The sequence below is a fragment of the Actinoplanes sp. NPDC049265 genome (assembly GCF_043197135.1).
Taxonomy (GTDB): Bacteria; Actinomycetota; Actinomycetes; order Mycobacteriales; family Micromonosporaceae; genus Actinoplanes.
The window spans coordinates 44,932-100,567 of sequence record NZ_JBICSP010000026.1 but is presented as its reverse complement, the minus strand read 5'-3'; the positions used below and the strand labels follow the sequence as shown (position 1 = coordinate 100,567).

Annotated in this window: 58 protein-coding genes (1 of these 58 cut by a window edge); 29 read left to right on the top strand and 29 right to left on the bottom strand. The window is 70.0% G+C overall.

Features of this window, described 5'->3' with window-relative positions:
- The 5 genes from ACGFIO_RS39455 to ACGFIO_RS39435 all read right to left on the bottom strand — a co-directional run.
- Nucleotides 1-409 carry the 5' portion of a flagellar motor protein MotB gene (locus tag ACGFIO_RS39455; RefSeq protein WP_392835126.1) on the bottom strand. 599 nt of this gene lie to the left of the window's left edge, so the window shows 409 of its 1,008 coding nt (coding positions 1-409); its start codon is at nt 407-409; its stop codon lies beyond the left edge, outside the window.
- A gap of 75 nt (nt 410-484) precedes the next feature.
- The gene (locus tag ACGFIO_RS39450) at nt 485-1,276 is read right to left on the bottom strand and encodes a flagellar motor protein (protein ID WP_392835123.1); all 792 of its coding nucleotides are present in this window, start codon (nt 1,274-1,276) and stop codon (nt 485-487) included.
- Nucleotides 1,276-1,560 carry a flagellar FlbD family protein gene (locus ACGFIO_RS39445; protein WP_285685859.1) on the bottom strand — a complete coding sequence of 95 codons (285 nt, stop codon included), beginning with the start codon at nt 1,558-1,560 and terminating at the stop codon, nt 1,276-1,278. The genes ACGFIO_RS39450 and ACGFIO_RS39445 overlap by 1 nt, the downstream gene beginning before the upstream one ends.
- A gap of 221 nt (nt 1,561-1,781) precedes the next feature.
- Nucleotides 1,782-2,975 carry a flagellar hook protein FlgE gene (locus tag ACGFIO_RS39440; RefSeq protein WP_392835120.1) on the bottom strand — a complete coding sequence of 398 codons (1,194 nt, stop codon included), beginning with the start codon at nt 2,973-2,975 and terminating at the stop codon, nt 1,782-1,784.
- A gap of 3 nt (nt 2,976-2,978) precedes the next feature.
- Nucleotides 2,979-3,455 (bottom strand): flagellar hook assembly protein FlgD, encoded by a 477-nt coding sequence (locus tag ACGFIO_RS39435; protein WP_392835117.1) that lies wholly within the window; start codon nt 3,453-3,455, stop codon nt 2,979-2,981.
- Nucleotides 3,456-3,553: 98 nt separating this feature from the next.
- Between ACGFIO_RS39435 and ACGFIO_RS39430 the strand changes: the two genes are divergently transcribed.
- The 4 genes from ACGFIO_RS39430 (at nt 3,554) to ACGFIO_RS39415 (ending at nt 8,558) form a co-directional block, all read left to right on the top strand.
- Nucleotides 3,554-4,642 (top strand): flagellar biosynthesis protein FlhB, encoded by a 1,089-nt coding sequence (locus tag ACGFIO_RS39430; RefSeq protein WP_392835116.1) that lies wholly within the window; start codon nt 3,554-3,556, stop codon nt 4,640-4,642.
- Nucleotides 4,643-4,703: 61 nt separating this feature from the next.
- Nucleotides 4,704-6,749, top strand: a complete 2,046-nt coding sequence (gene flhA / locus ACGFIO_RS39425; protein ID WP_392835114.1) for a flagellar biosynthesis protein FlhA — start codon at nt 4,704-4,706, stop codon at nt 6,747-6,749.
- Nucleotides 6,727-8,319 carry a hypothetical protein gene (locus tag ACGFIO_RS39420; RefSeq protein ID WP_392835111.1) on the top strand — a complete coding sequence of 531 codons (1,593 nt, stop codon included), beginning with the start codon at nt 6,727-6,729 and terminating at the stop codon, nt 8,317-8,319. The genes flhA and ACGFIO_RS39420 overlap by 23 nt, the downstream gene beginning before the upstream one ends.
- Nucleotides 8,316-8,558, top strand: a complete 243-nt coding sequence (locus ACGFIO_RS39415; protein ID WP_392835110.1) for a hypothetical protein — start codon at nt 8,316-8,318, stop codon at nt 8,556-8,558. Before ACGFIO_RS39420 ends, ACGFIO_RS39415 begins: the two co-directional genes overlap by 4 nt.
- A 2-nt stretch (nt 8,559-8,560) precedes the next feature.
- On the opposite strand, the gene ACGFIO_RS39410 is transcribed toward ACGFIO_RS39415, so the two are convergent.
- Complete coding sequence (locus ACGFIO_RS39410; RefSeq protein WP_392835107.1) at nt 8,561-9,223, bottom strand: MBL fold metallo-hydrolase; 663 nt, start codon at nt 9,221-9,223, stop codon at nt 8,561-8,563.
- A gap of 105 nt (nt 9,224-9,328) precedes the next feature.
- Between ACGFIO_RS39410 and ACGFIO_RS39405 the strand changes: the two genes are divergently transcribed.
- Both ACGFIO_RS39405 and ACGFIO_RS39400 read left to right on the top strand, forming a co-directional pair.
- Entirely contained in the window at nt 9,329-9,970 is a 642-nt protein-coding gene (locus ACGFIO_RS39405; protein WP_392835105.1) for a cell envelope biogenesis protein TolA, read from the top strand.
- On the top strand, nt 9,967-10,944 hold the full coding sequence (locus ACGFIO_RS39400; RefSeq protein WP_392835103.1) for a transglycosylase SLT domain-containing protein: 978 nt from the start codon (nt 9,967-9,969) through the stop codon (nt 10,942-10,944). The genes ACGFIO_RS39405 and ACGFIO_RS39400 overlap by 4 nt, the downstream gene beginning before the upstream one ends.
- A gap of 133 nt (nt 10,945-11,077) precedes the next feature.
- Here ACGFIO_RS39400 and ACGFIO_RS39395 read toward each other — a convergent pair whose 3' ends face one another.
- The gene (locus ACGFIO_RS39395) at nt 11,078-11,776 is read right to left on the bottom strand and encodes a hypothetical protein (protein WP_392835101.1); all 699 of its coding nucleotides are present in this window, start codon (nt 11,774-11,776) and stop codon (nt 11,078-11,080) included.
- A 798-nt stretch (nt 11,777-12,574) separates the two neighbouring features.
- Between ACGFIO_RS39395 and ACGFIO_RS39390 the strand changes: the two genes are divergently transcribed.
- Complete coding sequence (locus ACGFIO_RS39390) at nt 12,575-13,336, top strand: flagellar hook-length control protein FliK (RefSeq protein WP_392835098.1); 762 nt, start codon at nt 12,575-12,577, stop codon at nt 13,334-13,336.
- Nucleotides 13,337-13,489: 153 nt separating this feature from the next.
- On the opposite strand, the gene ACGFIO_RS39385 is transcribed toward ACGFIO_RS39390, so the two are convergent.
- From ACGFIO_RS39385 to ACGFIO_RS39335, 11 genes are all read right to left on the bottom strand, one after another.
- Nucleotides 13,490-14,797, bottom strand: coding sequence for a FliI/YscN family ATPase (locus ACGFIO_RS39385; protein WP_392835095.1), 1,308 nt, complete (start codon nt 14,795-14,797; stop codon nt 13,490-13,492).
- Entirely contained in the window at nt 14,794-15,462 is a 669-nt protein-coding gene (locus ACGFIO_RS39380; protein WP_392835092.1) for a FliH/SctL family protein, read from the bottom strand. Before ACGFIO_RS39380 ends, ACGFIO_RS39385 begins: the two co-directional genes overlap by 4 nt.
- Nucleotides 15,455-16,465 carry a flagellar motor switch protein FliG gene (gene fliG / locus ACGFIO_RS39375; RefSeq protein ID WP_392835090.1) on the bottom strand — a complete coding sequence of 337 codons (1,011 nt, stop codon included), beginning with the start codon at nt 16,463-16,465 and terminating at the stop codon, nt 15,455-15,457. Before fliG ends, ACGFIO_RS39380 begins: the two co-directional genes overlap by 8 nt.
- A gap of 60 nt (nt 16,466-16,525) precedes the next feature.
- Nucleotides 16,526-18,139, bottom strand: a complete 1,614-nt coding sequence (gene fliF / locus ACGFIO_RS39370; protein ID WP_392835089.1) for a flagellar basal-body MS-ring/collar protein FliF — start codon at nt 18,137-18,139, stop codon at nt 16,526-16,528.
- Nucleotides 18,140-18,143: 4 nt separating this feature from the next.
- A complete protein-coding gene (fliE, locus tag ACGFIO_RS39365) occupies nt 18,144-18,491 on the bottom strand; it encodes a flagellar hook-basal body complex protein FliE (RefSeq protein WP_392835087.1) in 348 nt (115 codons plus the stop codon).
- 2 nt (nt 18,492-18,493) lie between these two features.
- Nucleotides 18,494-18,889 (bottom strand): flagellar basal body rod protein FlgC, encoded by a 396-nt coding sequence (locus tag ACGFIO_RS39360; protein ID WP_392835084.1) that lies wholly within the window; start codon nt 18,887-18,889, stop codon nt 18,494-18,496.
- A 5-nt stretch (nt 18,890-18,894) separates the two neighbouring features.
- Entirely contained in the window at nt 18,895-19,242 is a 348-nt protein-coding gene (locus ACGFIO_RS39355; RefSeq protein ID WP_392835081.1) for a flagellar basal body rod protein FlgB, read from the bottom strand.
- A gap of 152 nt (nt 19,243-19,394) precedes the next feature.
- Nucleotides 19,395-19,715, bottom strand: a complete 321-nt coding sequence (locus tag ACGFIO_RS39350) for a hypothetical protein (protein WP_392835079.1) — start codon at nt 19,713-19,715, stop codon at nt 19,395-19,397.
- Between the two features lie 19 nt (nt 19,716-19,734).
- Entirely contained in the window at nt 19,735-20,109 is a 375-nt protein-coding gene (gene fliS / locus ACGFIO_RS39345; protein ID WP_392835078.1) for a flagellar export chaperone FliS, read from the bottom strand.
- Nucleotides 20,110-20,129: 20 nt separating this feature from the next.
- Complete coding sequence (gene fliD, locus ACGFIO_RS39340; RefSeq protein WP_392835075.1) at nt 20,130-21,422, bottom strand: flagellar filament capping protein FliD; 1,293 nt, start codon at nt 21,420-21,422, stop codon at nt 20,130-20,132.
- Nucleotides 21,423-21,591: 169 nt separating this feature from the next.
- Nucleotides 21,592-22,407, bottom strand: coding sequence for a flagellin (locus ACGFIO_RS39335; RefSeq protein ID WP_392835073.1), 816 nt, complete (start codon nt 22,405-22,407; stop codon nt 21,592-21,594).
- A gap of 249 nt (nt 22,408-22,656) precedes the next feature.
- On the opposite strand from ACGFIO_RS39335, the gene flgN reads away from it, so the two are divergent.
- Genes flgN through csrA form a run of 5 tightly spaced genes read left to right on the top strand, consistent with a single transcriptional unit; the run spans nt 22,657 to nt 26,171 of the window.
- Nucleotides 22,657-23,142: a flagellar export chaperone FlgN gene (flgN, locus tag ACGFIO_RS39330; RefSeq protein ID WP_392835070.1), complete on the top strand. Its 486-nt coding sequence runs from the start codon at nt 22,657-22,659 to the stop codon at nt 23,140-23,142.
- Nucleotides 23,142-24,539 (top strand): flagellar hook-associated protein FlgK, encoded by a 1,398-nt coding sequence (gene flgK, locus ACGFIO_RS39325; protein WP_392835068.1) that lies wholly within the window; start codon nt 23,142-23,144, stop codon nt 24,537-24,539. The genes flgN and flgK overlap by 1 nt, the downstream gene beginning before the upstream one ends.
- A gap of 15 nt (nt 24,540-24,554) precedes the next feature.
- Nucleotides 24,555-25,451, top strand: coding sequence for a flagellar hook-associated protein FlgL (flgL, locus tag ACGFIO_RS39320; RefSeq protein ID WP_392835066.1), 897 nt, complete (start codon nt 24,555-24,557; stop codon nt 25,449-25,451).
- Between the two features lie 41 nt (nt 25,452-25,492).
- A complete protein-coding gene (gene fliW / locus ACGFIO_RS39315; RefSeq protein ID WP_392835064.1) occupies nt 25,493-25,879 on the top strand; it encodes a flagellar assembly protein FliW in 387 nt (128 codons plus the stop codon).
- A gap of 40 nt (nt 25,880-25,919) precedes the next feature.
- Nucleotides 25,920-26,171 carry a carbon storage regulator CsrA gene (csrA, locus tag ACGFIO_RS39310; protein ID WP_392835062.1) on the top strand — a complete coding sequence of 84 codons (252 nt, stop codon included), beginning with the start codon at nt 25,920-25,922 and terminating at the stop codon, nt 26,169-26,171.
- A gap of 54 nt (nt 26,172-26,225) precedes the next feature.
- Here the strand turns inward: csrA and ACGFIO_RS39305 are convergent, their stop codons facing one another.
- Nucleotides 26,226-27,059, bottom strand: coding sequence for a peptidoglycan DD-metalloendopeptidase family protein (locus ACGFIO_RS39305; RefSeq protein ID WP_392835059.1), 834 nt, complete (start codon nt 27,057-27,059; stop codon nt 26,226-26,228).
- Between the two features lie 184 nt (nt 27,060-27,243).
- Here ACGFIO_RS39305 and ACGFIO_RS39300 point away from each other — a divergent pair, with 184 nt between their 5' ends.
- The 4 genes from ACGFIO_RS39300 to ACGFIO_RS39285 all read left to right on the top strand — a co-directional run bounded on the left by ACGFIO_RS39300 (nt 27,244) and on the right by ACGFIO_RS39285 (nt 31,640).
- Nucleotides 27,244-28,803 (top strand): methyl-accepting chemotaxis protein, encoded by a 1,560-nt coding sequence (locus ACGFIO_RS39300; RefSeq protein ID WP_392835057.1) that lies wholly within the window; start codon nt 27,244-27,246, stop codon nt 28,801-28,803.
- 157 nt (nt 28,804-28,960) lie between these two features.
- Nucleotides 28,961-29,701: a hydrolase gene (locus tag ACGFIO_RS39295; protein ID WP_392835056.1), complete on the top strand. Its 741-nt coding sequence runs from the start codon at nt 28,961-28,963 to the stop codon at nt 29,699-29,701.
- Between the two features lie 68 nt (nt 29,702-29,769).
- Nucleotides 29,770-30,627 (top strand): SRPBCC family protein, encoded by an 858-nt coding sequence (locus ACGFIO_RS39290; RefSeq protein WP_392835053.1) that lies wholly within the window; start codon nt 29,770-29,772, stop codon nt 30,625-30,627.
- A gap of 80 nt (nt 30,628-30,707) precedes the next feature.
- The gene (locus ACGFIO_RS39285; RefSeq protein ID WP_392835051.1) at nt 30,708-31,640 is read left to right on the top strand and encodes a CDP-alcohol phosphatidyltransferase family protein; all 933 of its coding nucleotides are present in this window, start codon (nt 30,708-30,710) and stop codon (nt 31,638-31,640) included.
- A gap of 109 nt (nt 31,641-31,749) precedes the next feature.
- Here the strand turns inward: ACGFIO_RS39285 and ACGFIO_RS39280 are convergent, their stop codons facing one another.
- Nucleotides 31,750-32,232: a YbjN domain-containing protein gene (locus ACGFIO_RS39280; protein ID WP_392835048.1), complete on the bottom strand. Its 483-nt coding sequence runs from the start codon at nt 32,230-32,232 to the stop codon at nt 31,750-31,752.
- Complete coding sequence (gene mshA, locus ACGFIO_RS39275) at nt 32,226-33,506, bottom strand: D-inositol-3-phosphate glycosyltransferase (RefSeq protein ID WP_392835045.1); 1,281 nt, start codon at nt 33,504-33,506, stop codon at nt 32,226-32,228. The genes ACGFIO_RS39280 and mshA overlap by 7 nt, the downstream gene beginning before the upstream one ends.
- 152 nt (nt 33,507-33,658) lie before the next feature.
- On the opposite strand from mshA, the gene ACGFIO_RS39270 reads away from it, so the two are divergent.
- Both ACGFIO_RS39270 and ACGFIO_RS39265 read left to right on the top strand, forming a co-directional pair.
- Nucleotides 33,659-34,411: an SDR family oxidoreductase gene (locus tag ACGFIO_RS39270; protein ID WP_392835043.1), complete on the top strand. Its 753-nt coding sequence runs from the start codon at nt 33,659-33,661 to the stop codon at nt 34,409-34,411.
- Entirely contained in the window at nt 34,408-35,169 is a 762-nt protein-coding gene (locus ACGFIO_RS39265; protein ID WP_392835040.1) for a class I SAM-dependent methyltransferase, read from the top strand. Before ACGFIO_RS39270 ends, ACGFIO_RS39265 begins: the two co-directional genes overlap by 4 nt.
- Nucleotides 35,170-35,267: 98 nt before the next feature.
- Here ACGFIO_RS39265 and ACGFIO_RS39260 read toward each other — a convergent pair whose 3' ends face one another.
- The 3 genes from ACGFIO_RS39260 to ACGFIO_RS39250 all read right to left on the bottom strand — a co-directional run bounded on the left by ACGFIO_RS39260 (nt 35,268) and on the right by ACGFIO_RS39250 (nt 38,764).
- Nucleotides 35,268-36,875: a DNRLRE domain-containing protein gene (locus ACGFIO_RS39260; protein ID WP_392835037.1), complete on the bottom strand. Its 1,608-nt coding sequence runs from the start codon at nt 36,873-36,875 to the stop codon at nt 35,268-35,270.
- Between the two features lie 191 nt (nt 36,876-37,066).
- Nucleotides 37,067-37,471 (bottom strand): response regulator, encoded by a 405-nt coding sequence (locus ACGFIO_RS39255; protein ID WP_392835034.1) that lies wholly within the window; start codon nt 37,469-37,471, stop codon nt 37,067-37,069.
- A 78-nt stretch (nt 37,472-37,549) separates the two neighbouring features.
- The gene (locus ACGFIO_RS39250) at nt 37,550-38,764 is read right to left on the bottom strand and encodes a S8 family peptidase (protein ID WP_392835031.1); all 1,215 of its coding nucleotides are present in this window, start codon (nt 38,762-38,764) and stop codon (nt 37,550-37,552) included.
- 229 nt (nt 38,765-38,993) lie between these two features.
- On the opposite strand from ACGFIO_RS39250, the gene ACGFIO_RS39245 reads away from it, so the two are divergent.
- The gene (locus ACGFIO_RS39245; RefSeq protein WP_392835029.1) at nt 38,994-39,212 is read left to right on the top strand and encodes a hypothetical protein; all 219 of its coding nucleotides are present in this window, start codon (nt 38,994-38,996) and stop codon (nt 39,210-39,212) included.
- Between the two features lie 73 nt (nt 39,213-39,285).
- Nucleotides 39,286-41,103 (top strand): ATP-binding protein, encoded by a 1,818-nt coding sequence (locus ACGFIO_RS39240; protein WP_392835026.1) that lies wholly within the window; start codon nt 39,286-39,288, stop codon nt 41,101-41,103.
- A gap of 25 nt (nt 41,104-41,128) precedes the next feature.
- Here the strand turns inward: ACGFIO_RS39240 and ACGFIO_RS39235 are convergent, their stop codons facing one another.
- Both ACGFIO_RS39235 and ACGFIO_RS39230 read right to left on the bottom strand, forming a co-directional pair.
- The gene (locus ACGFIO_RS39235) at nt 41,129-42,616 is read right to left on the bottom strand and encodes a chemotaxis protein CheW (RefSeq protein ID WP_392835024.1); all 1,488 of its coding nucleotides are present in this window, start codon (nt 42,614-42,616) and stop codon (nt 41,129-41,131) included.
- Nucleotides 42,613-45,408 carry a PAS domain S-box protein gene (locus ACGFIO_RS39230; RefSeq protein ID WP_392835021.1) on the bottom strand — a complete coding sequence of 932 codons (2,796 nt, stop codon included), beginning with the start codon at nt 45,406-45,408 and terminating at the stop codon, nt 42,613-42,615. The genes ACGFIO_RS39235 and ACGFIO_RS39230 overlap by 4 nt, the downstream gene beginning before the upstream one ends.
- Nucleotides 45,409-46,201: 793 nt before the next feature.
- Between ACGFIO_RS39230 and ACGFIO_RS39225 the strand changes: the two genes are divergently transcribed.
- Entirely contained in the window at nt 46,202-46,948 is a 747-nt protein-coding gene (locus ACGFIO_RS39225) for a phosphoglyceromutase (protein ID WP_392835020.1), read from the top strand.
- A 61-nt stretch (nt 46,949-47,009) separates the two neighbouring features.
- Here ACGFIO_RS39225 and phoU read toward each other — a convergent pair whose 3' ends face one another.
- A complete protein-coding gene (gene phoU / locus ACGFIO_RS39220) occupies nt 47,010-47,678 on the bottom strand; it encodes a phosphate signaling complex protein PhoU (protein ID WP_392835195.1) in 669 nt (222 codons plus the stop codon).
- A gap of 173 nt (nt 47,679-47,851) precedes the next feature.
- Here phoU and ACGFIO_RS39215 point away from each other — a divergent pair, with 173 nt between their 5' ends.
- Both ACGFIO_RS39215 and ACGFIO_RS39210 read left to right on the top strand, forming a co-directional pair.
- On the top strand, nt 47,852-49,138 hold the full coding sequence (locus ACGFIO_RS39215) for a sensor histidine kinase (protein ID WP_392835017.1): 1,287 nt from the start codon (nt 47,852-47,854) through the stop codon (nt 49,136-49,138).
- A gap of 29 nt (nt 49,139-49,167) precedes the next feature.
- A complete protein-coding gene (locus tag ACGFIO_RS39210) occupies nt 49,168-49,851 on the top strand; it encodes a response regulator (protein ID WP_392835015.1) in 684 nt (227 codons plus the stop codon).
- A 72-nt stretch (nt 49,852-49,923) separates the two neighbouring features.
- Here the strand turns inward: ACGFIO_RS39210 and ACGFIO_RS39205 are convergent, their stop codons facing one another.
- Nucleotides 49,924-50,763, bottom strand: a complete 840-nt coding sequence (locus tag ACGFIO_RS39205) for a hypothetical protein (protein ID WP_392835192.1) — start codon at nt 50,761-50,763, stop codon at nt 49,924-49,926.
- A gap of 134 nt (nt 50,764-50,897) precedes the next feature.
- On the opposite strand from ACGFIO_RS39205, the gene ACGFIO_RS39200 reads away from it, so the two are divergent.
- On the top strand, nt 50,898-51,713 hold the full coding sequence (locus ACGFIO_RS39200; protein ID WP_392835012.1) for a sugar phosphate isomerase/epimerase family protein: 816 nt from the start codon (nt 50,898-50,900) through the stop codon (nt 51,711-51,713).
- A gap of 74 nt (nt 51,714-51,787) precedes the next feature.
- The gene (locus ACGFIO_RS39195) at nt 51,788-52,000 is read left to right on the top strand and encodes a hypothetical protein (protein ID WP_392835009.1); all 213 of its coding nucleotides are present in this window, start codon (nt 51,788-51,790) and stop codon (nt 51,998-52,000) included.
- A gap of 79 nt (nt 52,001-52,079) precedes the next feature.
- Here ACGFIO_RS39195 and ACGFIO_RS39190 read toward each other — a convergent pair whose 3' ends face one another.
- Complete coding sequence (locus tag ACGFIO_RS39190) at nt 52,080-52,616, bottom strand: CGNR zinc finger domain-containing protein (RefSeq protein ID WP_392835007.1); 537 nt, start codon at nt 52,614-52,616, stop codon at nt 52,080-52,082.
- Nucleotides 52,617-52,670: 54 nt separating this feature from the next.
- Here ACGFIO_RS39190 and ACGFIO_RS39185 point away from each other — a divergent pair, with 54 nt between their 5' ends.
- From ACGFIO_RS39185 to ACGFIO_RS39170, 4 genes are all read left to right on the top strand, one after another.
- On the top strand, nt 52,671-53,591 hold the full coding sequence (locus ACGFIO_RS39185; protein ID WP_392835004.1) for a proline dehydrogenase family protein: 921 nt from the start codon (nt 52,671-52,673) through the stop codon (nt 53,589-53,591).
- A 199-nt stretch (nt 53,592-53,790) separates the two neighbouring features.
- Nucleotides 53,791-54,012, top strand: coding sequence for a helix-turn-helix domain-containing protein (locus ACGFIO_RS39180; protein ID WP_392835002.1), 222 nt, complete (start codon nt 53,791-53,793; stop codon nt 54,010-54,012).
- Nucleotides 54,013-54,193: 181 nt separating this feature from the next.
- Nucleotides 54,194-54,295: a 30S ribosomal protein bS22 gene (locus ACGFIO_RS39175; protein ID WP_007465623.1), complete on the top strand. Its 102-nt coding sequence runs from the start codon at nt 54,194-54,196 to the stop codon at nt 54,293-54,295.
- Nucleotides 54,296-54,368: 73 nt separating this feature from the next.
- Entirely contained in the window at nt 54,369-55,454 is a 1,086-nt protein-coding gene (locus tag ACGFIO_RS39170; RefSeq protein WP_392835000.1) for an NAD-dependent epimerase/dehydratase family protein, read from the top strand.
- Nucleotides 55,455-55,636 lie beyond the last annotated feature (182 nt).

Genomic DNA, 55,636 nt, shown 5'->3' with positions numbered 1-55,636 from the left:
TGGTCGCGGCCTCGGCATCCTTCGACGCCTTCAACCGGGCCTCGGCCCGCAGAGCGGCCTCGACCGCCTGCTTGTCCTTCTGGGACATGTTCTCCGTGCCGGTACCGCCGTCGCCGGGGTTGACGCCCGGGTCGATCGGCACCACCGACGTCGAGTTGCCGGATCCGTCGAGTGTCGCCGCCGAACCACTGAACGCGGCGCTCTGCGCACCGAACCCCTCGGACAGGCCGGCCGCCAGCTCGGCGAACTTCTTCTGGTCGACGCTGCTCATCGAGAACAGCACCACGAACAGCACGAACAGCAGCGTGAGCATGTCGGCGTACGACACGAGCCAGCGCTCGTGGTTGACGTGCTCCTCGTGCTCCTCGTGACCGCCCTTCTTCTTCTTCGCGCCCCCGCCGCTACTCATGTCAATCTCCGCTTCGCTCCGGTCGCCATGAACGACTCAGCTGTGTCTGGTGGCCTCGCTGCGCTCGCGCGCAGATCACGCGGCCTTCTTGGTCGATGCCGCCGCCTCGGCCGCCTTGGCCGCGTCCGGGGGAAGAAGGGAACGAAGCTTCTGCGCCACCAGGCGCGGGTTGGAGCCGGCCTGGATCGCCAGCACGCCGTCGATCACCAGCTCCATCTCGTCGACCTCGATGCCGGACAGCCGGTCGAGCCGGGCCGCCATCGGGAGGAAGATCAGGTTGGCCGAGAGCACGCCCCACAGGGTGGCGACGAACGCCGCGGCGATGGAGTGACCGAGCGACTCGGGCTTGTCCAGGTTCTCGAGCACGTGCACCAGGCCCATGACCGTGCCGATGATGCCGACGGTCGGGGCGTACCCGCCCATGTTCTCGAACATCTTCTTGCCGGCCTTGTCGGCCTTCTTCTTGGCGCCGATCTCGGCGTGCAGGATGTCGTGCAGTTCCTCGGGGTCGGTGCCGTCGATGGCGAGCTGCAGACCACGCTTGAGGAACGGGTGCTGGACGGTCTTGACCGCGTCCTCCAGGGCCAGCAGGCCCTCCCGGCGGGCCCGCTCGGCCAGCTTGACGACCTCGTCGACCAGCTGGGTGGGCGGGGCGACCTTGGCCAGCAGCGCCCGCTGGAACGACTTGCCGACGCCGATCGCGTCCTTCAGCACGCCGCCGGCCATGGCCGCCATGAACGCGCCGCCGAACACCAGCAGCATCGACGGGATCAGGATGATCGACGCCGGGTTACCGCCCTCGAGGATCTGGACGGTGAACACGATGACGACGGCAACGACGATGCCGACAATGCTTGCGATGTCCATCAGCGGTCCTTCCGGTGCAGCGGGAGCACGACGGCGTCCTGCTCGACGTTGTCCGAGACCGCGGTGGCGGGCTCACTTTCGAGGCGGCTCGCCTGGGCGATCAGCGAGGCGCGGTAGTGGCGTACCGAGTCGATGAACTCGGGCACGGATTCGGAGATGACGTACTTGGTGCCGTCGACCAGCGTGATGACCGTGTCGGGCGTGCAGTCGGCTCGCTCGACCAGGTCCGGGTTGAGTGCGAACACGGCACCGTTGATGCGGGTTACGAGGATCAAGACGTCCATCCTTGGTCAGTCATGTTGCGGCTGGTTGGGCCATCCGTAGCCCGTCAACTGGTCCATCGGCCCGCTGTCGGTTGCCGATGAGCGCGCAATGGTCGCTGTTGGGGTGCGACCTGCGGTATTCGCTGGGAACAGACAGAGGCCGGAGTCGGCAGAGATAGCCCGACCCCGGCCTATGCCGGTGTTGCCGCCCGACCCGCGCTGAGCCGGGCCACGCATCCGATTTATCGTTTCAGGTTGACGAGCTCCTGGAGGATCTCGTCGGAGGTGGTGATGACCCGGCTGTTGGCCTGGAAGCCGCGCTGGGCGATGACCAGGTTGGTGAACTCCTGGGCCAGGTCGACGTTCGACATCTCCAGCGCGCCGCTGGTGATCAGGCCCAGACCGGCTGAGCCGGCTGCGCCGACCTGAGCCAGACCCGAGTTGACCGTGCTGCGGAACATCGAGTCGCCGATCTTCTCCAGGCCGTTGACGTTGTTGAAGTTGGCCAGGGCGACCTGGCCCAGGGTCTGCTTCAGGCCGTTGGAGAAAACACCGACGATCTGGCCGGTGTTGGACACCGTGTACGAACTGAGCACACCGGCCCCGGACCCGTCCGAGTTGCTCACCCGGGCCTCGGTGTTGCCGCTGTACTGGGTCAGATCGTGGATGTCGAACGTGTACGCGCCCACCGTCACCTTGCCGGTGTCCTCGCCGGTGTCCAGGTCGGGCGTGCCGACCGCCTTGCCGTCGGTGAACGTGATCGGCTGAGTCGAGCCGTCCGGCAGCGTCAACGTCCACTCGGTGGCGGAGGTCTTCTCGAACTCCACCACCATGGTGTTGGCGGCGCCGGCGGCGTCGTACACCTTGACCGGGATCTCCTTCTTGGTGCCGATCACCGCCTCGTTGGAGAAGTTGCCGGTCATCGTGATGTTCTCGGTGATCTCGGGCGAGAGGCTGATGCCGATGGGCAGCTTGATGTCGCCCGGTGCGCCCGAGGTGTTGACGTTGCCGTCGCCGTCGCCACTCCAGCCCTGCACGATCTGCCCGTTGGGCGTGGTCAGCGAACCGTTGGCGTCGAAGGTGAACGAGCCGGCCCGGGTGTAGAGGGCCTCGCCGCCGCTCTTCACCACGAAGAAGCCGTCACCCTGGATCATCATGTCCGAGGACTTGCCGGTGGTCTGCGCCGCGCCCTGCCCGAAGTTGGCGTTGATACTGGCCAGCCGCACGCCCAGGCCGACCTGGGCCGGGTTGGTGCCACCGGACTGGTTCTGCGGCGCACCGGCCGCGTTGACCATCTGCGACAGGGTGTCCTGGAAGACGGTCTGGCTGGACTTGTAACCGGTGGTGTTGACGTTGGCGATGTTGTTGCCGGTGACGTCCATCATCTGCTGGTGCGCGCGGAGTCCGCTGATGCCGGAGAACAGGGAACGCAGCATGGATCAGGCTTCCTTCGTGGTGGAGGTGGCGGGGTCGGAGGTTTCCTGGACTTCCGTGACCTTCGACAGCTCCACATCCATGTTCCCGACCGTCACGGTCGGGCCGCTGTCGCCGTTGAGCTTGGTCTTCGTCACGACGCCGGTGTGGCTCACGCCGTCCGCGTCCTGATAGGTGACAGTGCGGCCGACCAGCGCGCTGGCGCCGATCAGCTGCTGGGCGGAGAGCATGTCGGCGATCTCGCCGAGCTTCTCCACCTGGGTGAACTGGGCCGTCTGAGCGAGGAACTGGGTCGAGTCGGCCGGGTTGCTCGGGTCCTGGTACTTCAGCTGGGCCACCAGGAGCTTGAGGAACGTGTCCTGGTCGCCGAGCTTCTTGTCGGTGCCGGCGTCGGTGGTGGACTTGTTGGTGTAGAGCGACGTCGACTTGGCGGCCGTGTTGTCGTACTGGTTGCTCACGTTCCCGCTGATCGGCGAGGTCATGACCGTTCCCCCTGACGTTTTGGCGGCCTACTCCCTGGTTTTCGGCCACTCGCGCCATCCGCTTAGGTCACGATTTCCCCGGGGGTGATGGGTGGGTCGTGAGTGAGAAGACTGAACAGCCAACCGCGCAAAAACTGAAGAAGGCCAAGCAGGAGGGCCAGATCGGGCGCAGCCAGGACGTGGGCGCCTGGTTCGGCATGCTCGCGGCCAGCGTCATGCTGCCTCGTACGCTCAGCTCGGCCATGGACCACGCACGTGAGCTGATGGCCAAGATCCCCGACGTGATCCAGGATCCGGACCCGGCCATCGCCCTCGGCATCATGAAAGACGGCCTGATGAGCGCCGCCTGGGCGGTCCTGCCCCTGTCGCTGACCATGATGGCGGTGGGCATCGCCGCGGCCGGCGCGCAGGGCGGCATCCGGGTGGCCACCAAGCTGTTCATCCCCAAGTTCAACCGGCTGAACCCGCTGCCCGGGATCAAGAAGATGTTCGGGCCGCAGTCGCTCTGGGAGGGCACCAAGGCGCTGATCAAGACCGGGGTGCTGGCCGGCGTGCTCTACATGACGATGAAGGACATCGTGCCGCTGCTGATGACCGCCGGCCGGCTCCAGCTCGGCTCGCTGCTCGGCGTGATCAACGGCGCGGTGCTGAACCTGATCCGGTCGGCCTCGGTGGCCGGCATCGTGATGGCCGCGGCCGACTACTTCGTGGTGCGCCGGCGTACCAACAAGCAGCTGCGGATGACCAAGGAGGAGGTCAAGCAGGAGAACAAGAACACCGAGGGCGACCCGCACGTGAAGGCCGCGATCCGGGCCCGGCAGATGGCGATGGCCCGCAACCGGCAGATGGCCGACGTGCCGACCGCGGACGTGGTGCTGGTCAACCCGACCCACGTCGCGGTGGCGTTGCGCTACGAACCGGAGAAGGGCGCGCCACGGGTGATCGCGAAGGGCACCGGGCCGATCGCCGCCAAGATCCGGGAGTTGGCCACCGAGCACCGGATCCCGCTGGTGCAGGACGTGGCGCTGGCCCGGGCGCTGGAGTCGTCGGTGGACGTGGGCATGGAGATCCCGGCCGACTTCTACGGCGCGGTGGCCAAGGTGCTGGCGTTCGTCATGAGCCTGAAGAAACGGGGATCGGCAGCCGGGGTGCATCGGAACCCGAACCCCACACCAGCCGCCGCATAAGCGAAATTTCCCCACATCACTGCCGGTTTCGGGGCACCATCGGTGGTGAGGGGAGGAGGCCGTGGAAAAACGGAACCTCAGCAAGTTCGCCGTGCCCGTCGGGGTCATCGGCATCATCGTCATGATGGTCGTGCCGCTGCCGACCTTCCTCCTCGACCTGCTCATCGCCACCAACATCACCGTCGCCCTGCTGGTGCTGCTGGTCTCGATGTTCGTGCAGAGACCACTCGACTTCTCGATCTTCCCCGCGCTGCTGCTGGTGCTGACCCTGTTCCGGCTGGCGTTGAACATCAGCGCCACCCGGCTGGTGCTGCGCGACGGCGACGCCGGCAAGGTGATCCACGCGTTCGGCGACTTCGTGGTCGGCGGCTCGCTGGTCATCGGCCTGGTGATCTTCCTGATCCTGATCATCGTGCAGATGGTCGTGGTCACCAAGGGCGCCGAGCGGGTGGCCGAGGTGGGCGCCCGCTTCACCCTCGACGCCATGCCCGGCAAGCAGATGGCCATCGACGCCGACCTCAACGCCGGCCTGATCGACGAGGCCGAGGCCAAGAAGCGCCGCGCCGACGTGGCCGCCGAATCCGACTTCTACGGCGCCATGGACGGCGGCTCCAAGTTCGTCAAGGGCGACGCCATCGCGGCCATCATCATCACCGTCATCAACCTGGTCGGCGGCTTCGCGGTCGGCATGCTCCAGCAAGGCATGTCGCCCAGCGACGCGATGAACCAGTACAGCCTGCTGACCGTCGGCGACGGACTGGTCTCCCAGATCCCGGCGCTGCTGCTCTCCGTCTCGACCGGTCTGATCACCACTCGCTCGGCCACCAGCGGCGACATGGGCTCCAGCGTCACCCAGCAGCTCAGCCAGAACAGGCTGGCGCTGCGCATCGCCGGAGGCGCCGCCCTCGCCCTGTGTGTGATCCCCGGGCTGCCCAAGGTCCCGTTCCTGATCATCGGCGTGGTCACCCTGGCCATCGCCCAGCGCGTCAAGGACCCCGAACCCGAGCCGGAACTGCCGATCGGGGCCGAGGACGTCGACCGCCCGGCCCCCGACTCGCCCGAACAACTGCTCGGCGAGATGCGGGTCGACCCGTTGGAACTGGCCCTCTCCCCCGACCTGGTCGACCTGGTCGACACCAACGGCGGAGACCTTCTCGACCGGGTACGCGCGCTGCGCCGCAAGATGGCCCTGGAACTGGGCCTGGTGATGCCGCCCGTACGTACCCGCGACGACCTTGATCTTCCGCTCTCCTCCTACGCCATCCGGATCAGCGGCGTCGACGCGGGCACCGGACAGGCACCACCCGGAACGGTCCTGGCCATCGGCGACGGCCTGCAGGCCCTGCCCGGCCGGGCCGGCGTCGAACCGGTCTTCGGGCTGGCCGGCAAATGGGTACCGGCCGAGCTGCACTACCAGGCCGAACTGTCCGGCGCGACAGTGGTCGACCGGGCGTCGGTGATCATCACGCACCTGGCCGAGGTGGTCCGCACCAACGCCAGCCGGCTACTCGGCCGCGAGGACGTCCGCCAGCTCACCGAGATGGTCAAACGCACCCACCCAGTGGTCGTCGAGGAGCTCACCCCGGCCCAGCTCAGCCTGGGCCAGATCCAGAAGGTGCTGCAGGCCATGCTGGACGAGGGCGTACCGATCCGCGACCTGGTCCGCATCTTCGAGGCGCTGTCGCTGCGGGCCAAGACCTCGCCCGACCACGACGGCCTGATCGAGTCGGCCCGGTCCGCGCTCGGCCCGGCCATCGCCGCCCAGTACGCCCAGCACGGCCGGCTCACCGTGATCACACTCGACCCGATGCTCGAACAGTCGCTGCTCGAGTCGCTGCGACCCAGCGAGACCGGTGCGTTCATGGCCATCGACGGGATGCGTGCCGAGGCCATCGTCAGCGAGGCCGCCCGGCTCGTCGAGGCGGCCGAACAGCAGGGCGTCACACCGGTGCTGGCCTGCTCACCGCAACTGCGGCTGCCCCTGATGCGGCTGCTCAAGGCCGGCACGCGCCGGATCCAAGTCCTCTCCTACACGGAGATCTCAGGTTCCACCGCACAGATCGAGACGATGGGGGTGGTGAACGGTGCCTACGCGGGTGCTGCTTGAGGGGCCGGCCATCGAGCCGCTGCTGGCTCAGGTCCGCGAGGAGTACGGCTCCGGGGTGCGGATCATCTCGGCCGACAAGGTCCGTAGCGGTGGCTTCGGCGGCTTCTTCGCGAAGCAGCACTATGAGCTCTCCGTTGAGGTGCCGGACATCACCGACGACAGGAAGACAATGCCCCAGCGCAAAGCCCCAGCCATGGAACGGCCCAAACCGCCGCCCCCGCCACCCGCGCGCGAGGAACCGCCGCAGACCCTCGAGCAGCTGCTGGAACGGGCCGAGGCCAAGGACCGGATCGCGCCTGGCGAGCAGAAACCGGCGGCCCGGCCCAAGCCGGCGCCGGCCGATCGACAGACCGGGCGGGACGCGGGCATCGGTGACCTGGAGGCGGCGAGCAAACGTGACCTGTCCGACAACGCGGCCGCCTTCGCCGAGCTGATGGCCGGGCTGGACGCGGCCAACCACATCGCGACCTCGGCCCACCGGCCGGCGCCACGGCCCAAAACCGAGGACAAACCCGACACCCCGACGGTACGGCCGTTCCGGCCCGCCACGGCCACCGAGGCGCCGGTCAACGCGCCACTTCGGCCGCTGCCGCCCGTACCCAGTCTGGCCGAGCTGATGGGTGGCCTCGGAGTGAGCGAATCGCAGAGCTCGGCCGCCCCGCGCCCGTCGTCGGCACCGCCCGGACCGGGCCGGACGGCGGCCGATGCCTACGGCCTGAACCAGACGCTGCCGCCGCCGAAGACGCCACCGACGCCGCCTCCGCCGCCTGCCGCCCCGGAACCGGCCACCGAGCCCGCCGCCACCACCGAGGCCGGCCCGGAGCCGGCGGCCGCGGCCGTACCCGGAACCGACCTGGTGCTGCGCCCGGCACACCCCGACCCGGTGGTGATGAACCTGGTCTCGGTGGGCATGCCCGAGTCGATGGCGGCCCAGATCACCGGCGGCGACACGTACGCCGGGGTGCTCACCGCCCTGGCCTCCCGCCCCGCCGCACCGGCCGTGCCCGACGGCGCCGGCGAGATCCTCGTCCTGGCCGGCGACCTGTCGAGCACCGTGCCGATCGCCAAACACCTGCTCGACCAGGCCGGCATCGACCCCAACCACCTGCTGCTGGCCGGCACCTCGGCCACCGGCACCGGCCTGCACTCCTCGCGCGTGCTGCGCACCCCCAAGGAAGCGTCGTCCCGGGCGGACAAGCTGCAACACAGCACGGCCGCCTGGATCGTGGTGATGGACGCCCGGATCGGCGCCACCGACCCGATCTGGGTCAACGACATGTGCGACGCGATCGGCGCCACCGCGCTCTGGGCGGTCGTCGACGCCACCCGCAAGACCGCCGACACCGCCCGCCACCTGCGCGCCCTCGGCGACGTGGAGGCGCTGGTGGTGCACAGCGTCGAGCTGACCTCCGACCCGGCCACCGTGCTCGGGCTGGACCTGCCGATCTACTCGCTGGACGGCAAGCCGGCCACCCCGCACGCCTGGGCCGCGATGCTCTGCGCCCGGATCGCCGCGGACGTCACGCCCCAGCTCGCGGCCCCGCGCAGGCAGGTGCGATCCGCGCGATGATCCGTTGGTCGGTGCTGCTGTTCGCGCTGCTGATGACCGCACCGGCGGTGTACCGCTTCGTCCTCGACGAGATCGACGTCACCGAGATGCTGGTGCGTTTCCTCATCGCGGTGCCGATCGCGGCGCTGCTGCTGGCCGGCCTGCGCTTCCTCACATCGGGGTACGGCCGCACCGACGAACCGGGCACCCCGGTGACACCCACACCGGCACCGGACGGCGGCAACCCCGAAGCGTCCTAGACCTAACCGGCTAGGGCGCGGAACTTGTCGGCGGCGCCCTCGACGACCGCCTTGCCGTGGCCGAAGACCACCACCTCGAAGTCGAGGGCGGCCAGCCGGCGCAGGCTCTGGTCGGACTCGGCCCGGTCCTGGGTCATCATCCCGGGCGACCGGCGCACGGTCCGCCCGCCCGCGGCGGCGTCACCGGCGAACAACACGCCGCCGGCCCGGTCGAGGAGGTAGGAGACATGGCCGGCGGTGTGCCCGGGCGTGTGCACGGCGGTGAAGCCCGGTACCGAGATCGCCCCATCGGCGGTCAGCATCTCGTCCACCGGCGCGGCCTCGGCCGGCTTCATGAACCGCCCGATGAACCGCTGCAGCGGGGTCAGCGCCGGCGGCGGCGCCCCCTCGATCGACGGCGCGTCCAGCCGGTGGGCCACCACCGTGGCCCCGGACCGGCGGCGCAACTCGGCCAGGCCGCCCACATGGTCGGGATGCCAGTGGGTGAGCAGGATCGCGGTGACGTCGCCGATCTTGCGCCGGATCTCCTGCAGTCCCTTACCGAACTCGGCCGACCGCCCCGGCAGGCCGGTGTCGACCAGCACCACCCCGGAATCGGTCACCACCAGATGGGCGTGCACGTAGCCCAGGCTGATCTCGAAAACACCGTCCACGATCTCCCGCATGCGCCCATGCTTCCAGGTCGGACGGCCGGTTGCAGCTCGGGTGCAGCCACTCAGCGTTTCGCGCCGCGGGCCGAACTCCCCAGATGAGGGCATAGGAGGACTGGGTTGAATCGTCTGTTTCGGCTGGGGCCCGTGTTGCGGGCGCGTAAGGCCCAGGAGGACGCCGCTCGCGGCGCCGTGATCCAGTCCCGTCAGGAGATCAGGGAGGCGCAGCAGCTGGCCAAGCGCCGGGCGCTCGACCTGGCCGGCGCCGACGCGCCCACCGAGGGCACCGCCCGGGCCATGGTGGCGTCGATGGTGGCCCGGCAGTCGCTGGCCCAGAGCCTGACCAACGCGCACCGGATGATCACCGACGCCGAGGAGCTCACCCGCGAGAAGGTGGCCGAGCTGTCCGACGCGGCCAAACGCCGCCGCGCGGTCGAGATGATGTCCGAGCGCCACGCCGAGCTGGTCCGTAACCACGATCTCAAGGTCGACCAGTCGAACCTGGACGAGCTGGCGGTCACCACGAAGGCCCGCAACGCCGCCCGGGGCCTCGACGGGCAGTCCGAGGAAAGGGCCAATCCGCTGCGTACGGGGGCCGGCACGGCCGCCGACCGGGACGCCGCGAGCCGGGACGCCGCGCTCGCCGTGCACGCCACCCGCAGCCGGCCGATCGACCTCACCGACGCCGCCCAGGCGATCGCCGCCCGGCGGGGCGACCTGGCCGAGGCGGTCCGGCACGCCGAGCCGTCGGATCCCGCATGACCCTGGGCGTCACGGGAGTCATCTCCCGCATCTCGGAGTTGCAGTCGCAGCTCGGGTTGACGCCGACCGCGAACACCACGGTCAGCACCACCACCTCCGGCGGCACCACCTTCGCCAGCGCCCTGGCCAGCGCCACGTCGTCCGGTTCGAACACGTCGGGCGGGGTCACCGGCGACCAGATCGTCACGTCGGCCAAGAAGTACCTGGGCACCAAGTACGTGTTCGGCAGCGCCGACCCCGGCAAGGGGCTGGACTGCTCGGCGCTGGTGCAGCGGGCGTACAAGGATCTGGGTATCGAACTGCCGCGCAACTCGTGGCAGCAGGCCAAGGCGGGCACCGAGGTGAAGAGCCTCAAGGACGCGAAGCCGGGCGACATCCTGGCCTTCGACTCACCGGTCGACCACGTGGCCATCTACCTGGGTGACAACAAGATGATCGCGGCGCCGAAGCCCGGCGACCATGTCAAGATCCAGTCGGTGTACGAGAAGCCGACGCACATCCGCCGGATCGTCGGCACCGAGGCCGCCGCCGGGGTCGACGCCGCCGCCGCGATCCGCCCGGCCAGCCTGCAGCGTTCCGGCGAACTGTCCGGCGTCCCCTACGGCAACCTGTTCACCAAGGCCGGCGCCCGCTACGGCGTGTCACCCAAGCTGCTGGCAGCCGTGGCCAAGGTCGAGTCGGGCTACAACCCGAAGGCGGTCAGCCCGGCCGGGGCGCAGGGCCTGATGCAGCTGATGCCCGGCACCGCGAAGGGCCTGGGCGTGCACAACTCGTTCGACCCCGAGCAGGCGATCAACGGCGCGGCGAAGCTGCTGTCGCGCAACCTGAAGGAGTTCAAGTCGCTGCCGCTGGCACTGGCCGCGTACAACGCGGGCGGTGGCGCGGTGCACAAGTACGGCGGCATCCCGCCGTTCGCCGAGACCCAGGCCTATGTGCCGAAGGTGCAGAAGGCCCTGGCCGCCCTCGGCGGCTGACGCTTGAGGAGAAACCCAGATGAGTACGCCGGGCTCCGTCACCGGTCCCGACCGCCGACCGGTCACCGACGCCACGCGCCGCCCCGCCGCCCGCCGCGACGACTCCACCGGCGACGAGTTCGGCACCGCCTTGTCAGCCGAACTCGACCGCCCCACCCCCGCCCGTCCCGCCCCCGACCGCTCCACCCCCAACCACACCGCCCCTGACCGCGACCGCCTGACCCAGGACCGCTACGCCCGCAACCAGGCCGCCCAGTACACCAACGCCCACCTCCAGGCCGCCCGCGACCGAGCCGCCACCCCCACCAACCGCCCGACGACCGACCAAGCTTTGACCAACCGCGCCGCCGCCGATCGCGCCGTTGCCGATCGCTCGGCCGCCGACCGCGCGACGGCTGATCGTGCCGCTGCGGACCGGACGGCCGCTGCCCACGCGGCCGCCGACCGGGCCATCGCCGCCGACCGCGCGGTAGCGGGCCGCGCCGCCGCCGCGGATCGCGCTGCCACCAACCGTGCCGCCGCGGATCGCGCTGCCACCAACCGTGCCGCCGCGGATCGCGCTGCCACCAACACTGCCGCCGCCGATCGCGCTGCCACCAACCGCGCCGCCGCCGATCACGCCGCGGCCGACCGGTCCGCACAGGTCGGCCGAAGCGCCCGAGCCGACCACGCCCGCGCCCTCGCCGACCGTGCCGTTGCCGACCGTGCCGTCACGGATCGTGTCGTCACGGATCGTGTCGCCGCCGACCGGACCGCTGCCGACCGTGCCGCCGGCCAGGCCGACGCCCGCCAGGCCGCCACCGAACGTTCGCAGGCCCGCGCCGCCGCTCAACGGACCACCGCCGATCGCGGTGCCGCCACGTCCCCGACCACGGAGGCGAAGGCGGCGACCACCGAGACCACACCCACCGCACAGACCGATCAGGCCGCACCGACCAATCCGGCCGGTGTTACCCCGACACCGATTTCCGCGCCGGGCGTAACCACACAGAACGTCACCGGCAGCACGCCCCAGCCGTCGCCGACTGCCACGGCCGCGGGCACCGACAGCCTCACCCCGGTCACCACCGGCGCACAGGCCCCTCAGGGTGCCACCACTCAAGCACCCGGCGTCGGACAGCCCGGTCCGGCCACCGCCCTCCAGCCCGGCGTCCCCGCTGGACAGACCGTCTCACCGCTGACCGCGAACCTCCCCGGCACCGACAGTGCCGGGCGGCCGGGCGCGGGAGTCGTGGGCGCGGGGGACTCGGCGAACACAGCAGGTCCCATGGGCGCGGGTTGGCAAGGCGCGGGAGGCGCCGGCCTCCAGGGCGCGACGGGCGCAGGTCCGGCGGGCGCGGCCGGAGCCGGGCTACCGGGTGCGGGAGCTGCGGGAGCTGCGGGAGCTGCGGGCGTGGCGGACGCGACGGGCGCGACCGACGCGACGGGCGCGGGGAGTGCGGGAGCCTCGGGAGCTGCGGCTTCAGCAGGCACAGAAGCATCTGGTTCAGCAGGCTTAGGGTCAGCGGGCCCAGGAGTAGCGGGTTCTGCGGGCGCGGGCGCTGGGGATTCGGCGAGCGCGGCCGGCGCGGGTCAACCGAGCGCGGGAGGTGCCGGCTCGGCGGCCACGGGCCCGGCGGCAGCGGGAGGCTTGCGGGGTGCGGAAGGCGCGAGCCCGCAAGGTTCGGGCGGCGCGACCCCGCGAGGCACCGAGGGCGTCGGCCCCCAGGCCGGTGCCACGGTCGCCGGCGCGGCCCTGATCGACCCGTCGGCCACACCGGCGGGTGACCCTGGCGTGGCCCAGGACGTCCCCGGCACCTTGCCGCCGCCCGCCGGCTTCCAGGCCGACCTGGCAGCGCAGGCCGACGTGACGGGAGGCGTACCCGGCATCACCGGAATCGCCGCGACCGCCCCCGCCGCACCCACGGCGCCCACCGCCCCGGCCGCGCCCACCGCCCCGCCGCCGCACGTCCCGATGCCGGGCAGCCCCGCGACCCAGATGGCGATGCGCATCGCGCCGCTGCGCCTGGAGGCCGACGGCATCCACCGCCTGACCGTGAACCTGCACCCGGCCGACCTGGGCCCGGTCCAGGTGGTCGCCGAGATCCGCAACGGCCAGATCAACGTGCAGCTGTCCGGGTCCACCGACGCGGGCACCGACGCCCTGCGCAACGCGATGGACGACCTGCGCCGCGAGCTGGAGCAGTCCGGTTTCTCGAATACGAACCTCGACCTGCGCCAGGGCCCGAATCAGCAGGATCAGGCGCGGCAGCAGTTCGCGTTCCTGGACCAGGGCCGTTCCGGCGGTGGCGCCTCCGGTGGTGGCCCGGCCTCGACCGCCCCGGCCGACGTGCCCGACCCCACTCCCCAGCGCCCGAGCTCCGACGACGGCCGCCTCGACATCCAGGCTTGACGCCCCTTTGCTCTGCGCACCAATGGTGGCCTCCCCCAAATCGTCAGCATCCGGTCATCGCTTGGGCCCTGGAGCCGGGTGCCAACCCCAACCCGCAGGTGGGAGAGGGGGCGACTATCGGTGCGCAGAGCAAAGGGGCGCCGGGAGGCGGGGTCAGCTGGCGGCTATCAGCTGGCGGAGCTCATGCCAGGCCTGGTCAGCGGTGATCCGCTCGTCCAGGCCCTGCCGCAGGAACGCGGTGATCTGCGGCCACACTGCGGTGGCCCGGTCGGCCTCGGGGTTGGTGCCGGGCACGTACGCGCCGATCTCGACCAGCTCGCGCACCTCGCGGTGGGCGGCCATCATGCGGCGCAGTTCGGTGGCGTCCGACTTCTGCTGCGGTGACGTGATCTTGTTGGCGACCCGGGAGATCGAGTCGAGGGCCTGGATGCTGGGGAAGTGGCCGGCGGTGGCCAGTTTGCGGTCCAGCACGACGTGACCGTCCAGGATGGAGCGGGCGGCGTCGGCGATCGGCTCGTTGTGGTCGTCGCCCTCGACCAGGACGGTGTAGAGGCCGGTGATGCTGCCGCGGGCGCCGGGGCCGGCTCGTTCCAGCAGGCTGGCCAGCATGGCGAAGACCGACGGTGGGTAGCCGCGGGTGGCCGGGGGCTCGCCGACGGACAGGCCGACCTCGCGTTGCGCCATCGCCGCGCGGGTCACGCTGTCCATCATCAGGAGCACGTCCTGGCCCTGGTCGCGGTAGTACTCGGCGATGCGGGTGGCCACGGCGCCGGCGCGCAGTCGGACCAGCGGCGGGGTGTCCGAGGTGGCGATCACCACTACCGAGCGGGCCAGTCCTTCGGGGCCGAGGTCGTGTTCGATGAACTCGCGGACCTCGCGACCGCGCTCGCCGACCAGGGCGACCACATTGAGTTCGGCTGACGTGCCTCGGGTGATCATGCTCATCAGGGTCGACTTGCCGACGCCGGAGCCGGCGAAGATGCCGATGCGCTGGCCGCGGCCGCACGGGACGAGCGTGTCGAGCACCCGTACGCCCAGCGACATCGGCGCGTCGACCAGTTGCCGTTCCATCGCCGAGGGCGGCGCGGCCTCGATGCTGACCAGGTCACCGCGTAGCGGCGGGCCGCCGTCCATCGGCCGGCCCAGGCCGTCCAGGATCCGCCCGCGCAGGTCGGGGCCGACGGCCACGCGCAGCGGTCCGCCGGTGTTCACCACCGGCTCGCCCATGCCCAGGCCGGCGATCGGGCCCAGCGGCAGGCAGGACAGCCGCTCGCCGTCGAGGGCCGCGACCTCGGCGTACACGGCGCTGGGGCCTTCGCCGATCTCCAGCAGATCGCCGACCCGGGCCTCCAGGCCGCCGACGGTGACCCGCAGGCCGACCGCGCCGGTGACCCGGCCGCGGGCGAGCGGGCGGGCGGCGGACAGGGCCGCGTCGATGCGGGCGCGGAACAGATCGCTCACAGCCGCAGCGCCTCCCGGGCCCGTTGGACCGCCGCGGCGATGGAGGCGTCGACGGTGGTGGAGCCGGTCTCCGCGATGGCGTCGCCCGGCCGCAGCGCCGGGTCGGGCCGCAGGTGGACCGGTCGGCCGGCATAGTGGTGGTCGGCCTGGCCGCTGGCGCCGAGCAGGCTCCGGTAGTCGTCGGGATGCAGGTTGACGACGATCTCGCCCTGGTCGGGGGCGGCGGCCATGGCCCGGCGGAGTGCGTCGGCGGCGCGGTGCTCGGGGTCGTCGAGGGTACGCCCGACGATGGCTTCGGCCAGTTCGAAGGCGTGCGCCAGCACCGCCTCCTGCAGCTCCTGCAACGTGGGCATCAGCTGGGTCTCCAGACCGGTCACGGCCCGGCCGAGCGCGTTGACGGCCTGGGCCAGCGCGGCCGACCGGCGTTGCTCGTGCGCGTTCTCCAGGGCGCGGGCCCGGTCGGCCGCGGCTTCCGCCTCGAGTGCGGCGGCCCGCTGGCCCTGCGCCCAGCCCTCGGCGTACCCGGCGGTGCGGGCCTGTTGTTTGGCTCGTTCGACCGGTGCGCTGTCCATCGGCGGTTCGCGGCGCAGGTCCGTGCCGAAGCGAGCGGCCGCCGCCGACTCGGCGACGTTGCCGCGCAGCACGGGCGGGCGCTCCTCAGGCAATGAGCTCCTCCTGCTCGCCGCCGCGCTGGATCTCGATCTGGCCCGAGTCCTCGAGCGAGCGGATCACCGCGACGATCTTCTGCTGCGACTCCTCGACCATCTTGACCTTGACCGGGCCGAGCAGGTCGATCTCTTCGAGCAGGTTCTCCCGGCCGCGTTCCGAGAGGTTGCCGGTGACCTTGTTGCGGACCTCGTCGCCGACGCCTTTGAGCGCGGTGGCGAGGTCGGAGGGCTCGACCTGCCGGAGGACGAGCTGGATCGACCGGTCGTCGAGGTTGACGATGTCCTCGAACATGAACATCCGCCGGCGGATCTCCTCGGCGATCTCCGGGTTGCGGGCCTCCAGAGCCTCCAGGATGAGCCGCTCGGTGGTGCGGTCGGCGCGGTTGATGATGTCGACCAGCGGGCCGAGGCCACCGACGGTGGAGAGTTCGTCGGGCTGCAGCACCGTCGACAGTTTGCGTTGCAGGGCCAGCTCGACCTGGCGGATCACGTCCGGTGAGGTGCGGTCCATCACGGCGATGCGGTGCGCGACGTCGCTCTGGACCTCCGGCGCGAGGCCGGAGAGGATCGAGGAGGCGAGGGCGGAGGGTACGTGGGCCAGCACGAGCGCGATCGTCTGCGGGTGCTCGTACTGCACGTACGACAGCACCTGTCGCGGGTCGGCGTGGCTGAGGAAGTTGAACGGCATGTCGTTCATCGACGCCTGCAGCCGGTCCAGGATCAGGTTCGCGCGTTCCGTCCCGAGTGAGGCTTCGAGCAGTTCCCGGGCGTAGCCCATGCCGCCGACGCCGGCGTGCTTGGTGGTGGCCATGGCGTAGAACTCGTCGATGACGTCGCCCACCACCTCGGGCTCCAGCTTGCCCAGCCGGGCGATCTCGGCCGACAGCTCCTCGACCTCGGCCTCACTGAGCGAGGCGAGTACCCGCGTGGAGTACTCCTTGCCCATCCGCACCAGCAGAATCGCTGCCTTGCGCAGGCCGGTCATCGATGTCGTGCTCAATGCCGGTGTGGTCAACGTGGTCCTTCCTCAAACCGGGGGTGTCACTCACGAGCCGGAGGGTCAGCGGCCTGCTCCCAGCCAGCCGCGCAGCAGGGCGGCCATCTCCTCGGGCTGGTCCTCGACCATCTGCTCGATCTCGCGTTGCCGTTCCTCCAGCGCCTCGAACTGGCGATCCGGCGATGCCTCGATGGCCGGGCCGGGGATGGAGGCGTTCAGCGCGGCGAGCTTCTGCGCCTCCAGCGCGGCCTGCATCTGCTCCAGGTGGGCGAGTTCGGCCGGCGACAGCGCCTTGCGCTTCTTGGCCCGGCGGCTGGCCTGCCAGGCGAAGAAGAGCAGGAGCAGGATGACCGCGGCGAGCGCGGCGGTCTTGAAGAGTGACTGCTGCTTGTCGGCGGTGGCGGCGGCCGACGACTCGGCCAGCGACTTCTTGGCCGCCTCGGCGGCGGTGGTGTCGAACGGCATGGCCGCGATGGCTACCGAGTCGCCGCGGGTGGCGTCGACGCCGGCGGCCGCGCTGACCAGCTGCTGGATCTGGGCCGAGTCGACGGTGCCGGCGGTGGTGGCGTTGAGCAGCACGGCCACGGACAGCTTCTTGACGCCGCCGGGGGCGCTCTTGCGCACCTCGTCCACCTGGTTCACCGCGTTGTTGCGGGTCTGCTGGGTGTTCTCGTACTGACCGGTGCCGCTGGTGCTGGTGCCGGCGTTGCAACCCGGTCCCTGGATGTTGTCGGGGCCGAGCACACCGCCGGCGCAGGAGCCGGAGCCGTTGTTGTACGCCTCGCGGCTGATCTGTTCGGACAGCGACGCCACGGACGGGTCGGAGGTGTAGTTGCGGGATTTGACCTCGGTCTGGTCGAAGTCGAGTTCGGCGGTGGTGGTGACCACGGCGTTGCCCGGGCCGACCACGCTGTCCAGCATGTTCTGCAGGGACGTGTTGAGCCGGTTCTGGAAGGCCACGGTCTGCGAGTCGGAGCCGCCGTCGCTGCCGGTCGCCACGGCGGCGCCGCCGCCGGTGGAGAGGATCTTGCCGTCCGCGCCGGCCACCGTGACCTGGGTCGGGTCGAGGCCCTCGACGCTGGAGGCGACCAGGTGCACGATTGCCTGCACCTGCTGGCCGGAGAGGGGTTTGGTCGCCGCGGACTGTACGAGGACGGAGGCGGTGGTCTTGTTCTGGTCGTCGGCGAAGACGTCCTTCTGCGGGATGACCAGGTGGACGGTGGCAGCCTCGACGCCGTCGATCGATTTGATGGTGTTGGCCAGCTCGCCCTCCAGGGCACGCTGGTAGTTCGTGTGCTGCATGAAGTCGCTGGTGGTGATGCCCTGCTGGTCGAGCAGGGCGTAGCCGGTGTCCGACTCGCCCGGGAGACCTTCGCCGGAGAGCTGCAGCCGCAGGTCGTACACCTGGTCCTGGGGCACCATGATGGTCTGCCCGCCGTTGGCCAGTTCGTACGACGTACCGGACTTCTGCAGCGACTCGACGATCGCGCTCGCGTCCTTGCTCGACAGGTTGCTGAACAGGGCGGCGTACGACGGCTTGGACGCCCAGGTGGCGAAGAAGTAGCCGCCGATGGCGAGGGCGACGACCGCGAAGATCGTGACGGCCTTCTGGCCCGGTGTGAAGGACTTGAAGGCGTCGGACGCTTTGCGGACGGGCGCGGGGAGACGGTCCGTCATGATGTCACGCCTGCATTCTCATGATCTCCTGGAAAGCCTCGACGGCCTTGTTCCGCACGGCCATGGTCAGCTGCAGGCCGAGCGACGCCTCGGTGGCCGCCATGGTGTACTGCGCCGGGTCGGCGAGCGTGCCGTTGGCGACCTGGACGGCCAGGTCGGAGGCCTTGGACTGAGCGTTCTGGACGCTTTCCAGGCCGGAGGACAACATGCCGGCGAAGTCGGTGCCGGAGGTCGACGGGGTGGCGTTGGTGCCGGCGGCGCCCGAGGTCTTGCCGATCTCGGTGACCTTGCTGAGCGCGTCGGCCGGGTTGATCGCCGAGAATCCGCTGATCGCGCTGATCGGAGAGGTCATGGTCAGCTCTTCCCGAGGTTGATGGCGGCGGTGTACGAGTCCCGGGCGCGGTCGACGACGGACAGGTTCGCCTGGTACGCGCGCTGCGCCATGATCATCTGAGCCATCTGGCTGCCGAGGTCGATGTCCGGGCGGCGGACGTACCCCTCGGTGTCGGCCAGCGGATTGTCCGGCTCGTAGGTCAGCTTGCCCTCGGCGCTGCCGTAGGCGATGCCGCCGACCTGGGCGCCGTTGCCGTCCTGGGCCTCCTGAGCGACCACGTAGCGGGCTTGGAAGGCGTTGTCCGACGTACGGCTGACGTTGTCGATGTTGGCGATGTTGTCGGAGACCGCGTCCAGCCACTTGCGGTAGACGGTGACGCCGGAGCCGGCCACGCCGATCGCGTTGAAGGTGCTCATCTAGATCAGGCCCCCTTGATCGCGTCGCGGATCAGGCCGTACTTGCTGTCCAGCGCGCGGAGAGTCAGCTGGTACCGCATCGTGGTGTCGATGTGCGAGAGCGTCTCCTCGTCGAGGTTGACGTTGCTGCCGTTCAGCCGCGTCGGCTCGAGCGAGTGCGCCACGGTCGGTGTGACCGAACCCGGCGCACGGCCGTGGTCGACGGCGCTGCTCAGCGCCTCTTCGAACTTGACCTTACGGGCCTGATATCCCGGCGTCTCGATGTTCGCGATGTTGTCCGCGATGGCGGTCTGCCGTGCGCTGAGGCCGGCGACCGAAACCTTCAGAGATGCGGTGGACACGTCGTTGAACACGGCTGGTTCCCCTCAGTCGTACAGGTCGCCGGTCCGTGGCGGTGATTGAGCGATCCGTCGCTCGTACCATCCGATTCGGCTTCCTGGGGGATCCGCTTAGTGTCAAACGGTTGCCGCGAAGTTGCAGCGTCGACCGGCGGCGATCGCGGGAATCACATCGCGCAGTCGAGATAGACCGGGCGTTTGACCGCTTCACCCGTCTCGATTCGGGCGTTCATGGCCAGTTGTTGCCGGGTGGCGACCATCCGGCGGGCGATCTCCTCGGCCGCGCGCAGCTGGCGGGTGAGGATCTCGTCGGCCCGGGGCCGCAGTTCCAGCGGGAGGGCGCCGAGTTCGGTGGGCGGTTTCCACAGCTCGGCCGGCGGGTGCTCGGCGAACCGGTGCTCGTCGGCCAGCATCGCCTCGGTCGCCGCGACGTCGAGTTCCATCTCGTCGAGCGCGGCGACCCACGCGTCCCGCCAGTCCCCAGTCACCGATGTGACCCCTTACGTCTCAGCTGGCCTGTGCCGCGGCTTCCCGCCACGCGTCCCGCAGCGGCTCGACCAGGGCCCGGCAGGCGGCCACCCGGTCGGGCTCCCGCCTGATGTTGGCGCCGATCAGCTCGGTGAGCAGGAAGCCGTACAGGTTGGCCAGGCCGGGCGCGCCGGACCAGGCGTCCAGGTCGAGCGTCGTACGCAGCTCCAGAATGATCTCCTGGGCGTGGGTGAGTTTCTCGGAGGCGGTGTCGCGGTCACTCGCGCGCAACGACTCCTCACCCTGCATCAGGTCCATCACCAGACGGTCGTAGAGCATGACCAGCAACTTGCCGGGCGAGGCAGTGTTGATCGAGTCCGCCAGGTAACGGTCGCGCAGTGCGGGAGAAGACATCAATTCCCTCGTGTCTCGGGTCAGCCGAGCTGGCTGGACAGGTAGGAGGACTTCGACTTGAGGTTGCTCAGCGCGGTCTCCAGGGACGCGTACTGCTTGGTCAGGGCTTCGCGGCGCTGTTCGAGCCGGACGTCCCAGTTGTCGATCTGCGCGCTCATCGAATCGATGAGCGACTTGCGGCCGGTGACCGCGTTGGTGACGTTGTCGGTCTGCTTCTGGGCGACGGCCTTGAAGGTGTCGGCCATGGCCATGCCGGCAGTCTTGATCTTGTCCGGGTCGGCGGCGTAGGACGTCTCGAACGCGGACTTGTCGAACGTCAGCGTGCCGTCCTTCTCCAGGTGCACCCCGATCTTGCTGAGGCTGCCGATGTCGGCCTGGCCCTGGCTGACCGCGCTCATCACCGACTGGCTGATCTGCCGGACCATGAACTCGCCGGACAAGGCGGCGCCGGTCTTGGTCGCCGCGTCGTACTTGGTCTGCTTGGTGACCTCGCTGATCACCGCGTTGGCGGCGTCCACCATCGCCTTGATCTTGTCGGCCATGCCCCCGGTGTCCGAGGTGACGCCGATCGAGACGTTCTTCTGCTCCTTGGTGGCGGTGAGCGTCACGCCGGCCATCAGATCGGTGAACGTGTTGGTGCTGCTGGTGACCGAGTAGCCGCCGTCCTCGTCGGCCCCGCCGACCTGGAGCATCGCGTCCTGGGCGGCGACCGCCGGCTTGAGGTCGGCGTCCAGTCCGCTGACGCTGAAGCCGTTCGCCACGCCGGTCTTGGCCGAGGTCAGCTGCAACACGCTGTCACCGGTGCTGGTCTTGACCACCGAGGCTTTCACGCCGATGCCGGCGCTGTTGAGGGCGTCCGAGATGCCTTGGGCGTTGTGCGGCTTGTCGGTGAGGTCGATGGTGACCGGGTCGCTGCCGTCGTCGAAGTTGATCGTGAAGCTGCCGCCGCTCGCGAGGTCGGCCTCGGAGTCGACGCGCGCGGTGGAGATCTGCGCCTTGGCCAGTTGCACCACGTCGAAGGTGAGGCTGCCGGTCTGGGTGGCGGTGGTGCCGGGTGTGGCGGCCGCGGTGACCGCGTCGGACGACGACGTCGGTTTGATCGAGCGCCAGGTGGCGAGCTTGCCGAGGTCTTCGGCCGCGGTCTTCAGGGTGGCGAGCTTGGTGTTGACCGACTGGTACGAGGTGACCTGGCTCTGCGCGGTGGAGACCTTGCTCTGCAGCCGGGTCTGGGGCTGCGACTCGATCTGCATGAGCTGGTTGATCATCGTGGAGGTGCTGAGGCCGCTGACCAGGCCGTCGACGGTGCTGCCCACGGTGCGCCCCTTTCTGTCGGTCGTGGTGGTGCTGGATGACGCCGGTGCCGAATGTGGAGGAGGGCGGCCGGCGCCGTCTGCCAGCCGCCCTCAACCTGTTCGGTCGTGGTGCTTGTTCAGTTAGCCGTTGCCGGTTGCTGTTCCGTTGCCTGAGCGCCGTGCAGCAGCGTCAGCGGAGCAGCGAGAGCACGTTCTGCGAGGCCTGGTTGGCCTGCGACAGCATCGACGTACCGGCCTGGGTCAGGATCTGGCTGCGGGTGAAACCGACCATCTCCTGAGCCATGTCGGTGTCGCGGATCCGCGACTCCGAGGCGGAGAGGTTCTCCACCGCGACGTTGAGGTTGTTGATGGTGTGCTCGAACCGGTTCTGGTACGCACCGAGCGACGCACGCTGGTCGGAGACCGTCTGGATGGCGTCGTCGATGGCGGTGATCGCGGCCGGGGCGCCGGTGTCCAGGTCGAGACCGTCGGTGCCCAGGTCGGTGGCGCTGATCTTGTCGATGCTGATCTCGAGCGTCTCGGTCTCGTTGGCGCCGACCTGGAACGTCTTGTTCTGGTAGGAGCCGTCGAGCAGCTTCGACTTGCCGAACGCCGTGGTGTTGCCGATGCGGTCGAGCTCCTTGTTGAGCTCGTCGAACTCCTTCTGCGTGGCGCCACGGGCCTCGGTGTCGTTGGCGCCGTTGTTGGCCGCCTGGACCGAGAGGTCACGCATGCGCTGCAGGATGGAGTGCACCTCGTTCAGGGCGCCTTCAGCGGTCTGCGCGACGCTGATGCCGTCCTGGGAGTTGCGGACGGCGACCTTCAGGCCACCGACCTGCGAGCGCAGGCCCTCCGAGATGGAGAGGCCGGCCGCGTCGTCGGCCGCCCGGTTGATGCGGAAACCACTGGACAGCTTCTCCAGCGACTTCGACATCTGCCCGTCGGTGATCGACAGGTTCCGGTAGGAGTTCTGCGCGGCGACGTTGTTGTTGATGCGAAGACCCATGGTGATTTTCCTCCTTGAGCAGGGGTCTGGTCCGGGCCCATCCGTGGGCCCTTGGCTTACGCCCTGAGTGATCGGTTGGTTGCCGACAGTCATGAGAAGTATCCGAGACTTGTTCGCACCTGTTCTCGAAACCGGGGAAAACACGTCGCACCGGATCGCAACCCGGCGGGTCCCGAATCCTCAGAGAAGTAACGCGGATGCCGACCTGTCCGGTAGCGGGGGAGAAGCCTCCGCGCTAGGAGGACCGGCGTGAGCCTTACCGACCTGTCCAGCGTCCTGTGGCGATCTCGCGAGTTGCTCGAGCTGCTGCTGTTCAAGCTGGAGGAGGAGCAGCTGCTGCTGGCGGCCGGACGCTCGCGCTGGCTGTCGCACGCGACGCGGGAGGTCGAGGTGGTGCTGGATCAGATCCGGCAGACCGAGGTGGCCCGTGCGGCGTACGCGCAGGCCGTGGCCACCGAGCTCCACCTGCCGGCCGAGGCTTCCCTGGGTGAGCTCGCCGACGCTGCGCCGGACCCGTGGTCGGAGCTCCTGCACCAACACCGCAAGGCGTTCCTGACCCTGACCTCGGAGATCAGCTCGATGGCCGAGGCCAACCGGGACCTGCTCACCGCCGGGCAGCGCGCAGCTCGCGAAACGATGCTCGCGTTCGCCGGAACCGTGGAAACGTATGGCCGGCAGGGACAGACCGTCACCGGCGGCGTGCGCCGCCCCAGCCTGGTGGACGAGGCGATCTGATGGCTAGCAGCTTCGGGGGCATCAACACCGCTCTGACCTCGCTCTACGCGCAACGTCGCGCCCTCGACGTCACGGGTCAGAACATCGCGAACGCGAACACCGAGGGATACACCCGGCAGCGCGCCGACATGCAGTCCCAGGTCGGTTCGATCTCGGCCGCCGTGTACTCGAAGACCGACGGACTCGGCACCGGGGTCGCGATCTCGGATGTGCACCGGCTTCGCGACGAGTATCAGGAGAACCAGGGCCGCGTCGAGCACGGGAAGAGCGCCTACCTCACGCAGGCGACGTCGGCGTACAACGCGATCGAGGACTCGTTCGCCGAGCCGGGCGACACCGCGCTGGCCGCGCAGCTGCACGACATGTGGGGCGGCTGGAACGACGTGTCCAACAACCCGCAGCTCGCCGCCACCCGGTCCACGCTGTTGCAGCAGGCCTCGACGGTGGCCGACGGGCTCAACACCGCCCACGCGGCGCTCGCGTCACAGTGGTCGCAGAACAACACCACGCTGTCCGCGTACGCCAACGAGGTGAACACCGCGGCCGACTCGATCGCCCAGCTGAACGGCAGCATCGTCAAGGCCAAGGCCAGTGGCGTGACCGTGAACGAGCTCGAGGACCGGCGTGACCTGCAGGTGATGCGGCTGTCCGAGCTGACCGGCGCGACCGCCTCGCCCCGGGCCAACGGCGCGATCGACGTGTTCGTCGGCAACTCCACCCTGGTCAGTGAGTTCAACACCCGCAAAATGGAGGTCTCCGGCGCCGATCGGCTGGAGGACCAGGGCTCCGATCCGACCACGCTGCGCTGGAGCGACACCAAGAGCACGGTGCAGGCCGGCGGCACGATGGGCGCGGTGGCCGACACGATGTCCACGATCATCCCGGCCATCTCGGACGCCCTCGACTCGGTGGCCAAGAACCTGGCCGACAAGGTGAACACGTTGCACAGCAGCGGATTCAGCAAGGACGGCAGCACCGGACTGGACTTCTTCACCAGCAGCACCGGTGGTGACATCACGGCCGGGACGATCCGGCTCGGCATCACCGACCCGGACCAGGTCGCGGTCTCGGCCCAGGCCGGCACGCTGGACAACACGATCGCCGACCAGATGACCGACCTCGGTGAGGCGGCGAACGGGCCGGACCGCGAGTACCAGGCGATGATCGGCCAGCTCGGTGTCGCCTCGCAGGCGACGATCCGGCGCGGCGAGATCCAGGCGACCGTCACCGACCAGGCGGACGCGGCCCGCGAGGCGTACTCCGGCGTGAACCTCGACGAGGAGATGACCAACCTCCTCACCTACCAGCGCGGGTACGAGGCGGCGTCCCGCGTGCTGACCACCATCGACTCGATGCTCGACCAGCTCATCAACCGCACCGGCCTGGTCGGCCGCTAAAGGGGGTAGGACGTCATGGCCATCAGCGGCGGACGCGTCACCGAGGGCAGCATCCACACCCGGGTGCTGGCCAATCTGCAACGCAACATCGCCAAGGGCGAGAAGATCCAGGAGCAGCTCTCCAGCGGCAAACAGATCAACCGCCCGTCGGACTCGCCGACCGGCACGGTCTCGTCGCTGCAGCTGCGCGGCGAGGCGCGGGCCACGCAGCAGTACCAACGCAACGCCGACGACGGCATCGGCTGGCTCGGTACGCAGGACAACACGTTGACCAACATGTCGACGCAGACGATCGCCGCCCGCGATCTGATGGTGCGCGGCCTCAACCAGGGTGCCAGCGACCCCTCCGCCAACGAAGCGCTCGCGACCGAAATTGAACAGATCCGGTCGCAGCTGATCTCGTTCGGGAACACCAAGTACATGGACCGTCCGGTGTTCGGCGGATCCACACCGGGCCCGGCCGCGTACGACGAGTCCGGCACCTATCTCGGTGATGCCGGCGGCACGTCACGGACCGTCGGGCCGGGCACCAAGGTCCGGGTCGACACCACCGGTCCGGAGATCTTCGGAGAGGGAGATACCCAGCTCTTCAAGGTTTTGCAGGATGCTGCGGATGCAATCCGGGCCGGTGACACGGCTGCGACCAGTGACGCCCTCGGTAACCTTGACACCGCGCACAATCTCCTGAAAACCACTCTTTCGGATGTTGGCGCTCGTTACAATCGGCTTGAACAGATGAAGCAGTCCGCACAGGACCGATTGCTGACCGTGACCACGCAGCTGTCCGATATCGAGGATGTCGACCTGCCGAAAACGATCATGGAAATGCAGCTTCAGCAGACCTCGTACCAGGCAGCTTTGGCCGCCTCGGCCAAGGTGATCCAGCCCTCGCTCATCGATTTCTTGAGGTGACCATGAGCACGCAAGCAGTCTCTCGAACGCACGGGGATCAGATGATCACGACAATTCCCACGATCCACCTGGCCGCGCCCATGCCCGGTTTCCCGGCGCACACCCGGTTCGCCCTCGTGCGGCTGAACGACGAAGGCCTCCTCTACGCCTTCACCTCGCTGGACAACCCGGAGCTCCGCTTCCTCGTCGTCCCGCCGGACCCGTTCTTCGAGAACTACACCCCGGAGATCCCGGACGAGGCCCAGGCGCTGCTGGGCTACCCGGACGCCGAGGACGTCATCACAATGCTGGTGATCACGGCGGGCAAGGACGCCACCGCCGCCAACCTGATGGCCCCGATCGTCATCAACACGGTGAACCGGATGGCCCTGCAGGTCGTACTCGCGGGCACGGACATGCCGGTGCGCGCGATCCTCAACCGGAAGTAGGCATCGGGCCGGTCCTGTCCACGGATGGAAAGGGGCATCGGTGCTCGTGCTGACCAGGAGGGCCGGCGAGAGCGTGATGATCGGCGACGACGTCGTCATCACCGTTCTCGAGGCCCGGGGCGACGTGATCCGGCTCGGTATCCAGGCGCCACGGGACGTCCGGGTGCATCGCGAGGAGGTCTATCGCGAATTGCAGGCGGCCAACCGCGAGGCGGCCTCACCCACCGACGCGGTGGTCGAGGAACTGTCCCGGAACCTGCGACCGTCCGACCCGGACACACCCGGAGATTGACTGCGCCAACGAAAAGCGCCCCGCCGGCACGGCGGGGCGCTTTCGTCGGCCGGGTCAGCCGAGCGGGGCGCCGCGGGCGATCATGAAGCGGATCGGGTCGGTCGCGTTGGCGTGCGTCGCCGGGGTTCCGGTGTGGACCTCGAAGTGCAGGTGCGGGCCGGACGACGAGCCGGACGAGCCGACGTACCCGAGAAGCTGGCCGGTGGCCACGGTCTGGCCGACCACCACGGACGGCCGGCGGATCATGTGGCAGTACCGGGTCACGTAGTTCAGCTCGTGCTGCACCTCGACGTACCAGCCGCAGCCGGAGATGGAGCGGCTGCCGTCCACGTCGCAGTTGTTGGTGGAGGCGTTGCACACCACGCGGATCACCGTGCCGCCGTGCGCGGCCCTGATCGGGGTGTTGCGGGCCGCGCCCAGGTCGACACCGTCGTGGGTAGGCCGGGTGGGCGTGTGGAAGCCGCTGACGATGCTCGCCGCCACCGGCTGGATCCAGGTCTTGGACACCACCGGCGGGGGCGTCGTCGTGGAAGTCTTCGGGCAGGTCGGGATGGGGAACACGGCGCGCGCGACGTAGGCGTCGGCGACCCAGTAGTTGTTCGCCAGCCTGTCCCAGAGGTTCGTGGTTCGGACGGTGCCGCGGATCGTCTCGGCGCGAACCTGGCAGACGATGGAGAGCTTGCCGCCGTTCGGCACGGTACCGGCGAGCCGGCCGGCCGCGGCGGGCGTCAGACGCATGTTCAGGGCGGTGCCGCCGGTCCTGGCGGTGCCGACGCCCGCGACCTTGACGGCGGCGGCGGCCGGAGCGGTCGCGGCCAGCGCGCCGGTGAACAGACCGGCCGCGGCGAGGAGCGTGGCGGCGATGCGGCGCTGATGTCGAGCCTTCATGGGCTTTCCTTCCCGGCACGCGTTCGCGTGCTCACCGGGTCAGGCTGCCGAGCGGGGGATGCCGCCTCGGGTGCGCCGCGAGTGCGGGACAGTTGCGGCCGAATCCACCGAAACGACCATGGGAGTCCCGGCAGCGCTGACAGATTGAGAGCACCGGCAATGCTTGCTTCTCGAGGAGTCCTTCATGGCGCGGTTGGCCGAAATCGGTGTCGCGAAACGTCTGGGCCTTATCGTGGCCACCGGTGTGGTCGGTCTGGGCGCGCTTGCGCTGATCAGCGCCATCAGTCAGCGGCAGCTGGCGGACGAGGCCGAGAACGTCCGCCGGCTGGAGTCGGCGCTGGCCGCCCTCAACCACCTGGACACCCGGCAGTCCGAGCTGAAGGTGGACATGTACCGCCAGCTGCTCGGTCAGGACATGTCCTCCGACGTGTCCGACGACGTGACCTCGGCGACCGAGGCGGCGCAGGCGGTGCAGGACGCCGGTCTGCCGGCCCGGATCCAGCCGATGTTCGACGACCTGAAGCCGGACGTGGTCTCGTTCGGCACGTTCGCGAGCGACTTCGTCAAGAGCGCGGCGACCGACCGTGAGGCCGCCCTGCGGGACATCGATCAGATCCCGGAGCGCAACAACATCTCCGACGACAAGATCGACGCGATCAAGGGCGAGCTGGAGAAGGACATCACCACCGCGCGCGCCGACATGGACGACACCACCGGCCGTACCGAGTGGCTGACCGACGGCGTCGCCCTGCTCAGTCTGCTGGTGCTCGTCGGTCTGGCGGTCCCGGTGGCCCGGTCGATCCTGCGGCCGGTCCGGCGGCTCGGGGAGGTGATCGACGGCCTGGCCCGGGGCGACCTGACCGCGCGCAGCGGGATCAAGGCCCGCGACGAGGTCGGCCGGATGGCCGGCGCCCTGGACAGCGCGCTCGAGTCGATCCACCGGTCGATGTCGGCGATCGGCAGCAACGCCGACGCCCTGGCCAACTCGGCCGGGCGGCTGACCGCGGTGGCCGGCCAGATCGCCGAGGCGGCCAACAGTACCGACGCGCAGAGCACGTCGGCGTCGGCCGAGGCCGAGGAGATCTCCCGCAACGTGCAGACGGTCGCGGCCGGCTCCGAGGAGATGGGCCTGTCGATCCGCGAGATCTCCAGCAACACCAGCGAGGCCGCGCAGATCGCGGCCGTGGCGGTGTCCGAGTCGGCCCGGGCCACCGAGACGATCCGGCAGCTGGGCGAGTCGTCGGCCGAGATCGGCAACGTGATCAAGCTGATCACGTCGATCGCCGAACAGACCAACCTGCTGGCGTTGAACGCGACGATCGAGGCGGCTCGGGCCGGCGACGCGGGTAAGGGTTTCGCGGTGGTCGCGTCCGAGGTGAAGGATCTGGCTCAGGAGACGGCGCGGGCGACCGAGGACATCGGCGCCCGGGTCACCGCCATCCAGCAGGACACCGGGGGCGCGGTCGAGGTGATCACCCGGATCAGCGAGGTCATCGCCAAGATCAACGACTATCAGACGACGATCGCCAGCGCGGTCGAGGAGCAGACCGCCACCACCGCCGAGATGAGCCGCAGCATCAGCGAGGTGGCCTCGGGCAGCGGCCGGATCGCGGCCAACATCTCGGACGTCTCCAACGCCAGCGCCACCGCGGTGCAGGGCGTCAACCAGACCCGTCAGGCCAGCTCCGAGGTGGCCCGTGCGGCCGAGGACCTGCGCTCCCTGGTGTCCGGTTTCAAGCTCTGACAATGGTAGGACCGGGCGGTGTCCGGGCCCCGGACACCGCCCGGTCCTACCACTTGTAACTGAGCTGCACCGGCCGCATACCTCGCGGATCAACGCCGCCGGCCGACTCTTGTGCCCAGACAGGAAACAGAGTCGGTGACCAGCGCGGGAGCGGATCGTGGGCGCAGAGCAGGAAATCATCGTGGTGGGCCGGGGCCGCACCCTCGATCTGACCGCCGACGCCCACGTGCACACCGGTTTCGCGGCCGGCCGGGACAGCGTCGGCGTGGTCGTCTCGGCCGCCGACCGGGCCGGGCTCACCGCCGTCACCTTCGCCGACCAGGTCGCCCGGGACACCACCTGGCTGCCCGCGTACGCCGACGCCGTGCGCCGGGCCCGGCGGCGTACCGAGCTGACCCTCCGGATCGCCGCCGAGGTCGAGGTCGTCCGCCCGGACGGCTGGCTGGCCTGGCCCTCGGCCGATCTGGGCCACCTGGAGGCGCTGTCGGTCGCGGTCACCCGCCTGCCCGCCGAGGGCGGTCCGATCGGTCCGCGCGAGGTCCGGCAGGCGCTCGCCGCCGGCGTGCTGAGCGAGGAGCGGGTCGCCGAGATCGTGGTCGACGCGACGGTCCGCGGCCTGGAGCGCGCCTCCCGCTACGTGCCGACCCAGCTGGCCCGCCCGCTCAGCCTGCTGACCCAGGTCGGCATCGACGACTCGGTGCTCTCCGACGAGGTGCTCGACCACCTGGCCGACGGCTGCCGCAACACCGGGACCGCGGTCGAGATCAGCGAGGCGTGGCGGAGCCCGTCGCCCCGGATGGTGGGCCGGCTGCGGGACGCCGGTGTGCCGCTGGTGGCCGCGAGTGACGCCCGGTACGCCGCCGAGGTCGGCCACTGGCAGTACCTGCTGCGGGTCTGAGGGAAATCGCCCTCCGGGTCTGAGGGAAAGCAGGCACTGAGCGTCGCGGCGACCGTACGCTCGGTCATATGAGCCTTGTTCAGCAGAGCATCGAGGTCGGCGCGCCCCTGCACACGGTGTACGAGCAGATCGCCACGTTCGAGAACTACCCGCGCTTCATGACCGGGGTGGAAGAGGTCACGCCGATCGGCACCGACCGTACCCACTGGGTCATGGATGTGGACGGCCACCGCCGGGAGTTCGACGCGCAGATCACCGAGCTCGCCCTGGACGAGCGGGTCTCCTGGGCGACCACCGACGGCCCGCGGCTGAGCGAGACCATCACGCTGCGGCCGATGGGCGAGACCCGGACCCAGCTGGTCGCGCAGCTCGACGCCGACGTCGCGTTCCTGCTGCCCAGCGACCGGCACGGTCAGGAGACGCTGACCCGGCAGCTCAAGAACGACCTGAACACCTTCAAGGGCCTGGTCGAGAGCGGGGTGCTGGGCGCGCACGGCGGCCTCGCCGGCGCCAGCACCAAGCAGCTCACCGGCCGGTCGAGCACGGTCTTCGGTAGCCCGCCCACCCCGGCCTCGGTAGCCGCACGGATCAAGCGGCGGGAGAACCCGCACCCGGGTGCGGGCTGGGGAACGAGCGCTTCGGGGAGGGCCTTTGGCCCGGACCGGGGCGGGGCTGAGGACGGCATGGCCAAGATGGGTACGAACGTCGACATCACCAGCGCCCCCGGCATCACCAACGTGCACGACCTGGACGACGTGCTCGCCCCCGGCCGGCGCATCGGTGGTCCGCACACGGTCCGGGGCAGCGCGGCCGGCACCCGGACGGGCACGGCGGAGATGGGCGGGCGTACGCAGAGCAAGGACACCTGGGGCGATGGCATGATCAACGAGGAGGATCGGGGCAGCGCCCACGACTACGGCGGGTGATGTTTCGATGAGCCTGATAATTCGGTTACAAGCCGCGCACCGAACTTGCCAAGACGCCGGGCGAACGGCAAGTTAACCGAGTGCAACGCATACCCCTCCAAGAGATCACCGATCGGACCGCCAAGCAGCGCGACGCGTGGTGGACCGTCCTGCTCGTCGACCCGCTGGCTATCCGGCTGGTCCGGCTGGTGTACCCGTACCGCTGGATCACCCCGAACCTGCTGTCGGCGTTCGCTTTCGTCCTCGGGCTCGGTGCGGCCGCCTGCTTCGCCCTGCAGGACCGGTGGTGGCTGGTCGGCGGGGCGCTGCTGTTCCACCTGAGCTTCGTCGTCGACTGCATGGACGGCAAGATCGCCCGGCTGAACGGCACCGGGACGATCTTCGGCGTCTGGTTCGACTTCATCTTCGACCGGATCCGCGTGATCATCTGCACCGTCGCGCTGTTCGGCGGGCAGTACGCCAAGACCGACGACGTCACGTACGTCTGGCTCGCCGCCGCCGTGATCTGCCTCGACCTGTTCCGCTATCTGAACGGCTCCCAGGTCGGCAAGATCAAGAGCAGCATGGCCGCCCGGCTGGCCGACGCCCGGGGTGCCCGCCCCGAGGTGCCGTCGCCGGACGAGGAGGAGTCCGACCCCGAGGACGCCAGCCCGGCCACCTCGGCCGAGCCGGCGCCGATCGACGACGACCGCGGCGCGTACCTGCGTTTCCGCAACTGGTTGCTGCGCAGCCGGATCCGGGTGCACCTGTTCAGCGGCATCGAGTACGAGATGACGGTGTTCATCGTCGGCCCGGTGATCGGCTTCGTCTTCTGGACCACGATCGTCTCCGGCGTGCTGCTGCTCGGCTTCGAGGCGCTCATCGTGCTGCGGCTCTACCAGCTCACCCGGCGCTTCCCGGCAATGCTGGCCAAGGCCGAGCACGAGGGTGAGGCGGCTCGCCTGGCGACGGCCGGAGGTCTGACCCCGGCCGGTGGCGAGCAGGCCGGCGGTCTGGCTCCAGGTCACGTCTGAACGCGGGAACCGGGTCGCCCGCCGCGCCGTCGCGGCGGGCGACCTCCCAGCGCTCAGAATCCGAAGCGCCGAGCCGGCACCCGGTGTCCGAGGTCGCCGGCGTCCGCGGTCAGTCGGTGCGGGCGGCGAAGTGTTCGAACGCCTTGAGGTTGGCCAGCGACTCGCCGCGCTTGACCCGCCACGCCCACTCCCGCCGGATCGACTCGCCGAAGCCGATCTCGAGCATCGGGTCGAACGACTCGTCGGCATAGGTCAGCACCGCGCCGAACAGCCGGTCCAGTTCGTCCTCGTCCAGCGACCGCAGCGACACCCGGCCGGTCAGGTAGACGTCGCCGGCCGCGTCGATCGAGAAGCTGACCGCGTACATCCGGGCGTTGCGCCGCAACAGCCAGGCCCAGAGCTCCTCGCGGTTCTCGTCCGGCTGCCGCATGACGAACGCCTCGATGCGCAGGGCGTGCTCGCCCACGATCAGGTTGCAGGCGGTCTTGAGCTTGTGCGTACCCGGCAACGTGACGACCCACGCGTTGTCGCCGGTGGCCTCGCACTCCAGCTCGCGGTCGGCGCAGACCTTCTCGATCAGGTCCTTCACCATGCGTACGCCTCCAAGCGGGCCGCGATCAACGCCCGGTGCGCGGCCACCGCATCACGGTAGACCCGGAGCAGACCCTCGGCCGTACGGTCCCAGGAGAACCCGGCGGCGTGCTCGACCGCGCCCGCCGACAACTCCGCCCGGAAACCGGGCGCGGCCAGCAGACGGTCCAGGACCCGGGCCCAGTCGTCCGGATCGTGCCCGTCGATCAGCACACCGCTGATGCCGTCGCGTACGGCGGTGACCAGCCCGCCGACCGCGGCCGCGACCACCGGCGTGCCGCAGGCCTGCGCCTCCAGCGCCACCAGCCCGAACGACTCGTTGTGGGAGGGCACCGCGACCAGGTCGGACGCGCGGTAGAGGGCGGCCAGGTCGTCACCGGTCTGCGGCGGCAGGAAGACGACCGCGTCGGCCACGCCGAGCGAACCGGCCAGCTCGATCAGCGACGTCGGCCGGTCGAGGCCGCTGCCGCTGGGACCGCCGCAGATCACCGCCGTGATCGGGACACCGGGGTCGCGGGCGCGCAGCGCGGCCAGCGCCCGGATCAGCACGTCCGGGCCCTTGAGCGGCTGGATCCGGCCGACGAACGAGACCACGTGGCCGTTCTCGGGCAGGCCGAAACGGGCCCGGTCGCGGGGCCCGGGCCGGAACCGGCCCAGGTCGACGCCGGGCTGCACGACGCTCAGCCGGGCCGGGTCGGCGTCGTAGCAGGCGATCAGGTCCTGTGCCTCGAACCGGGTGTTCGCGACCAGGGCTTCGGACTCGGCCACCACCTGTTCCTCACCGATCACCCGCATCCGCGGTTCCGGGCGGTCACCGGCGGCGATCAGCCGGTTCTTGACCTTGGCCAGGGTGTGCGCGGTGTGCACGTGCGGCACACCCCAGCGTTCCCGGGCCAGCCAGCCGACCTGGCCGGACAGCCAGTAGTGGGAGTGGATGAGGTCGTAGTGACCGGGCGGATGCGCCGCCTCGGCCCGCAGCACGCCGTTGAGGAAAGCGCACAGCTGCGACGGCAACTCTTCCTTCGACAGACCCTCGAACGGGCCGGCGGTCACATGGCGGACGGTGACGCCGGGCGCCATCTCCACCACCGGGGGCAGCTCGGACGAGGTGGCACGAGTGAACACCTCGATCTCGATGCCCAGCCGCGCCAGTCGTTTCGCGGTCTCGACGATGTACACGTTCATGCCGCCGGCGTCGCCGGTGCCCGGCTGCTCGAGTGGCGAGGTGTGTACGGAGAGTGTGGCTATGCGCCGTGGGGTCGGCCAGTCAGCCACTTCTAGTCCTTCCGAGGGGGGCAAACGTTAAGGACAACTGATACAGGTTCGTTCATCTTCCGGCTTCGGGATTTATCTTCCCCACCGAGGAGGGCTGAACCCAAGCCGCCGCCGGTCGAGGGTGACTGACGTCATGAGGCAGGATCAGACCCATGACGAAGAAGCTTGCCGTGGTCACCGGTGCGTCCAGCGGGATCGGCGCGGCCACGGCCCGCCGGCTGGTCGCCGAGGGCTTTCACGTGGTCGCCGCCGCCCGGCGCGCCGACCGGCTGGCGACGCTGGTCAAAGAGGTCGGCGACGCCACCGCGGTGGAGTGCGACGTGACCGACGACGCGTCGGTGGCCCGGCTGCGGGACACCGTCGAGGGCCTCGACGGCTCGCTCAACCTTCTGGTCAACAACGCCGGCGGCGCGCACGGGATGGATCCGGTGGCGACCGGGTCGGTCGAGGACTGGCAGTGGATGTACGACGTGAACGTGCTCGGCACCCTGCGGGTCACCCAGGCTCTGCTGCCCGCGCTGGAGGCCAGTGGCGCCGGCACGATCGTGGCCATCGGGTCGACCGCGGGATTCGTGGTCTACGAGGGCGGCGGCGGGTACAGCGCCGCCAAACACGCCCAGAACGCCCTGATCGGGACGCTGCGCCTGGAGATCGTGGGCAAGCCGGTCCGGGTCATCGAGATCGACCCGGGCATGGTGCGGACCGACGAGTTCTCGCTCAACCGCGTCGGTGACCCGGCCAAGGCCGACGCGGTCTACGCCGGGGTGCCCGAGCCGCTGGTCGCCGACGACATCGCCGACTGCGTGGCCTGGACCGCGACCCGGCCGCAGCACGTCAACGTCGACCGGCTGGTGGTCCGGCCGATCGTGCAGGCCGCGCAGCACAAGGTGTACCGGCAGCAGTGAGGCATCTCGGCGCGGTCACCCGGGGCACGACCAACCCGAACCGGTTGCGCCGCGTCGACAACTGGATCGCGTACCGCTGCGGTGATCTGCTCGCCGCCGCGGACGATCCGACGGTGGTCGATCTGGGTTACGGCGCCACGCCGGTGACCGCCGTCGAGCTGCGTGCGCGGCTGGCCGCGCGGGTCCGGCGCGATGTCGCGGTGGTCGGCCTGGAGATCGATCCGGTACGCGTGGCCGCCGCGCAGCCGGCCGCCGCCCCGCCGCTGCTGGAGTTCCGCCGGGGCGGTTTCGAACTGGCCGGCCTGCGCCCGGTGGTGGTGCGCGCGTTGAACGTGCTGCGCCAGTACGACGAGGCCGAGGTGGCCGGCGCCTGGGCCACGATGACCGCCACCGGCGCGGTGCTGGTCGAGGGCACCTGCGACGAGCTGGGCCGGGTGGCGGCCTGGGCCTACGTCGAGGACGGCCGCCCGCTGACCCTGACCCTGTCGGCCCGGCTGTCCGATCTGGACCATCCCGCGACGTTCGCCGAGCGGCTGCCCAAGGCGCTGATCCATCACAACGTGCCGGGCGAGCCGGTCCACGAGCTGTTGCGGAGTCTCGGGCACGCCTGGGACGCGGCGGCCGGCTCGTTCGGTGCCCGGCAACGCTGGCGCCGGGCCGCCGCCACCCTGCGCGCCGAGGGCGTACCGGTCCGGTACGAGCCACAGCGCTGGCGCCTCGGCGAACTGACGGTCGCGTGGCCCACCCGGCAGTGGTAGGCCCGGACGCTGCCCGGGCCTGCCACTGAAGGGGCACGTACGGACCGGGCCGGCCTCTCTGGTGAGGGAGAGAGGCCGGCCCGGTGTCTGTGGGGGTCCTACTGGTCGAGGGTCACCTTGAACATCGGGTCGGCGGCGACCTTCTTGAAGGTTTCGAGGCTGCCGGCCGTCGAGTTCACCGCGATGTTCCGGTCGCCCTCGTTGTCGGCCGCGGTGTCGAAGTAGACCACCGCCTTGACCTTCGGGTGGGCCGCGAGCTCGGGCACCACGGTGTTGAAGGCGGCCGACTTGTCGGCCGGGGACTTCACCCGGTGATACATGCCCCACTCGGCCACCATGATCGGCTTGGTCGGGTAGTTCTTGACCATGTAGTCGTACCAGCCCAGGCCGCCGCCGCTGGGCTGCCGGTCGAGCAGGTCACCCATGTCGCCGTAGTGGTAGTAGCCCTTCTCCACGCTGACGTACGAGTCCAGCCCGATCCAGTCGACCACGTCGTCGCCCGGGTAGAGGTCCTTCCACCAGGACTGCGCCATCCACTTCTCGTTGCCCATGTACGCCAGCACGTTGACCATGTTGGACACACCCTGGCCGCGCAGCCGGGTGATGACGTGGCGGTACATGTTCGCGTAGTCCTTGGCCGTCATGCCCGAGCCGGCCGCGGCGTTGATGTCGTTCTCCGGCTCGTGGTGCAGGGCCAGGAAGAACTTCTGGGTCGGGTACGCCTTGCGCACGTAGTCGGCCCACTTGTCGATCCGGGCGTCGGAGCCACCGGCGGCGACCTTGGCCCACGTCGTGTTGTACGCGACCTTCCAGTTCAGCAGCAGCACCCGCGGGTGGGCGGCGTCCTTGGTCATCGCGATCTCAGCGGCGGTCGGGAACATCTCGTCGCCCTTGTGGTACGTGTGGTAGATCGTCGCGGTCCGGCCGGTCAGCGCCTCCCACTCGATCAGCGCTTTGTCCCGCGGGGCGTCGGTGAAGCCGCCGGCCGCCGCGCCCCACAACACGCCGCAGCTGGGCACGAGCAGGTCACCGGTGGTGCACGCGGTCGGCGCGCTGGGAGTCGAAGCGCTCGGGGCCGGCTTGGTCGGGGTGCTCGGCACCGGCTTGGTCGGCGCGGTCACGTTCCGGGTGTACGTGTAGGCCAGCTCCGGCCCGCCCGCCTTGGTGTCGCCGTACTCGACCGAGCGCAGCCGCGTCACGACGGTGGTGGCCGCCGAGCGCAGCGCGAACGCGTACACCCCGGGCTTTTTGACCACACTGGACAGATCGAAGCGCACCATCGCGTCGGTGCTCTTGGGGGTGATGGTCCGCAGCGCGACCGAGGTGGCCGGTGCGTTGGCCGCGGTGATCTTCGACTCGGACCAGCCGGCCGCGACCGGGTAGAGGCTCAGCTTGGCCGCGACCGGCTTGCTCTCCAGCGGCAGGCGCAGCTCGGCGGCGGTGAACGCGGCGCCGCCGGGCAGGGCGGGCACGGTGAACTTCACGTAGGACACCCGGGTCTCACCGCCGGTACGACCCACGACCAGCTTGTCGGCGCCGCCGAAGTTCGTGGTCCGGCGGGCGCTTGACGTGTACGCGTCGTCGCCGGCGAACACACTCTTCGTCTCGGTCACCGTGGCCGCCTCGGCCGACGTGGTGACCGCGAAGCCCGCTGCCGCCACCACACCGGTCAGGGTCACCCCGATCAGTCCCCGCCTGGCATCCATGCCGTTCCCCCTCGTGAAGTCGTTGTCTGACATTCACGATCGGGAGTACGAGGTGCCGGTCCGGATCCCGTCCGGGTGCAGGCGCGGTGCGCCCCGCGCTTACTCCTGGTGCGCAGAGCCGCTCTGCGCACGAAGAGGAAGCGCCGCCGGTCAGGACCGGCGGCGCTGATGGTGCTGCTATGTCGTGGTGCCTATGGGGTGGAACCGGCCCGCTGGGCGATGACCAGGCGAAGCGCCTCGATCAGCAGGTCGGAGGTGAACGGCTTCTTCACCAGCAGCGCGTCCTCGGCGATCAGGCCCTTGGTCACCGCGATGTCCTTGGGCAGACCGGAGATGTAGACGACGCCCATGCCCGGGCGCAGCGAGGTCGCCGCGCGGGACAGTTCGCCACCCGAAGCCCCGGGCAGGCCCAGGTCGGTGATCAGCACATCGATCACGCCGTCGTGGTCACGGCAGGTGGCGATGGCCGACTCGGAGTCCGGTGCGACGAGTGTGTCGAAGCCGCGGCGCTCGAGCATCCGCCGCATGATGTCGCGCAGATCCTCCTCGTCGTCGACGACGAGGACGGTCGGACGGTTCTCTGAGACCTCCGACATGGGCCCCTCCTTGCGGTTCGGTTCCGCGGATCACGCTATCCGCACATGGGACCGGCGGTTGCCGGTTTCGGGCATTACTCAGGCGTTCAGCCAGCTGGTGTTCAGCAGCTTGGCCGGCGCACCGGCCCGGTCGGTGATTTTCGGGGAGGCGTGGGCCACCAGTGCGTCCCGGACCTGCCGGGGCGTGAGTGACGGGTCGGAGCCGAGTACCAGGGCGGCCGCGCCGGCCACGTGCGGGCTCGCCATCGAGGTGCCGCTCATGCTCCTGGACGCCGTGTCCGAGGCCGACGACGCCGAGACGATCCGCACGCCGGGGGCGAAGATGTCGACGCACGTCCCGTAGTTGCTGAAAGTCGCCCGGGTGTCCGTGTTGTCGGTGGCGGCGACGGTGATCGCGTCGGGCTGACGGGCGGGCGACTGCCGGCACGCGTCCTGGTCGTCGTTGCCGGCGGCCAGCGCGTACGTGACGCCGGAGGCGATCGACTTGCGCACCGCGTCGTCCAGGGTCTTGCTGGTGGGGCCGCCGAGGCTCATGTTGGCCACGGCCGGCTTGGCCGCGTTCCTGGTGACCCAGTCGATGCCGGCGATGATGGCCGAGTACGAGCCGCTCCCGGTGCAGTCGAGCACCCGCACGGCGACCAGCTTCACGTTCTTGGCCACCCCGTACGTGGATCCGCCGATCGTGCCGGCCACGTGCGTACCGTGACCGTTGCAGTCCTCGGCCTTGCCGTTGCGGGTGATGGCGTCGTATCCGGCCCGGGCCCGCCCGCCGAACTCCTTGCTGGTGGTCCGGATGCCGGTGTCCAGCACGTACGCGGTCACTCCGGCGGCCGAGCGGTAGGTGTACGACTTCGACAGCGGCCGCCCGGCCTGGTCGATCCGGTCCAGTCCCCAGGTCGGGTCGCTCTGCACGGCGTCGGCGCGGACCCGGGCGTCCTGCTCGACCGACCGCACGACCGGGTGCGCGGCCAGCCGGCGGGCCTGGGTGCGGGTCATCCGGGCGTGGAAGCCGCCGACCGTGGTGTAGGTGGCCCGTACGGATCCGCCGTAGCGACGGACCAGACGCTGCGCCTCGGCCGGCACGTCGGCGGCCTGGGTGCCGGGCCGGAACGTGACGATGTAGCTGTCCGCGATCGCCGCGGAACCGCCGTCGGCCAGGATCGTGCCGGTGGGCAGGGCGGCGGGCGTACCGGCGGCGGCCGAACCGGCGAATCCGGTCAACGCGGCCGCGGCGGCGACTCCGGCGGTCAGCACGAAACGGGCGGAACGGCGCCGGCCGAGGTCGCGAGTCATAAAGGTCCCCCTTTGTCGGCTCCGGCGCGACGTGAGTCACCGTTACGGGTACGCATGCCGGAGTCACCTTCGGGGAACAGGTTGTGGGCGGGCCGGAGTCGCCCGGGGACCGCTCGGGTTGCCCTTGGGTTGCAGCCCGGCCGGTGGACCGGGAAGAGCTAAGTCGATACCGAGGAAGGCCGAACTACCCGCTGTCAGCCCCGCACTGGACTGAAGCTAGGAGAGCATGATGACCACGCTGGTGAGCACTCCCGAGATCGTGACCGTCGACGAGCTGAGCGAACGCTGCGACAGCTGCGGCGCGGCCGCCCGGCTCGAGGTCACGCTGCCCACGGGCACGCTCGCCTTCTGCGGGCACCACGCGAACAAGCACGGCGTCGAGCTGGCCCGGTTGGCCACCGTCGCCCGCGTGGAGAAGGACTTCGAGTGGGCAGGTGTCGCACAGTAACCTCTTGACGGCATCTGCCGCGATATGATCGCTACCTCACGTAACAGCAGCATTTGCACTAATCGAGGGCGCGGTGCAGTTCGCGGCACACGACGTAAGCAGGCTGTCCCGCCTCGGCGCCGGGTGCGCCGGGGTCGCGACGGCCGTCTACGGCGCGGCGGCTCTGCCGTTCGACGCCGTCGACCCGAGCCCGGCGCCGGCCCTGTTGCCCGCCGGGCTCGCGCTCGCTCTGTCGGTCTTCCCGGTCCGCCGTTTCTCCGTCCGCGTCACCGGATATCTGCTGGCCTTCGCCGCCGCCGTCCTGGGCGCGCTGGCTCTGCCCTCGCACCCGGCCGCCGGCGTGGCCACCGTGCTCGCCGCCACCGCCCTGGCCGCCCTCGACATCCGCCTTCCCGCGCCCCGGGGGCGGGTCCGGCGCTTCCGGGTGGCCGACCCGCTGCTGGCCGGCGCGGCCACGATCGCCCTGGTCGCGCTGGTGCCCCGGATGTTCGCCCCGACCTTCCCGGACGGGCATGGACCGGTGCCGCTGATGTCGCCGTACCTGGCCGGCGCCCTGCTCACGCTGACCGTGGGCGCGATCCTGGCCCGTCCCGAGGCCGGACCGCTGCGCACGTCGGCGATGGCCGGCGCCGGCACCACGGTTCGCCGGGCGCTGCCCGCCCTGATCGCCGTACCCGTGCTCGCCGCCCTGGTCAGCGCCCTGGCCGTGCGTACCGGAATCTCCCGGCCGGAGGCCGCGATCAGCACCGGCGCGATCCTTGCCGCCCTGGCCGTGCTGGCCCTCATCGCCCACCTGATCCGCTCGCTCGAGGCGGCCGACCGGCGGCACCGCGAGCTGGTGGCCGAGCTGCACACCGGGCAGGAGTTCGCCAACACGCTGCTGCAGTCGATGAACGAGGCCGTCATGGTGCTGGACGCCAACCACCGGGTCATCGACGTGAACCGGCGCTGGCGGGAGCTGACCGGGCACCGGCACGAGGACGCCGTGGGCTCACTGCCCGAGGTGCTGCCACCGGACGGCACCGGGGACTGGTCGGTGCGGCACCGCGACGGCGCTGAGGTTCCGGTGCTGGCCACGATGGCCGCGGTGCCGGGTTCGGACGGCGCCGCCCGGGCCTACGTGGCCACCTACGTCGACATCACCGACCGCAAACGGGCCGAGGAGTCGATCCGGGCGCACGCCGCCGATCTGGAGGCCGGCAACGAGCAGCTGCGCGAGGCGAACGCCCGGCTGGAGAGCGCGCTGGCCTTCAAGAACGATCTGACCTCGATGCTCACCCACGACGTGGCCCAGCCGATCAGCTCCATCGCCAGCCTGGCCGAGCTGCTCAGCGCCGACTGGGCCGACCTGCCGGACGACATCCGGCACGAGCTGGCCACCAAGATCGATCGGAACACGCGCCGGCTGATCAAGATGATGAACGACCTGCAGCTGCTGTTCCGGCTGGACACCGGTTCGGTCACGGCCCGGCGTACACCGGTGCCGATCCGCGAGGTGGTGGAGGCGGCGGTGGCGGAGAGCCCGGCCGGCGAGGGGGCGGTCGAGCTGGCCGTGGACGAGGACGTCTCGGCCCTGGCCGACCGCGGGCACGTGCACGCCGTGGTGCAAAATCTGCTGGCCAACGCGCTGGCCTACGGCGAGGCGCCGGTCGAGATCCGGGCCGAGCGGCAGGACGAGTCGGTGACGCTGACCGTCCAGGACCGCGGGCCCGGCATCCCCGACGAGCTGGTGCCCAACCTGTTCGGGCGGTTCATGCGTGGTGCCGGCCTGGGCCTGTTCATCGTCCGGCACCTGGTCGAGGCCAACGGCGGGTCGGTCCGTTACGAGCCGGTCGACCCGCGCGGCGCCCGCCTGATCGTCACCCTCGAGCCGGCCACGGTGTCGTCCTGACGTCCTCGCGACACGGGCCGAGCGATCAGGCGACCAGTTCGGCGGCGACGAGTTCGTTGAGATCGACGTACGGGAGCAGCCGTCCCTGTTCCTCGGTGCCGATCTTCACCAGCGGCCCGCGCTGCAGCATGGTGCCCGGTTCGCCGGCCTGGGCCGGGGCGGCCTCCTCCCACACCGAGTCCTCGATCGCGTGCAGGGCGGGCACCACGAACCCGACCAGGTCGCCGCCGGGCGCGTCGACCAGCAGCACCCGCGCGGTGCCGGGGTCGATCGGGTCGGCCAGGCCGAGCATGATGCCCAGCGACAGCAGCGGCACCGACAGCTTGCGGTGGGTGAAGACGCCGAGCAGTTCGCCGCCGCTGTCCAGCCCGATGGCGTGTTCCGGGTACGGCACGATCTCGGTGATCTGCTCCAGCGGGGTCGCCGCCTCCATCCCGACGCTGTAGGTCAGGAACTTCCGGACCCGCGGCACGATCCGTCGCCCGTCGTGGGTCTTCGCCTCGTTCTCCTTGGTGCTGACCGCGGGCGGTGCCGGGGCCGGCCCGGACAGCGGCAGGCCGAGGCCGGCCAGCGTGTCCAGTTCGGCGTCGGCGCGCAGGGCCTCGCCGTTCAGCAGCAGGTGCTGCCGGCCGTCCTCGACCCGCAGGATGCCGTCCAGGAAGCCACCCTTGCGCATGCCCACCGGTGGCAGCGGCAGTACGTCGCCGACCGGCACCGAGGCGATGTCCGAGATGTCGGTGACGGTGAGCACGACCAGGCCGCGCTCGGTCGCCAGGACCAGCCCGCGCAGGTTGCCGTCGTCGGGCAGCGAGCCGAGCCCGAGCAAACCCAGCGGGTCGACCGCGGGCACGGCCCGGCCGTGCAGGTGCACCACGCCCCGGCAGGTCGGCCCGTCGAGCGGCGACGAATGCAGGGTGAGCTGCGGGATCACCGAGTGTACGTGGCTCACGTCGATGCTCAGCCCGACCGCGCCGCATTGCAGGAGCAGCACGGTCCGCCGGGACGAGTCCGCCCCCTCCGCCCCTCCGATCGGCGGCCGCAGCCCGACCTCCCGGACCACCGGGATGCCGGGGCGGGCGGCGATCGCGGCCGCGTCCAGCAGGGACACCACGGCACCGTCCTCCGGCCGCTCGAACGTGTGCGAGAACAGCGCCGCCCCGGCACCGGCCACTTTGGTCTCGAGCAGCGCGTCGGCGGTGACCCGGGCGACCCCCTCGATCTCGTCGGCCAGCAGCCCGAACACCTGCCCCTCGCGGGCCACGATCACGATCACCCGGCCGCTGTCGTCGCCGCCCTCGTTGGCGCCGAACCCGGCCAGCTTGCACAGGTCCAGCACCGGGATCACCAAGTGCCGCAGGTTGACCGCGCCGAGCAGGCCGTCCGCGGCCGTGGGCAGCGAGCTGAACCGCGGCGGCCGCATGATGACTTCGCGCAGCTCGTCCAGCGGCAGCGCCACCCGGACGTCGCCGGCGTGGAACACCCCGTACAGGGCGTCGGTGGTGCTGGACGTCACTTGGCCGGCTCCCCGCTGCCCAGCAGCTCCTTGATGTGGTCGGAGACGGCCCGCGACGCGGTCTGCTGCAGCGAGGTCGAGTCGGCGATGCGTTTGATCGACTCGCTGGTCGAGGCGACGCTCTTCAGGATCATCCCGAACGCCTCCTGCGCCCGGTGTGACACCTGCGAGCCCTGGCCGACCCGGGCCGCCGACTCGTGGATCAGCGTGGTGATCTCCCGGGCCGCGTCGGACGACCGCTCGGCCAGCTTGCGGACCTCGCCGGCGACGACCGAGAAGCCGACGCCGTGCTCGCCGGCCCGGGCCGCCTCGATCGAGGCGTTGAAGGCCAGCAGGTTGGTCTGGCCGGCGATCTCGCCGATCACGTTGACGATGGCGGCGATCTGGTCGGACGACCGCTCGATGAGGTCGATCGCCTCGATCGCGTTGCGCAGTTCCTCGTAGCCTTCCTGGGCGTTCTGCTGCGTCTCGCCGGCCAGCGTGCTGGCCTGCTGGGCGCTCACCGTGATCTCGTCGATCGACCCGGTCAGCGCGGTGATCGACTGGCTCATCTCCTGGGTCTTGGCCGAGATGCGCTGTTCCATCGCGACCTGGTCGGTGATGTCGTGGGCGTACTTGACCACCTTGAACGGTTCGCCCTTGGTGTTGAAGATCGGGTTGTAGGTGGCCTGGATCCACACGTCCCGGCCGAACTTGCCGATCCGGTGGAACCGCCCGGTCAGGTATTCGCCCTTGCGCAGCCGCAGCCAGAAGTCGCGGTACTCGGGCGAGGTGACGTAGTCGCCCGAGCAGAGCATCGAATGGTGCTGGCCGACCAGTTCGCGGGACGAGTAGCCGAGGGTGCGCTGGAAGTTCTCGTTGGCGTTGAGGATGGTGCCCTCGAGGTCGAACTCGATGACCGCCTGGGCCCGGTTGATGGCCAGGTCCTTGCCCTCGTACTCGGCGTTGCGCAGTTTGGCCGCGGTGACGTCGACGGCGTACTTGACCACCTTGTACGGCCTGCCGTCGAGGTCGAAGATCGGGTTGTAGGTGGCCTGCAGCCAGATCTCCCGGCCGCCCTTGGCCACCCGCTTGTACTCGCCGGCGTCGAACTCGCCGCGGCCCAGCTTCTCCCAGAACGCCTGGTAATCGGCGCCGGCGGCGGCCTCGGGGTCGACGAACATCCGGTGGTGCTGGCCGCGGATCTCCTCCAGCGTGTAGCCCATCGTGTCGACGAAGTTCTGGTTGGCGTCCAGGATCCGGCCGGACAGGTCGAACTCGACGACCGCCTGGGCCCGGCCGATGGCCGACACCTTGCCCTCGTACTCGGCGTTGCGCAGCTTGCCGTCGGTGATCTCGGTGGCGTACTTGACCACCTTGAACGGACGACCTTCAAGATCGAAGATCGGGTTGTACGAGGCCAGCAGCCAGACGTCACGACCGCCCTTGGCCACCCGGCGGTATTCGCCCGCCTGGTACTCGCCCCGGGACAGGCGTTGCCAGAACGCCGCGTACTCCTGGCTCTTGGCGTGCTCGGCGTCGACGAAGATCCGGTGGTGCTGGCCGCGGATCTCGTCGATCGAGTAGCCCATCGTTTTGAGGAAGTTCTCGTTGGCCTCGAGGATGTGGCCGTTCAGGTCGAACTCGACGGCCGCCTGGGACCGGTTGATGGCCGAGACCTTCCCGACGTACTCGGCATTCTTGATCTTGCTGTCGGTGACCTCGTTGGCGTACTTGACCACCTTGAACGGGCGCCCGTCGAGATCGAGGATCGGGTTGTAGGTGGCCTGCAACCAGACCTCCCGGCCACCCTTGGCCAGCCGCTTGTACTCGCCGGTCTCGAACTCGCCCCGGGACAGCGCCTGCCAGAAGTTCCGGTACGCCGCCCCGCGCGCCTCCTGCTCCTCGACGAACATCCGGTGGTGCTGGCCGCGTACCTCGTCGATGGTGTAGCCCATCGTGTTCAGGAAGTTCTGGTTGGCGTCGAGGATCAGGCCGTTGAGGTCGAACTCGATCACCGCCTGGGCCCGGCTGACCGCGTTGACCTTGCCTTCGTACTCGGCGTTGCGCAGTTTGGTCTCGGTCACGTCGAGGGCGTACTTCACGATCTTGTACGGCTTGTTGTCCAGGTTGAAGATCGGGTTGTAGGCGGCCCGGATCCACACCTCGCGGCCACCGCGCCCGATCCGCTTGAACTCGCCGCTCTCCACCTCGCCGTTACGCAGCCGGTCCCACAGCGCGGCGTACTCCGCGCTGTCCGCGTACCGCTCCTCGCACAGGATCCGGTGGTGCTGACCGACCAGATCGCCCAGCGCGTACCCGGTCAGCTGCAGGAAGTTCTCGTTCGCGGTCAGGATGATGCCGTCCAGGTCGAACTCGATCACCGCCTGGGCGCGGTCGATCGCCGCGTACTTGCCCTTCAGCTCGGTGACCTGCCGGCGGTCCTCGGTGATGTCGTACGCGGTGATCAGCACCTGGGCCCGGTCCGGCTCGACCGGGCCGCAGTTGATCCGCAGCCAGCGATGCCGCTCGGTGCTGTCGATCACCGAAGTGACCTGCTCCAGGTACTCGCCGGCCCGGGCCGCGTCGAGCAGCCGGTCGACCGCGGTGGCCGACGTGTGCCACAACTCGGCCAGCGGCACCCCGCGAATGTCCTCTTCCGTTCGCCCGATCAGCTCACAGAACCGCTCGTTGGCCGCCGCCACCTCGCCGTTGCGGGCGCTCACCGTCGCCACCAGGCGCTCGTGCTGCAGCAGTTGCAGAGCGGCCTGTTGCAGCGGCCGATCGTCGAAGACGGGGGTGGGCTGGGACATCAGGGCTCCCGTGGCTCGTACCGGTATTCATCCCACCGTTCGGCAACCGGATCGAAACTCTGAGCCGGGGACCGGATGCCCGTTATCGCTGGTCTTATGACCGTTTTCTGCCCGGTTCGGGGGCGGTTCCCGATTCGCGTCGGGCGGGGGAGGTGGCGTAGGCCGGTCGGTGACCTGGCTCGACTCGGCCGTTCGGCCAGCTGTGACGGTTCAGACAGATGGCAGACAGCCAACTAGCTTGCCCCCCATTGCGCCCCCCAACTAGCGTAGTCAATGAACACCGAACCGTTAGTTCGGGGAACGGGTCGACCGCTTGCGGTCACCACGGTTCGGTGTTGGGGACGGGTGGCACAAGCCGTTGGGGGACGGCGCGACCCGAGACCGGCGGTTAGTGCGGGCGACGCCTATGGGGATGGGCGTCGTCCGCCGCCGCCGGCGAGATCAAACACCCGACCCCTCCCGCCGCCCGGGGAAAATGTGGCAACCCTTCTCTTCCTGGCTGCTCTGGCCAGGCGATTTGAGTCCTGCTCGCCGGCCGGTGGCTTCCGCCCATCGTTTCGAGGCGCCCCGGTTTCCTTGACCGTGTGGATGAGGATTATCGCCGTTGTCAACGTGCAGGCTGCATCGATCAAGGAAAGTCCGGTTGAACGCCGGGAATTGCGGGTTGAATGCGTGAGAACGGCGGATGTCGGGAACCTCGCCGGCAATTGCGCCAGGAAAGCCGGCCGGCGCCGGGGTGCGTAACACCAACCCCGGGAGCGGCCGGTCCCGGCGGCGCGGCAGTATGAGACGCATGACAGGGACCCTGGTGCTGCTGCGGCACGGTGAAAGCGAATGGAACGCCAAGAACCTCTTCACCGGGTGGGTCGACGTCGACCTGACCGCCAAGGGTGAGGACGAGGCCCGGCGGGGCGGCGTACTGATCAAGGAGTCCGGCCTGGAACTGGACGTCGTGCACACCAGCGTGCTGCGGCGGGCCATCCGGACCAACGAGATCGCGCTGCACGCGGCCGACCGGCACTGGATTCCGGTGAAGCGGTCGTGGCGCCTCAACGAGCGGCACTACGGCGCTCTGCAGGGCAAGGACAAGAAGCAGACCCTGCAGGAGTACGGCGAGGAGCAGTTCATGCTCTGGCGCCGGTCGTACGACACCCCGCCGCCGGCCATCGACGTCGACGACGAGTACTCCCAGTTCTCCGACCCCCGTTACGCGGGGCTGCCGCCCGAGCTCAAGCCGCGCACCGAGTGCCTCAAGGACGTGCTCGAGCGGGCCCTGCCCTACTGGTACGACCAGATCGTGCCCGACCTACGGGTCGGCAAGACCGTGCTGGTCACCGCGCACGGCAACTCGCTGCGGGCGATCGTCAAGCACCTCGACCAGATCTCCGACGAGGCGATCGCCAAGCTGAACATCCCGACCGGCATCCCGCTGCGCTACGACCTGGACGCCGACCTGCGCCCGGTCACCGCCGGCGGCCAGTACCTCGACCCGGAGGCCGCCGTCGAGGCCGCCGCCGCGGTCGCCAACCAGGGCCGCTGACCAGATGACGGAGGGGACGCCCCCGTGGCGCCCCCTCCGTCGTTCCCCCTGATCACGCTGGTTACTGCTGCTGCTGTTCCTGCTGCTCGGCGACGGTCTCGCCGGTGACCAGGAACACCATCTGCTCGCCGATGTTGACCGCATGGTCGGCGTACCGCTCGTAGAAGCGGCCCAGCAGAGCGCCGTCGATCGCCGTCTCGGCACCGTACGGCCAGTTGTCGTGCAGCAGGATCTTGAACAGTTCCCGCTCCAGGTCGTCCATCGCGTCGTCGTCCTTCTCCAGCTCCGCCGCCGCGCCGGCTTCGGGGCTGGCCAGAAGGGTGGTGATCTTCTCGGCCATCAGGTCGGCCCGCTCGGCCATGCCCTGGAACACGCCGCGCAGCTCGGCCGGGACCGCGGGCGACGGGTGGCGCCGCTGTGCGGTCTTGGCCACGTGCTCGGCCAGGTCGCCCATCCGCTCCAGGTCGGCCGAGATGTGCAGCGCGGTGATCACGGTCCGCAGGTCGCTCGCGACCGGCGCCTGGCGGGCGATGGTGTCGGCCACCTTGGTCTCCACCTGGGCATAGAGCTTGTCCACCTCGGCGTCCCGCTCCATCACCGCCCGGGCGGCCTCGATATCGGCGGTGAGCAGGGCCTTCGTCGCCTTCTTCATCGCGGCGCGCACAGCCTCGGCCATGGTCACTAGCAGCCGGCTGACCTCGGCCAGGTCGGCCCGGAATTCCTCACGCATCGTCACGTCCTGTTCGGTCGGGCTGTCGTCCACGCCACGCTAGGTGCGCGGAACGGCAAGCATATGAACCCTGGTGAACGACGCCGGGCGGAGCGGTGAACATTCCCCGACGTGTGCCCGATATGTCCGGTTCAGCACTCGGCTCAGGTAAACAATGACCCTACGATCACAGCGTGGACTGGGTGTCGGGCATCGGCCTGCTCATCGTCGCCCTCGCCGTCGGCGTGGGCGCGGGGCTGGTCATCGCCCGCAAGCGGCAAGCCGGCCCGGATGCCACGGCTTCGGCCGAGGATACGGGGAAGAAGGGACGCACCATCGAACCCGACGGAGAGTCTTCCAGCGGCAAGCTCAAGGGCCTCGGCCGCAAGAGCCTCGACTCCCTACGGGTCGGCGTGGTCGTTCTCGACTCCGACGACGAACCCGTCCTGGTCAATCCGGCCGCCCGGGCCATGGGCCTGCTGCGGTCGGGCGGGGCGCCGGGAACGATCGCGGCGCATCCGATTCTTCGTACCCTGGCCGGTCAGGTCCGCCGCACCGGCGTGCGCCGCGAAGTCGAGCTCGACCTGCCCCGAGGCCGCGCGGGCGGCCCGCAGGCACCGCTCGGCCTGCACCTGCGCGCGGTCGCGCTGAGCGCCACCCACGTCGCGGTCGAGGCGGCCGACGTGACCGAGTCGCACCGGCTGGCCCGGGTGCGGCGTGACTTCGTCGCCAACGTCAGCCACGAGCTCAAGACCCCGATCGGCGCCCTCCAACTGCTGGCCGAGGCGTTACTGGACGCGACCGAGGTGCCCGAGCCCAAGCCCGACGACGAGCGCGACGAGGACCTGATCGCGGCCCGGCGCTTCGCCGAGCGCATCCATCACGAGTCGGCGCGGATGGGCCGGCTGGTCAACGAGCTGCTCGAGCTGACCCGGCTGCAGGGCGCCGAGCCGCTGCCGACCCCGGAACCGGTCGCCGTCGACTGGGTCATCGCCGAGGTCATCGACCGCACCCGCACCACCGCCAGCGCCAAGAAGATCGAGGTGGTGTACGCCGGACCGCGCGGCGCCATGGTCTTCGGCAGCGACAGCCAGGTTGCCACCGCGGTCACCAACCTGGTCGAGAACGCGATCGCCTACTCCGGTGACAACACCACGGTTTCGCTCACCGTCCGTCAGGACGACGACTGGATCGAGATCGACGTGGCCGATCAGGGCATCGGCATCGCGCCGCACGACCTGGACCGCATCTTCGAGCGGTTCTACCGGGCCGACCAGGCACGTTCCCGGGCCACCGGCGGCACCGGGCTGGGTCTGGCCATCGTCAAGCACATCGCCACCAACCATGGTGGCCGGGTGGACGTCTCCAGCACACTGGGTGGTGGTTCGACGTTCACGTTGCGCCTACCGGCGCGTCCCCCGGAAGCCCCGTCGCCGTTACCCCGGGCGACTGAGATCGATCCTGGCGCGGAAGAGCGCTAGCCCTCCCGCGCGAACGGAAAGGAACCACATTGGCCCGCGTGCTCGTGGTCGAGGACGAGGAATCGTTCTCCGACGCCTTGTCGTACATGCTGCGCAAGGAAGGGTTCGAGGTCTCGGTCGCACCGACCGGCACCTCGGCACTGACCCAGTTCGACCGGACCGGCGCCGACATCGTCCTGCTCGACCTGATGCTGCCCGAGATGTCCGGCACCGAGGTCTGCCGCCAGCTGCGGCAGCGCTCGGCCGTACCGATCATCATGGTCACCGCCCGGGACAGCGAGATCGACAAGGTCGTCGGCCTCGAGATCGGCGCCGACGACTACGTCACCAAACCGTATTCGCCCCGGGAGCTCGTCGCCCGCATACGAGCCGTGCTGCGGCGCCAGGGCACCGAGACGGCCGAGGTGACCACCCCGACGCTGGCCGCCGGCCCGGTCCGGATGGACGTCGAACGGCACGTGGTGACCGTCGACGGCTCCTCGGTGCAGCTGCCGCTCAAGGAGTTCGAGCTGCTCGAGCTGCTGCTGCGCAACGCCGGCCGGGTGCTGACCCGCGGCCAGCTCATCGACCGGGTCTGGGGCGCCGACTACGTGGGCGACACCAAGACCCTCGACGTGCACGTCAAGCGGCTGCGCTCCAAGGTGGAGCCGGAGCCGAGCGCACCGCGCTACATCGTCACAGTGCGCGGCCTCGGCTACAAGTTCGAGCCGTGAGCCGGGAAACTCCCGCTGAGAAAGTGGTCCCGGCGTCAAGTTCGAGGCTGTTTCCCGGCTGGGCTCGTACCCCTAAAGGATTTTCTTCTTCTTGCTGGCCGCCGGGTTGATCTTTCCCTGCGCCTTGGCCTTGATCGTGGCCGGGTGCTCGGCGATCAGCCCGGTCGCCAGCCGGGCCTCGCACAGCTCGGCCAGGCGGTTGTAGGCCTCCTCGCCGATCAGGGCGATCAGCTCGGGCGCGTACGACATGAACATCGGCTCGGTGCCGACGTGCGCGTCCGGTGACGAGGTGCACCACCAGTCCAGGTCATGCCCGCCCGCGCCCCAGCCCCGGCGGTCGAACTCGGCCAGCGTGGACTGCAGAAACTTTGTGCCGTCGGGGCGCTCGACCCAGTTCTGCTCGCGGCGCACCGGCAGCTGCCAGCAGACATCCGGTTTGTAGGTCAGCGGGTGCACGCCGTCGCGCAGGGCCTGGGCGTGCAGCGCACAGCCACCGCCACCGGCGAACTCGGCGTCGTTGAGGAACACGCACGGGCCGTCGGCCGACTGCGTCGCGGTCCGCCGGGCCGGCTTGCTGCCGTCGACCGTGTCCATCTCGGTGTAGTTCTTGAAGCCCTTGCGGTAGTGCTGCCAGGTCGCCGGCGTGAGCCGGGCCGCGGCCGCCTTGGTGCGGTTCTCGTCGTCGGCGTCGGTGAAGAAAGCGCCGTGCGAGCAGCACCCGTCCTGGGCGCGGCCGGCGACGATGCCGTGGCAGGCCGAGCCGAAGACACAGGTCCATCGGGACAGCAGCCAGGTCAGGTCGGCGCGGACCGAATGCTGCTCGTCGGCCGGGTCGGGGAACTCGATCCACTCGCGGGCGTAGTCGAGTTCGACCTCTTCGGCCCGGGCGGCGGCGGTGGCGCCCAGCGTGATCTGGACAGGGGTGCGGCGGCTCACCTGCGTCAGCGTACGCGCGCGGGTGACGGGCACTCGGACGCCGCCCGGTTTGCCACGGTATAACCGGCCACGAGTCGAGCCTTCGAGCACACCGGGTCTACCCTGGAAGGGTGACTTCCCGCGTCCCCGTCCTTCTGTCCAGCTCGTCGGTCTTCCCCGAGCCGACCGCGGCCTCGTTCGAGATGGCCGCGACGATCGGCTACGACGGCCTCGAGGTCATGGTGTGGACCGACGCCGTCAGCCAGGACGCCGACGCCCTGCGCGTGCTGTCCCGGCACTACGACATCCCGGTCCGGTCCGTGCACGCGCCCTGCCTGCTGGTCACCCAGCGGGTGTGGAGCCCCGACCCGTGGGAGCGGCTGAGCCGGTCGGCCCAGCTGGCCGAGAGCCTCGACGCGCCCACCGTGGTCGTGCACCCGCCGTTCAGCTGGCAGCGTGACTACGCCCGCAACTTCGGTCCCGGTCTGGCCAAGGTGCAGGCCAAGCACCCCGACATCACGTTCGCGATCGAGAACATGTTCCCGGTGAAGATGGCCGGGCGCTGGTTCGTGCCGTACGCGCCGGGCTGGGACCCGACGGAGGTCGGCTTCGACGCGTACACGCTCGACCTGTCGCACTGCGCGGCCGCCCGGGTCGACTCGCTGGAGATGTACGGCAAGATGGGCCCGGCCCTGCACCACGTGCACCTGGGCGACGGCACCGGCGAGGGCCGCGACGAGCACCTGGTGCCCGGCCGGGGCAACCAGCCGTGCGCGCAGGTGTTGCAGTCGCTGGCCGCGGGCGGGTTCACCGGTTCGGTCGCGCTCGAGATCAACACCCGCAAGGCGGCCAGCCGCGCGCAGCGAGAGACCGATCTGCGCGAGTCGCTGGAGTTCGCCCGCCGGCACCTGGCCCCGGCACCCAACCCGGCGCAGGTCTCCTCTTAGCTTTCGGCCGCCAGCGCGGCGCTTTCCCGCAGTTCGGCCGTGGCCGCCCAGAGCCGGCGCTCCCGGTCGCGGTCGTGGGCGATCGGCTGCACCTCGGTCAGCCTGGTCTTCACCACGACAAGACCGTCGACCATCCGGCGGTCGGGACGATCACGCTCGACTGCGACACGCTGGTCGTCGCCCTGGACGACCTGCGCATCACCGTCTACACCGCCGAGCCCGGCACCGAGGACGCCGACCGACTGGCCCTCGCGGTCGTCCTGGGCACGCAGGCACTGACGCCCTGAGCTGGACAAATCAGTGGTAAGCCGGGGCCGTAGCCGCGCCGCGGATACCGCCCCGGCCCACCACTGGGGTTGGGTTGGGTTACGCGGGGGTGAGGCTGGCGGCGCGCTTGCGGGCGCGGTGGGCGGCCACATGCGAGCGGGTGGCGCAGCGCTCCGAGCAGAAGCGGCGGCAGTTGTTCGACGAAGTGTCCAGATAGACATTGCCGCAGCGCTCGTCGGCGCAGATGCCGAAGCGGGCGCTGCCGAACTCACACAGCCAGACCGACAGGCCCCAGACGGCGCCGGCGAGATATTCCGCACTCACCGAGGCGCCGCGGCTGGTCACGTGCATGTGCCAGTCCGAGGCGTCGTGGCCGGAGATGCGCGGCTGGACCGGGAAGGCGGCGAGCAGCGCGTTCAGCTCGTTGACGGCCTCGGCGTCGCGGCCCGCCGTACCGTGCTCGAAGACGTCACGCAGGCGCTTCTGCGCACGCCGGAAGACGGCCACGTCCTTCTCCGCCGCCTCGTCCCGCATCCACTGGTGCTCGGCGTCGAACATGGCACGGAGTCCGCCCAGGTCATCGAGCCGGGCGTTGACCAGATCAACGGCGGTCCGGGCGTACGCGTCGAAGTCCACCCGACAAAGGTAGCTGCCCCGGCCCAGCCGGTGAACGGGCGATACGCTCGGCGCATGCTCCGATCCGTCTTTCTCGCCGCCGCCGGATCGTCCCGGTTGGAGCGGCTGGTCGAGTCCGCGCCCGTCAGCAAGGGCATCGTGCGCCGGTTCGTCGCGGGCAGCGGTGTGCCGGAGGCGCTGCGGACCACCCGGGCGCTGGCCGACGACGGGCTGGCCGTGTCGCTCGACTACCTGGGCGAGGACACGCTGACCGCCGAGCAGGCGACGGCGACCAAGGAGCAATACCTGACGTTGCTGGGCCGGCTGCGGGAGGCCGGGCTGACACCGGCCGCCGAGGTCAGCGTGAAGCTGTCGGCGCTGGGGCAGAAGGTCGACGAGCGGATGGCGTACGACCACGCGCACCAGATCTGCGCGGCCGCCCAGGAGGCGGGCACCACTGTCACGCTGGACATGGAGGACCACTCGACCACCGATTCGACGCTGGAGATCCTGGCCGAGCTGCGCAAGGACTTCCCGTCGACCGGGGCGGTGCTGCAGGCGTACCTGCGCCGCACCGAGGGGGACTGCCGCGAGCTGGCCACCGCGGGGTCGCGGGTACGGCTGTGCAAGGGTGCGTACGCCGAGCCGGAGTCGGTCGCCTACCAGTCGTCGCTGGATGTGGACAAGTCGTACGTCCGCTGCCTGAACATCCTGATGTCGGGTGAGGGTTACCCGATGGTCGCCACGCACGACCCGCGGCTGATCTCCATCGCCGAGGACCGGGCCCGGTGGTTCGACCGCTCGCCGGCGGAGTACGAGTTCCAGATGCTCTACGGCTGCCGTCCGGAGGAGCAGGCGCGGCTGGCCGGCGCCGGGCACACCGTGCGGGTCTACGTCCCCTACGGCGACCAGTGGTACGGCTACCTGATGCGCCGCCTCGCCGAGCGGCCGGCCAACCTGGCCTTCTTCGGCCGGGCGCTAGCCACCCGGAAGTAATCATTCTGGGCGAAACGGGCACACTCTCCGGCGTGGCGCGTTGACTTTCTGAAGCAATTTCACGGAACGCATCGCCCTGGTCACAGAAGCATCGATACCGTACTGATGACACGCGCGTCTGAGCGCTGCGGCACCGGCCCGGAAAGGGCCTCGCCCGAGCCGCGGTGACCGACGCCTGCGAGAGGATCGGTGCGAGGAGATGACGGGTCCGACAGGTCCAGACCAGTCCGAGGAACGGCTGTCCGAAGTGCGGTTCCTCACCGTGGCTGAGGTGGCCGCGCTCATGCGGGTCTCCAAGATGACCGTCTACCGGCTGGTGCACGGCAACGACCTGACCGCCGTACGGGTCGGTCGATCGTTCCGGGTTCCGGAGCACGCGGTACACGAATATCTGCGTGGAGCCTTCAGTCAGACGGCGTGACGGAAAGCCCACGTTGGGGGCCGTGTTGGTCCCGCCGCGGCGGGACCGCTACGCTGGACCGGTTGGTTCCCGGGGCGTGACGTGCGCGTGAGCGCCCGGCCCGGGACACCGTCCAGTCAATGGATCGGCATGCGCACCGCGCGCTGATCCAACGAAAACATGGTTTCGAGAGGCATTTCGTATGGGCTCCGTGGTCAAGAAGCGCCGCAAGCGTATGGCGAAGAAGAAGCACCGTAAGCTGCTGCGCAAGACCCGCGTCCAGCGTCGCCGTCTCGGCAAGTGATCGTCGGCCGGGCTGTGCCCGGCCGCATTCGCTTGCCGTTCCCCACCGCCGTCGGTCGTGAGAGAGGGCGCCCGTGGTGACGTCCGAAACCAGTACCCCACGGGTGGTTGTCGTCACCGGGGTCAGCCGTTTCCTCGGCGCCCGGGTGGCCGCGCGGCTCGCCGCCCAGCCTGGCGTCGAACGCGTCATCGGTCTTGATCCCCGCGATCCGCCGCCGGCCCTGGCCGGGCTGCTCGGCGACGTCGAGCTGGTCAAGGCTGACGCCCGGGCCGCGACCGGGGCCATCGCCGAGCTCGGCGCCGAGGCGGTGGTGCATCTCGCCGTGACCAGCGCACCCGACCCCGACAACGGCGGTCGCGCGGCGATGAAAGAGCAGAACGTCATCGGGACGATGCAGCTGCTCGCCGCCGCGCAGGCCGCGCCCCGGCTGCGCAAGCTGGTGGTGCGCTCGTCCACGGCCGCGTACGGCGCGTCCTTCAAGGATCCGGCGGTCTTCACCGAGGACACCGAGCCGCGGGCCGTGCCGCGCGGCTCGTTCGCGCGCGACATCCTGGACATCGAGGGTTACGTGCGCGGCTTCCGCCGGCGCCGGCCCGAGGTCGATGCCACGGTGCTGCGTTTCGCCCCGTTCCTCAGCGCGTCGGCCGAGACCACGCTCACCCGCTACTTCGCCCAGCCGGTGGTGCCGACGGTCTGGGGCCGCGACGCCCGCCTGCAGTTCGTGCACGTCGACGACGCGCTGGAGATCCTGCACCGCGCGGTGGTCGAGGACCATCCGGGCACCTTCAACGTGGCCGGCGCCGGGGTCCTGGTGCTGTCCCAGGCGGTGCGCCGGGCCGGGCGGATCTCGATCGCCCTGCCCGAGGGCGCGCTGTCGTCGCTGGCCGCGGTGGCCCGCAACGTACGCATCGGGCAGATCGGCCTGGACCAGATCGACTGGTTCGTGCACGGCCGTGTGGTCGACACGAGCCGGCTGAGCGAGGAGTTCGGCTTCACGCCGCGGACCACGGCCGAGGCCTTCGACGACTTCATCAACGGGCACGCGAACGGCGCCTCCCTGACCGCCGACCGGCTCGACGCGGCCGAGCAGGCCATTCTGGCCGGCATCCGGGCCGTTCGCGCTTCAGCCCGGGCCTCCTTGGGAAGTGAGAAACCGTGAGGGAGCGCAGCGACCGAACCATTGGGCTCGGTAGCCGGCTCACGCCGGCACGGAGCGAAGCGGAGTGCTGACGTGAGGGAGCGGAGCGACCGAACCATTGGGCTCGGTAGCCGGCTCACGCCGGCACGGAGCGAAGCGGAGTGCTGACGTGAGGGAGCGGAGCGACCGAACCATTGGGCTCG

Excerpts from the sequence above, each read along its gene's own strand:
- ACGFIO_RS39450 (WP_392835123.1), bottom strand. The coding sequence starts at position 1,276 with ATGGACATCGCAAGCATTGTCGGCATCGTCGTTGCCGTCGTCATCGTG.
- ACGFIO_RS39445 (WP_285685859.1), bottom strand. The coding sequence starts at position 1,560 with ATGGACGTCTTGATCCTCGTAACCCGCATCAACGGTGCCGTGTTCGCA.
- ACGFIO_RS39440 (WP_392835120.1), bottom strand. The coding sequence starts at position 2,975 with ATGCTGCGTTCCCTGTTCTCCGGCATCAGCGGACTCCGCGCGCACCAG.
- ACGFIO_RS39435 (WP_392835117.1), bottom strand. The coding sequence starts at position 3,455 with ATGACCTCGCCGATCAGCGGGAACGTGAGCAACCAGTACGACAACACG.
- ACGFIO_RS39415 (WP_392835110.1), top strand. The coding sequence starts at position 8,316 with ATGATCCGTTGGTCGGTGCTGCTGTTCGCGCTGCTGATGACCGCACCG.
- ACGFIO_RS39410 (WP_392835107.1), bottom strand. The coding sequence starts at position 9,223 with ATGCGGGAGATCGTGGACGGTGTTTTCGAGATCAGCCTGGGCTACGTG.
- ACGFIO_RS39400 (WP_392835103.1), top strand. The coding sequence starts at position 9,967 with ATGACCCTGGGCGTCACGGGAGTCATCTCCCGCATCTCGGAGTTGCAG.
- fliF (WP_392835089.1), bottom strand. The coding sequence starts at position 18,139 with ATGACGGACCGTCTCCCCGCGCCCGTCCGCAAAGCGTCCGACGCCTTC.
- fliE (WP_392835087.1), bottom strand. The coding sequence starts at position 18,491 with ATGACCTCTCCGATCAGCGCGATCAGCGGATTCTCGGCGATCAACCCG.
- ACGFIO_RS39360 (WP_392835084.1), bottom strand. The coding sequence starts at position 18,889 with ATGAGCACCTTCAACGCGATCGGCGTGGCCGGCTCCGGCGTCACCGTC.
- fliS (WP_392835078.1), bottom strand. The coding sequence starts at position 20,109 with ATGTCTTCTCCCGCACTGCGCGACCGTTACCTGGCGGACTCGATCAAC.
- ACGFIO_RS39335 (WP_392835073.1), bottom strand. The coding sequence starts at position 22,407 with ATGGGTCTTCGCATCAACAACAACGTCGCCGCGCAGAACTCCTACCGG.
- flgK (WP_392835068.1), top strand. The coding sequence starts at position 23,142 with ATGGCTAGCAGCTTCGGGGGCATCAACACCGCTCTGACCTCGCTCTAC.
- flgL (WP_392835066.1), top strand. The coding sequence starts at position 24,555 with ATGGCCATCAGCGGCGGACGCGTCACCGAGGGCAGCATCCACACCCGG.
- fliW (WP_392835064.1), top strand. The coding sequence starts at position 25,493 with ATGATCACGACAATTCCCACGATCCACCTGGCCGCGCCCATGCCCGGT.
- ACGFIO_RS39305 (WP_392835059.1), bottom strand. The coding sequence starts at position 27,059 with ATGAAGGCTCGACATCAGCGCCGCATCGCCGCCACGCTCCTCGCCGCG.
- ACGFIO_RS39300 (WP_392835057.1), top strand. The coding sequence starts at position 27,244 with ATGGCGCGGTTGGCCGAAATCGGTGTCGCGAAACGTCTGGGCCTTATC.
- ACGFIO_RS39290 (WP_392835053.1), top strand. The coding sequence starts at position 29,770 with ATGAGCCTTGTTCAGCAGAGCATCGAGGTCGGCGCGCCCCTGCACACG.
- ACGFIO_RS39280 (WP_392835048.1), bottom strand. The coding sequence starts at position 32,232 with ATGGTGAAGGACCTGATCGAGAAGGTCTGCGCCGACCGCGAGCTGGAG.
- ACGFIO_RS39270 (WP_392835043.1), top strand. The coding sequence starts at position 33,659 with ATGACGAAGAAGCTTGCCGTGGTCACCGGTGCGTCCAGCGGGATCGGC.
- ACGFIO_RS39260 (WP_392835037.1), bottom strand. The coding sequence starts at position 36,875 with ATGGATGCCAGGCGGGGACTGATCGGGGTGACCCTGACCGGTGTGGTG.
- ACGFIO_RS39255 (WP_392835034.1), bottom strand. The coding sequence starts at position 37,471 with ATGTCGGAGGTCTCAGAGAACCGTCCGACCGTCCTCGTCGTCGACGAC.
- ACGFIO_RS39250 (WP_392835031.1), bottom strand. The coding sequence starts at position 38,764 with ATGACTCGCGACCTCGGCCGGCGCCGTTCCGCCCGTTTCGTGCTGACC.
- ACGFIO_RS39245 (WP_392835029.1), top strand. The coding sequence starts at position 38,994 with ATGACCACGCTGGTGAGCACTCCCGAGATCGTGACCGTCGACGAGCTG.
- ACGFIO_RS39230 (WP_392835021.1), bottom strand. The coding sequence starts at position 45,408 with ATGTCCCAGCCCACCCCCGTCTTCGACGATCGGCCGCTGCAACAGGCC.
- ACGFIO_RS39225 (WP_392835020.1), top strand. The coding sequence starts at position 46,202 with ATGACAGGGACCCTGGTGCTGCTGCGGCACGGTGAAAGCGAATGGAAC.
- phoU (WP_392835195.1), bottom strand. The coding sequence starts at position 47,678 with ATGCGTGAGGAATTCCGGGCCGACCTGGCCGAGGTCAGCCGGCTGCTA.
- ACGFIO_RS39185 (WP_392835004.1), top strand. The coding sequence starts at position 52,671 with ATGCTCCGATCCGTCTTTCTCGCCGCCGCCGGATCGTCCCGGTTGGAG.
- ACGFIO_RS39180 (WP_392835002.1), top strand. The coding sequence starts at position 53,791 with ATGACGGGTCCGACAGGTCCAGACCAGTCCGAGGAACGGCTGTCCGAA.
- ACGFIO_RS39175 (WP_007465623.1), top strand. The coding sequence starts at position 54,194 with ATGGGCTCCGTGGTCAAGAAGCGCCGCAAGCGTATGGCGAAGAAGAAG.